This window comes from Sagittula stellata E-37, from assembly GCF_039724765.1.
GTDB lineage: Bacteria > Pseudomonadota > Alphaproteobacteria > Rhodobacterales > Rhodobacteraceae > Sagittula > Sagittula stellata.
The window spans coordinates 1631010-1687578 of the sequence record NZ_CP155729.1 but is presented as its reverse complement, the minus strand read 5'-3'; the positions used below and the strand labels follow the sequence as shown (position 1 = coordinate 1687578).

54 protein-coding genes (2 of these 54 only partly in view) are annotated in these 56569 nt (G+C 65.2%); 27 read left to right on the top strand and 27 right to left on the bottom strand.

All coding sequences use genetic code 11. The features are described from left to right. On the bottom strand, positions 1 to 948 hold the 5' portion of the coding sequence (gene murG, locus ABFK29_RS08090; RefSeq protein ID WP_040604260.1) for an undecaprenyldiphospho-muramoylpentapeptide beta-N-acetylglucosaminyltransferase. Its footprint begins 195 nt before the window's first position; 948 of the gene's 1143 nt are visible here — the first part of the coding sequence; it begins with the start codon at positions 946 to 948; its stop codon lies off the left edge, out of view. Positions 949 to 1039: 91 nt separating this feature from the next. Then, entirely contained in the window at positions 1040 to 2206 is a 1167-nt protein-coding gene (gene ftsW / locus ABFK29_RS08085) for a putative lipid II flippase FtsW (protein WP_005856847.1), read from the bottom strand. 212 nt (positions 2207 to 2418) lie between these two features. Between ftsW and ABFK29_RS08080 the strand changes: the two genes are divergently transcribed. Further along, positions 2419 to 3618 (top strand): NAD(P)/FAD-dependent oxidoreductase, encoded by a 1200-nt coding sequence (locus ABFK29_RS08080; RefSeq protein WP_005856845.1) that lies wholly within the window; start codon positions 2419 to 2421, stop codon positions 3616 to 3618. On the opposite strand, the gene murD is transcribed toward ABFK29_RS08080, so the two are convergent. The 8 genes from murD to mraZ all read right to left on the bottom strand — a co-directional run bounded on the left by murD (position 3615) and on the right by mraZ (position 12828). Then, positions 3615 to 5015 carry a UDP-N-acetylmuramoyl-L-alanine--D-glutamate ligase gene (gene murD, locus ABFK29_RS08075; protein ID WP_005856844.1) on the bottom strand — a complete coding sequence of 467 codons (1401 nt, stop codon included), beginning with the start codon at positions 5013 to 5015 and terminating at the stop codon, positions 3615 to 3617. The two genes, ABFK29_RS08080 and murD, sit on opposite strands and share 4 nt — an antisense overlap. Before the next feature lie 94 nt (positions 5016 to 5109). After that, the gene (mraY, locus tag ABFK29_RS08070) at positions 5110 to 6192 is read right to left on the bottom strand and encodes a phospho-N-acetylmuramoyl-pentapeptide-transferase (protein WP_005856842.1); all 1083 of its coding nucleotides are present in this window, start codon (positions 6190 to 6192) and stop codon (positions 5110 to 5112) included. Positions 6193 to 6203: 11 nt separating this feature from the next. Continuing rightward, positions 6204 to 7640, bottom strand: a complete 1437-nt coding sequence (locus ABFK29_RS08065) for a UDP-N-acetylmuramoyl-tripeptide--D-alanyl-D-alanine ligase (RefSeq protein ID WP_040604258.1) — start codon at positions 7638 to 7640, stop codon at positions 6204 to 6206. Next, a complete protein-coding gene (locus tag ABFK29_RS08060; RefSeq protein WP_005856837.1) occupies positions 7637 to 9127 on the bottom strand; it encodes a UDP-N-acetylmuramoyl-L-alanyl-D-glutamate--2,6-diaminopimelate ligase in 1491 nt (496 codons plus the stop codon). The genes ABFK29_RS08065 and ABFK29_RS08060 overlap by 4 nt, the downstream gene beginning before the upstream one ends. 59 nt (positions 9128 to 9186) lie before the next feature. Further along, complete coding sequence (locus ABFK29_RS08055) at positions 9187 to 10983, bottom strand: peptidoglycan D,D-transpeptidase FtsI family protein (protein ID WP_005856835.1); 1797 nt, start codon at positions 10981 to 10983, stop codon at positions 9187 to 9189. Further along, complete coding sequence (gene ftsL, locus ABFK29_RS08050) at positions 10980 to 11327, bottom strand: cell division protein FtsL (protein ID WP_005856834.1); 348 nt, start codon at positions 11325 to 11327, stop codon at positions 10980 to 10982. Before ftsL ends, ABFK29_RS08055 begins: the two co-directional genes overlap by 4 nt. Position 11328: 1 nt before the next feature. Beyond that, entirely contained in the window at positions 11329 to 12321 is a 993-nt protein-coding gene (gene rsmH, locus ABFK29_RS08045; protein ID WP_005856832.1) for a 16S rRNA (cytosine(1402)-N(4))-methyltransferase RsmH, read from the bottom strand. After that, positions 12322 to 12828, bottom strand: a complete 507-nt coding sequence (gene mraZ / locus ABFK29_RS08040) for a division/cell wall cluster transcriptional repressor MraZ (protein WP_005856829.1) — start codon at positions 12826 to 12828, stop codon at positions 12322 to 12324. It abuts the gene before it with no gap. Positions 12829 to 13551: 723 nt separating this feature from the next. On the opposite strand from mraZ, the gene ABFK29_RS08035 reads away from it, so the two are divergent. The 5 genes from ABFK29_RS08035 (at position 13552) to ABFK29_RS08015 (ending at position 18481) form a co-directional block, all read left to right on the top strand. Continuing rightward, entirely contained in the window at positions 13552 to 14373 is an 822-nt protein-coding gene (locus ABFK29_RS08035; RefSeq protein WP_005856827.1) for a TatD family hydrolase, read from the top strand. After that, complete coding sequence (locus tag ABFK29_RS08030; RefSeq protein ID WP_005856825.1) at positions 14370 to 15170, top strand: MBL fold metallo-hydrolase; 801 nt, start codon at positions 14370 to 14372, stop codon at positions 15168 to 15170. The genes ABFK29_RS08035 and ABFK29_RS08030 overlap by 4 nt, the downstream gene beginning before the upstream one ends. 236 nt (positions 15171 to 15406) lie before the next feature. Next, positions 15407 to 16342 (top strand): AEC family transporter, encoded by a 936-nt coding sequence (locus tag ABFK29_RS08025; protein ID WP_040604317.1) that lies wholly within the window; start codon positions 15407 to 15409, stop codon positions 16340 to 16342. Positions 16343 to 16419: 77 nt separating this feature from the next. After that, complete coding sequence (locus ABFK29_RS08020) at positions 16420 to 17340, top strand: DMT family transporter (protein WP_005856822.1); 921 nt, start codon at positions 16420 to 16422, stop codon at positions 17338 to 17340. Positions 17341 to 17545: 205 nt separating this feature from the next. Further along, complete coding sequence (locus ABFK29_RS08015) at positions 17546 to 18481, top strand: DMT family transporter (protein ID WP_005856820.1); 936 nt, start codon at positions 17546 to 17548, stop codon at positions 18479 to 18481. On the opposite strand, the gene ABFK29_RS08010 is transcribed toward ABFK29_RS08015, so the two are convergent. Next, complete coding sequence (locus ABFK29_RS08010) at positions 18405 to 19088, bottom strand: thiamine diphosphokinase (protein ID WP_040604257.1); 684 nt, start codon at positions 19086 to 19088, stop codon at positions 18405 to 18407. The two genes, ABFK29_RS08015 and ABFK29_RS08010, sit on opposite strands and share 77 nt — an antisense overlap. Positions 19089 to 19226: 138 nt before the next feature. Here ABFK29_RS08010 and ABFK29_RS08005 point away from each other — a divergent pair, with 138 nt between their 5' ends. After that, on the top strand, positions 19227 to 21851 hold the full coding sequence (locus ABFK29_RS08005) for a hypothetical protein (protein ID WP_005856815.1): 2625 nt from the start codon (positions 19227 to 19229) through the stop codon (positions 21849 to 21851). A gap of 159 nt (positions 21852 to 22010) precedes the next feature. Here the strand turns inward: ABFK29_RS08005 and ABFK29_RS08000 are convergent, their stop codons facing one another. Further along, a complete protein-coding gene (locus ABFK29_RS08000; protein WP_005856814.1) occupies positions 22011 to 22241 on the bottom strand; it encodes a DUF2842 domain-containing protein in 231 nt (76 codons plus the stop codon). Positions 22242 to 22245: 4 nt separating this feature from the next. Further along, positions 22246 to 23541 (bottom strand): adenylosuccinate synthase, encoded by a 1296-nt coding sequence (locus tag ABFK29_RS07995; RefSeq protein ID WP_005856812.1) that lies wholly within the window; start codon positions 23539 to 23541, stop codon positions 22246 to 22248. 164 nt (positions 23542 to 23705) lie between these two features. Here ABFK29_RS07995 and ABFK29_RS07990 point away from each other — a divergent pair, with 164 nt between their 5' ends. Beyond that, positions 23706 to 24101, top strand: coding sequence for a DUF6524 family protein (locus ABFK29_RS07990; protein ID WP_005856810.1), 396 nt, complete (start codon positions 23706 to 23708; stop codon positions 24099 to 24101). Positions 24102 to 24273: 172 nt separating this feature from the next. After that, entirely contained in the window at positions 24274 to 24654 is a 381-nt protein-coding gene (gene secG, locus ABFK29_RS07985; RefSeq protein ID WP_005856808.1) for a preprotein translocase subunit SecG, read from the top strand. A gap of 79 nt (positions 24655 to 24733) precedes the next feature. Here the strand turns inward: secG and ABFK29_RS07980 are convergent, their stop codons facing one another. Continuing rightward, positions 24734 to 25111 (bottom strand): hypothetical protein, encoded by a 378-nt coding sequence (locus tag ABFK29_RS07980; protein WP_005856806.1) that lies wholly within the window; start codon positions 25109 to 25111, stop codon positions 24734 to 24736. A gap of 411 nt (positions 25112 to 25522) precedes the next feature. On the opposite strand from ABFK29_RS07980, the gene ABFK29_RS07975 reads away from it, so the two are divergent. Then, a complete protein-coding gene (locus ABFK29_RS07975) occupies positions 25523 to 27166 on the top strand; it encodes a CTP synthase (protein ID WP_005856804.1) in 1644 nt (547 codons plus the stop codon). 316 nt (positions 27167 to 27482) lie between these two features. Here the strand turns inward: ABFK29_RS07975 and ABFK29_RS07970 are convergent, their stop codons facing one another. Then, positions 27483 to 27743, bottom strand: a complete 261-nt coding sequence (locus tag ABFK29_RS07970) for a hypothetical protein (protein WP_005856802.1) — start codon at positions 27741 to 27743, stop codon at positions 27483 to 27485. Between the two features lie 425 nt (positions 27744 to 28168). On the opposite strand from ABFK29_RS07970, the gene ABFK29_RS07965 reads away from it, so the two are divergent. The 13 genes from ABFK29_RS07965 to ABFK29_RS07905 all read left to right on the top strand — a co-directional run bounded on the left by ABFK29_RS07965 (position 28169) and on the right by ABFK29_RS07905 (position 40639). Further along, positions 28169 to 28972 carry a 23S rRNA (adenine(2030)-N(6))-methyltransferase RlmJ gene (locus ABFK29_RS07965; RefSeq protein WP_040604316.1) on the top strand — a complete coding sequence of 268 codons (804 nt, stop codon included), beginning with the start codon at positions 28169 to 28171 and terminating at the stop codon, positions 28970 to 28972. 34 nt (positions 28973 to 29006) lie between these two features. Beyond that, complete coding sequence (locus ABFK29_RS07960) at positions 29007 to 29450, top strand: TerB family tellurite resistance protein (RefSeq protein WP_005856798.1); 444 nt, start codon at positions 29007 to 29009, stop codon at positions 29448 to 29450. Positions 29451 to 29504: 54 nt separating this feature from the next. Further along, positions 29505 to 29945, top strand: a complete 441-nt coding sequence (locus tag ABFK29_RS07955) for a TerB family tellurite resistance protein (protein WP_005856796.1) — start codon at positions 29505 to 29507, stop codon at positions 29943 to 29945. 313 nt (positions 29946 to 30258) lie between these two features. Further along, the gene (locus tag ABFK29_RS07950) at positions 30259 to 31032 is read left to right on the top strand and encodes an ABC transporter ATP-binding protein (protein WP_040604256.1); all 774 of its coding nucleotides are present in this window, start codon (positions 30259 to 30261) and stop codon (positions 31030 to 31032) included. Positions 31033 to 31107: 75 nt separating this feature from the next. After that, positions 31108 to 31833 carry a transporter substrate-binding domain-containing protein gene (locus ABFK29_RS07945; protein ID WP_005856792.1) on the top strand — a complete coding sequence of 242 codons (726 nt, stop codon included), beginning with the start codon at positions 31108 to 31110 and terminating at the stop codon, positions 31831 to 31833. A gap of 269 nt (positions 31834 to 32102) precedes the next feature. Next, positions 32103 to 32984: an ABC transporter permease gene (locus tag ABFK29_RS07940; protein ID WP_005856790.1), complete on the top strand. Its 882-nt coding sequence runs from the start codon at positions 32103 to 32105 to the stop codon at positions 32982 to 32984. A 67-nt stretch (positions 32985 to 33051) separates the two neighbouring features. Further along, positions 33052 to 33861 carry an ABC transporter permease gene (locus ABFK29_RS07935; RefSeq protein WP_005856788.1) on the top strand — a complete coding sequence of 270 codons (810 nt, stop codon included), beginning with the start codon at positions 33052 to 33054 and terminating at the stop codon, positions 33859 to 33861. Positions 33862 to 34177: 316 nt separating this feature from the next. Continuing rightward, positions 34178 to 34381, top strand: coding sequence for a hypothetical protein (locus tag ABFK29_RS07930; RefSeq protein ID WP_040604255.1), 204 nt, complete (start codon positions 34178 to 34180; stop codon positions 34379 to 34381). Positions 34382 to 34449: 68 nt separating this feature from the next. After that, positions 34450 to 35796: a glutamine synthetase family protein gene (locus ABFK29_RS07925; RefSeq protein ID WP_005856784.1), complete on the top strand. Its 1347-nt coding sequence runs from the start codon at positions 34450 to 34452 to the stop codon at positions 35794 to 35796. Positions 35797 to 35866: 70 nt separating this feature from the next. Continuing rightward, complete coding sequence (locus tag ABFK29_RS07920) at positions 35867 to 36550, top strand: type 1 glutamine amidotransferase (protein WP_005856782.1); 684 nt, start codon at positions 35867 to 35869, stop codon at positions 36548 to 36550. After that, positions 36547 to 37905 (top strand): glutamine synthetase family protein, encoded by a 1359-nt coding sequence (locus tag ABFK29_RS07915; RefSeq protein ID WP_005856781.1) that lies wholly within the window; start codon positions 36547 to 36549, stop codon positions 37903 to 37905. Before ABFK29_RS07920 ends, ABFK29_RS07915 begins: the two co-directional genes overlap by 4 nt. Before the next feature lie 97 nt (positions 37906 to 38002). After that, positions 38003 to 39304: an NAD(P)/FAD-dependent oxidoreductase gene (locus tag ABFK29_RS07910; RefSeq protein ID WP_005856779.1), complete on the top strand. Its 1302-nt coding sequence runs from the start codon at positions 38003 to 38005 to the stop codon at positions 39302 to 39304. A gap of 141 nt (positions 39305 to 39445) precedes the next feature. Then, the gene (locus ABFK29_RS07905) at positions 39446 to 40639 is read left to right on the top strand and encodes a DegT/DnrJ/EryC1/StrS family aminotransferase (RefSeq protein WP_040604315.1); all 1194 of its coding nucleotides are present in this window, start codon (positions 39446 to 39448) and stop codon (positions 40637 to 40639) included. Between the two features lie 75 nt (positions 40640 to 40714). On the opposite strand, the gene phaR is transcribed toward ABFK29_RS07905, so the two are convergent. After that, a complete protein-coding gene (gene phaR, locus ABFK29_RS07900; protein ID WP_005856775.1) occupies positions 40715 to 41260 on the bottom strand; it encodes a polyhydroxyalkanoate synthesis repressor PhaR in 546 nt (181 codons plus the stop codon). 136 nt (positions 41261 to 41396) lie between these two features. Continuing rightward, a complete protein-coding gene (gene xseA, locus ABFK29_RS07895) occupies positions 41397 to 42938 on the bottom strand; it encodes an exodeoxyribonuclease VII large subunit (RefSeq protein ID WP_005856773.1) in 1542 nt (513 codons plus the stop codon). 163 nt (positions 42939 to 43101) lie between these two features. Between xseA and purD the strand changes: the two genes are divergently transcribed. Continuing rightward, on the top strand, positions 43102 to 44364 hold the full coding sequence (gene purD, locus ABFK29_RS07890; RefSeq protein WP_005856771.1) for a phosphoribosylamine--glycine ligase: 1263 nt from the start codon (positions 43102 to 43104) through the stop codon (positions 44362 to 44364). 43 nt (positions 44365 to 44407) lie between these two features. On the opposite strand, the gene ABFK29_RS07885 is transcribed toward purD, so the two are convergent. Continuing rightward, the gene (locus tag ABFK29_RS07885) at positions 44408 to 44962 is read right to left on the bottom strand and encodes a 5-formyltetrahydrofolate cyclo-ligase (RefSeq protein WP_040604254.1); all 555 of its coding nucleotides are present in this window, start codon (positions 44960 to 44962) and stop codon (positions 44408 to 44410) included. Then, entirely contained in the window at positions 44959 to 46362 is a 1404-nt protein-coding gene (gene mgtE / locus ABFK29_RS07880; protein ID WP_005856766.1) for a magnesium transporter, read from the bottom strand. The genes ABFK29_RS07885 and mgtE overlap by 4 nt, the downstream gene beginning before the upstream one ends. Before the next feature lie 125 nt (positions 46363 to 46487). Between mgtE and guaD the strand changes: the two genes are divergently transcribed. Further along, positions 46488 to 47774, top strand: a complete 1287-nt coding sequence (guaD, locus tag ABFK29_RS07875; protein WP_040604253.1) for a guanine deaminase — start codon at positions 46488 to 46490, stop codon at positions 47772 to 47774. 6 nt (positions 47775 to 47780) lie between these two features. On the opposite strand, the gene ABFK29_RS07870 is transcribed toward guaD, so the two are convergent. Genes ABFK29_RS07870 through ABFK29_RS07855 form a run of 4 tightly spaced genes read right to left on the bottom strand, consistent with a single transcriptional unit; the run spans position 47781 to position 50782 of the window. Beyond that, the gene (locus ABFK29_RS07870; RefSeq protein ID WP_232281522.1) at positions 47781 to 48206 is read right to left on the bottom strand and encodes a CAP domain-containing protein; all 426 of its coding nucleotides are present in this window, start codon (positions 48204 to 48206) and stop codon (positions 47781 to 47783) included. Continuing rightward, on the bottom strand, positions 48203 to 49543 hold the full coding sequence (locus ABFK29_RS07865) for an 8-oxoguanine deaminase (protein WP_005856759.1): 1341 nt from the start codon (positions 49541 to 49543) through the stop codon (positions 48203 to 48205). The genes ABFK29_RS07870 and ABFK29_RS07865 overlap by 4 nt, the downstream gene beginning before the upstream one ends. Positions 49544 to 49555: 12 nt before the next feature. Then, positions 49556 to 50356: a histidinol-phosphatase gene (gene hisN / locus ABFK29_RS07860; RefSeq protein WP_415857458.1), complete on the bottom strand. Its 801-nt coding sequence runs from the start codon at positions 50354 to 50356 to the stop codon at positions 49556 to 49558. Positions 50357 to 50410: 54 nt separating this feature from the next. Beyond that, complete coding sequence (locus tag ABFK29_RS07855) at positions 50411 to 50782, bottom strand: helix-turn-helix domain-containing protein (protein ID WP_040604252.1); 372 nt, start codon at positions 50780 to 50782, stop codon at positions 50411 to 50413. A 282-nt stretch (positions 50783 to 51064) separates the two neighbouring features. Here ABFK29_RS07855 and ABFK29_RS07850 point away from each other — a divergent pair, with 282 nt between their 5' ends. Continuing rightward, positions 51065 to 52033, top strand: coding sequence for an NADPH:quinone oxidoreductase family protein (locus ABFK29_RS07850; RefSeq protein WP_040604251.1), 969 nt, complete (start codon positions 51065 to 51067; stop codon positions 52031 to 52033). A gap of 50 nt (positions 52034 to 52083) precedes the next feature. On the opposite strand, the gene ABFK29_RS07845 is transcribed toward ABFK29_RS07850, so the two are convergent. The 3 genes from ABFK29_RS07845 to rpoH all read right to left on the bottom strand — a co-directional run bounded on the left by ABFK29_RS07845 (position 52084) and on the right by rpoH (position 54834). Beyond that, positions 52084 to 53058, bottom strand: coding sequence for a Gfo/Idh/MocA family protein (locus tag ABFK29_RS07845; RefSeq protein WP_040604250.1), 975 nt, complete (start codon positions 53056 to 53058; stop codon positions 52084 to 52086). 88 nt (positions 53059 to 53146) lie between these two features. Further along, positions 53147 to 53614: an Lrp/AsnC family transcriptional regulator gene (locus tag ABFK29_RS07840; protein ID WP_005856749.1), complete on the bottom strand. Its 468-nt coding sequence runs from the start codon at positions 53612 to 53614 to the stop codon at positions 53147 to 53149. A gap of 323 nt (positions 53615 to 53937) precedes the next feature. Continuing rightward, entirely contained in the window at positions 53938 to 54834 is an 897-nt protein-coding gene (gene rpoH, locus ABFK29_RS07835) for an RNA polymerase sigma factor RpoH (RefSeq protein WP_005856747.1), read from the bottom strand. Positions 54835 to 55134: 300 nt separating this feature from the next. On the opposite strand from rpoH, the gene ABFK29_RS07830 reads away from it, so the two are divergent. Then, the gene (locus tag ABFK29_RS07830; RefSeq protein ID WP_005856745.1) at positions 55135 to 55767 is read left to right on the top strand and encodes a DUF4386 domain-containing protein; all 633 of its coding nucleotides are present in this window, start codon (positions 55135 to 55137) and stop codon (positions 55765 to 55767) included. Positions 55768 to 55804: 37 nt separating this feature from the next. Here the strand turns inward: ABFK29_RS07830 and ABFK29_RS07825 are convergent, their stop codons facing one another. After that, positions 55805 to 56569: the 3' portion of an RluA family pseudouridine synthase gene (locus ABFK29_RS07825; RefSeq protein ID WP_005856743.1), read on the bottom strand. Its footprint extends 264 nt past the window's final position; only the last 765 of its 1029 coding nucleotides appear in the window; the start codon falls outside the window, past its right edge; its stop codon occupies positions 55805 to 55807.

Below are 56569 nucleotides of genomic sequence, written 5' to 3'. Positions count from 1 at the left end.
GAGCTGGCTTTCCGGGATGCGGATCGCCGCACCCGCATCGACCAGCCCCTGCGCGTTCACCGTCTGGTGGTCCCCCGCCGCGACCTTGTAGGGGATCAGGATCGACGGCCGCCCGATCACCGAAATGTCGGCCACCGAGGATGCACCCGAGCGCGAGATCACCAGTTGCGCCTCGCTCATCAGCGCGGGCAGGTCGTGGAAGAAGGGCTGCACGTCGGCCTGCACCCCGTTCTCCGCGTAGTAGGTGGCGACCCGTTCGCCGTCCTCGTCCCGCGCCTGGTGGCTGACGCGCAGGTTGCGCACCATGTCCAGCGGCAGCGCGGCGATGGCCGGGGGCACCACGTCCGACAGGATGCGCGCGCCCTGCGACCCGCCGATCACCAGCATCGACATCGGGTATGGCCCCGGCGCGATATAGCCCGCGCCCGCACGTTCCCGCACCGCGGCGCGCACCGGGTTGCCCACGTGCACGCCCTCGACACCCTCAGGCAGGGCCGTGGGCCATGTTCCGCAGGCCACCAGATCGACCTTCTTTGAGAAGATCTCGTTCACCCGGCCAAGGACCCCGTTCTGCTCATGAATCATGCGCGGCAGTTTCAGAACCCACGCCGCCGTCAGGGCCGGGATCGACGGATAGCCGCCAAAGCCCACGACCGCATCGGGGCGGTCGCGCCGCATCTTGCGCATCGCGGACAGCACACCGCCCGCGACCTTGAAGGGCACACCCGCCTTGGCCAGCACATTGCCCCTCGCGAAGGTCGCAGAGGGCACCTGCTCGATCTCGACACCCTCGGGGAAGCCGCCGGTGTAGCGGGCACCGCGGGCCTCGGTCGACAGCTTCACGCGCCATCCGCGGTCCAGCATGATCTCGGCCAGGGCCTGCGCGGGGAACATATGTCCCCCGGTGCCACCCGCCGCCATGACCAACAAGGGCCGTCGCTCCGCCATTCCGATCTCCCGTATGCGTATCAGCGGCCCCTTATACCAGAGCCCGCCTTGCGTCCATAACGCCAACGGGCACCGGGGGTGGATGTTGCGTTCAGCGCGCGCGGGCGCGCAAGATATCGCCGATTTCTCCCTGCGGACGGGCGCGTGTCAGCGCAAGAAGCATCCCCACGGCGATCCCCCCGGCAATCAGGGACGAGCCGCCGTAGCTGACGAATGGCAGGGTCATGCCCTTCGCGGGCAGAAGCCGCACCGCCACGCCCATGTTGATCATCGCCTGCACGCCAAAGATCGCGGCCAGCCCCGTCCCGGCGAGCCGGATGAACGGGTCACGCTCGCGCATCAGCCGGATAAAGCTGCGTACCACGATGGTGGCGTAAAGCGACAGGATGACCAGCACCATGACAAGGCCGTATTCCTCGGCCGCGACGGCGATGATGAAGTCTGTGTGCGCGTCGGGCAAGGACCACTTCACCGTCCCCTCGCCCACGCCGACGCCGAAGAAACCGCCTTCGCGGATGGCGTTGGTGGCATAGCCAAGCTGCGTGGTCGGATCGACCTCGGGTGTCAGGAAGCCGTCGATGCGGCGGGCGAAGTGCTGGGACGAGTTGTAGGCCAGCGTACCGCCGGCCACCACGAGACCGGCAAGCCCCACCAGCAGCACCATCGGCGCGCCGCCCACGAACCACATCACGCCCCAGGCGAACAGGATCAGGGAGGCCTGGCCGAAGTCCGGCTGCATCGCCAGCATCAGCACGATCGTCACCATCATCACGAAGGAATAAAGCCGCCCCGGAGGGCCGCTCAGCTCCTGCCCGGCGGCAAGAAACCAAGCAGCGACAATGACGAACACGGGTTTCAGGAATTCAGACGGCTGGACAGAGGCGAACCCAAGGCTGTACCAGCGGACCGCCCCTTTGCCGAAGTCGGTCCCCAGCACCGGCAGGAAAGCCAGCGCCACGAAACTGACGAGGAAACCGACCACCGCCAGACGGCGCACAACGGTCGGCGACATCATCGAAGTCAGCATCATCGCGACCATCGCCAGCCCGCCAAAGAACGCCTGCCTCTGCACGTAGTGGAAAGGGCTCAGCCCGTTGCGCTCCGCCAGCGGTACGGATGCCGCGAGACCCAGCAGGATCCCCACCGCGAAAAGCGTGAGGATGCAGCCCAGGCTCCATTTGTCGACCGTGCGCCACCACTTGGGCAGCACGGGTTCGCCGCCCGTCACCGGGACCGCGCCGTAAACCATTTCTGTCATGAGAGCACCGCTCGTCTGCCTCAGGTACGCCCGGTTGTCCGGGTCTGAGAGCCAGTCTATCGCAGAAGACATTCCAACTCCAGAAAAATCCCGTTATGGCAGCGCTTCGTGACCGGGCCGCCGCGCAGGCGCGCGTTCCCCGTCACGCGACTTTGCCCCGGAACGCCTTCGGGGATATCTGGAGCACAGACAAACCGGGAGCGGCGCGCGGAATGGCAGGCAGACAGATGCAATGCAGGGTGCTGATCCTCGGCGCCGGCGCCGCGGGCATGATGGCCGCCGCCCACGCCGGGCCGGACGTGATCGTTGTGGACCATGCCAAGTCACCGGGCGAGAAGATCCGAATTTCCGGCGGCGGGCGCTGCAACTTCACCAACCTTGAGATCGAACCGCACAAGTTCCTGTCGCAGAACCCGCATTTCTGCAAATCGGCGCTGTCACGCTACACCCAGTGGGACTTCGTCGAGCTGGTCTCGCGCCACGGGATATCATGGCACGAAAAGACGCTTGGCCAGCTCTTCTGCGACGAGAAGGCGACGCAGATCGTGGCGATGCTGCGGGCCGAGATGGAGAAGGCGGGCGCCCGGTTGTGGCTGCAGACCCAGGTGCAGGAGGTGACCCACGCCGACGGGCGGTTCCGCGTCCGGCTTGATCGCGATGGGCAGACGGTCGAAGTCGTCTCTCCCGTGCTGGTGCTCGCCACCGGCGGCAAGTCCATCCCGAAGATGGGTGCCACGGGCCTTGCCTACGACGTCGCACGACAGTTCGGCCACCAGATGGTGGAGACGCGCCCCGCCCTCGTCCCCTTCACCTTCGACGGCCAGCCCTTTGCGCCGCTCGCGGGCGTCTCCGTCCCCGCGCGCGTGTCCGCCGGCGGCACCTCCTTCGACGAGGCGCTGCTGTTCACCCATCGCGGCCTGTCCGGCCCGTCCGTTCTCCAGATCAGCAGCTACTGGCGCGAGGGAGAGAACGTATGCGTCGATCTGCTGCCCGGCACAGATCTGGCCGCCGTGCTCAAGGCAAAGCGTCAGGAAGCGGGCCGCCGCGCACTGTCGACTGAGCTTTCGGCGCTACTGCCCTCGAAACTCGTCGGTTTCCTGCCGTTGGAAGAACCCGCAAGCATCAACCTGGCCGATCTGTCCGACAAGCGGATCGACGCGCTGGCGGACAGGCTGCACCGCTGGCTCCTGAAACCCACCGGCACCGAAGGCTACCGCACGGCCGAGGTTACGCTGGGCGGGATATCCACAGAAGGGCTGGACAGCAAGACACTCATGTCGAAGCACCTTCCAGGACTATACACAATCGGAGAGGCGGTGGACGTCACCGGCTGGCTCGGCGGTTACAACTTCCAGTGGGCGTGGTCCTCTGGCGTGGCGGCAGGCCAGGCCATCGCCGCGCACGGACATTAGCCTTTCGCCAGAACCTTCTGAACGTTCGCCACAAAATCCTCTCCGCGCTTCTCGAAGTTGTCGTACTGGTCGAAACTGGCCGCGGCAGGCGCAAGCAGCACAACGTCTCCGGGCTGCGCATCCTCCGCCGCCCGCGCCACGGCCTGGTCCATCGTGCCGCAAAGTTCGGCTTCGACGCCGCCCAGTTGCAGGGCGAACCCCTCGGGTTCGCGCCCGATCACATAGGCCTTCGCCACGTGGTTCAGCCCCGGTTCAAGCGCCGCAAGCCCGCCCTCCTTCATCAGCCCGCCACAGACCCAGCGGATGCGGTCGAAGGCCAGCAAGGCCTTCAACGCGGAATCCACGTTGGTCGCCTTGGAATCGTTGACGAAGATCACCCCGCCCTGCTCAGCGATGCGCTGCGACCGGTGCGGCAGCCCGGCAAAGGACCTTAGCCCCGCCTCGATCTCGCGCGGGCCAAGACCCAACGAACGGCAGGCGGCCCAGGCGGCACAGGCGTTCTGATGGTTGTGCGCACCAGGCAAACCGGCCACATCGCGCAGATCGACCGACGCGATCTGCCGGCCCTTGCGCCACTCCGACAAGAACCCCTTGCGGGCAAAGACCATCCAGCCCGGCCCGGTCAGCTTGTGCGTCGCGACCCGGATCACCCGGTCGTCGGCACGCCCCTCGGCCATCTGTCCGGCCAGGAACTGACCCTCGACCTCGTCCACGCCGATCACGCACCGATCCGGCCCACCCTCTGCGAAGAGTCGCCGCTTGGCCGCGAAGTAGCCGCCAAGGCCGCCGTGCCGGTCCAGGTGGTCCGGCGACAGGTTGGTGAACACCGCCACGTCCGGCGTCAGCGCCCGCGCCAGCTCCGTCTGGTAGGACGACAGCTCCAGTACGACGACGCCGCCGTCTTCCGGCGGGTCGATGTCCAGCACGCCGCGACCGATGTTCCCCGCCAGCTGGCTGCTGCGCACGCTGGCGGTCAGGATATGGTGGATCAGCGCCGAGGTGGTCGACTTGCCGTTCGACCCGGTCACGGCCACCACGCGCGGCGGCCTCTCGAATCTGTCGAAGTCCGCCCCGAAGGAACGGAAGAACAACCCGATGTCGTTGTCGACCGGCACGCCCGCCTTCAGCGCGGCGGCGGTCGCCGGGTTCGGCGCCGGGTAGAGATGCGGAATGCCGGGCGAGGTCACAAGGCAGGCCACGTCGTCGAAGGCGCTCTCGCGGTTCAGTTCGCGCACCTCGAAGCCGTCTGCCTCGGCGGCCGCGCGCGCCCGGGGCGTGTCGTCCCAGACCACCACCTGAGCGCCGCCCGCGCGCAGCGCCCGCGCTGCCGCCAGACCGGAACGTCCCAGTCCCAGAACGGCGACGGTCGCCCCTTCAAATCCTTGAACAGGTATCATCTTTCGCTCCCAGAGTGGACGGATGCGGCCCGAGGAAGAGGCCGCAGGCCGATGACGAGACAACCTGCGCGCGCGGCACGCGCGCTCCTTTGCGTCAGCGTACTTTCAGCGTCGCAAGGCCGATGATGGCGAGGATCAGCGAGATGATCCAGAAGCGGATCACGATGGTCGGCTCTGCCCAGCCCTTCTTTTCGTAGTGGTGGTGGATCGGCGCCATCAGGAACACCCGTTTGCCGGTGCGCTTGAAGTAGAGCACCTGGATGATCACGCTCAACGCCTCCACCACGAACAGCCCGCCGACGATGCCCAGAACGATCTCGTGCTTGGTGGCGACCGCGATCGCCCCCAGCGCACCGCCCAGGGCGAGCGACCCTGTGTCGCCCATGAAGACCGCCGCCGGAGGCGCGTTGTACCACAGGAAGCCAAGACCGCCGCCCACGACGCCCGCGGCGAAGATCAGGATCTCGCCGGTGCCGGGCACGTAGTGCACGTCGAGGTACTCGGTGAAGTCGACCCGCCCCACGGCATAGGCGATGATCCCCAGCGTCGAGGTCGCGATCATCACCGGCATGATCGCCAGCCCGTCCAGCCCGTCCGTCAGGTTCACGGCGTTGGCCGCGCCCACGATCACGAACATCGCGAAGGGGATGAACAGGAAGGACATGTTGATAAGCGTGTCCTTGAAAATCGGCAGGGCAAGCTGATAGCTCAACTCGGTCGGGTGGTAGGCCGCGGCCCAGAACCCGGCGATCCCGGCGATCAGGAAACCCAGCAAAAGCCGCACCTTTCCCGGCACACCGGCCGAGTTCTGCTTGGACACCTTGGCATAGTCGTCGGCGAAACCTATGGCGGCGAAGGCCATGGTGACGAACAGCACGATCCACACGAACGGGTTGTCGAGCCGCGCCCACAGCAGTGTCGAGGTCACCAGAGCGCCGATGATCAGCAGGCCGCCCATCGTCGGCGTGCCCGCCTTGACGAAGTGGCCCTCCGGCCCGTCTGTGCGGATCGGTTGCCCCTTGCCCTGCCGCTTGCGCAGCACGTTGATCAGCGGAAGCCCGAAGAGGAAGCCGAAGACCAGCGCGGTCAGGAAGGCGCCACCGGCCCGGAAAGTGATATAGCGAAACAGGTTGAACAGATCGCCGCCGTCACTGAGTTCGGCCAGCCAGTAAAGCATGCTTGGTCCTCTCAACCGTCCACATCTGCGGGGGCTTGGCGCATTTTCCGGATCGCGTCAACCACGCGCCCCAGCCCCATCGAAAGCGATCCCTTGGCCAACACGACGTCGCCTGCGTCAAGGTCGCGGACAACCCCTTCCGCCATCTTGTCGGCGGTCTCGGTCCAGTGTCCGCGCTTCTCGCGCGGCAGCTTCATCCACAGCGCACGCATCAGCGGACCGACGCAATGCACGAGGTCGATCTTCTCGATCCACGGGCTGGTGGCCAGCGCCTCGTGCAGCGTGACTTCCTGCGCGCCCAGTTCCTTCATGTCGCCCAAGTAGGCAATCCGGCGCCCCTTGTCGCGGCGCCCCACGTGGTCGTGGGTTCCGGCGGCGGCCAGCACCTCCAGCGCCGCACCCAGGCTCGCCGGGTTCGAATTGTAAGCGTCGTCAATGAGTTCCAGGGTCAGACGGTCGTCCACAGGGTCCAGCCGGATCTGTTCGCGCAGGCCGCGCCCCGCGCCCGGGTTCCACTGCGCCAGGGCGTTGACCGCCAGTGCCCGGTCGAGCCGCAGTGCCGAGATCACCGCCATCACACCCATCGCGTTCATCGCGAAGTGCCGCCCCGGCACCATCACCTTGAACAACAGTGGAACGCGCCACGCCCGGCCCGTTGCCACGGTGCAGGCGTCCATGACCTGGACCGAGGTCAGGCGGTGATGCGTGCCCGCCGTTTCGCCGAAGGAGATCGACTTCCGTGCAGTCTCGGCGGCCTTGTCGCGCAGGATGCCGCTGACCGCCAGATCGCCGTTGTAGATCGCGATTCCGTCCGGCTCCAGCCCCTCGAAGATCGACGCCTTTTCCCGCGCGATGCCTTCGAGGTTCTCGAAGGCGGCAAGGTGCGCGGGCGCGACGATGGTGACCATCGCGACATGCGGCCGGGCCATGCGGGCCAGCGGTGCGATTTCTCCGGGATGGTTCATGCCGATCTCGATCACCGCGAAATCGGCGTCCTTCGGCATCCGCGCCAGCGTCAGCGGCACGCCCCAGTGGTTGTTGTAGGATTTCTCGGCCGCGTGGACCGTGCCCTGCTCCGACAGCACCGTGCGCAGCATCTCCTTGGTAGAGGTCTTCCCCACCGATCCGGTCACTGCCACGACACGCCCGCCGAACCGCGCGCGGGCTGCTTCGCCCAACGCTTCAAGTCCGGTCTGCACGTCATCGACCAGCAACAGCTTTTCAGAGTTGTCCACACCCTCGGGAATGCGGCTGACCAGCGCCGCAGCCGCGCCTTTCTCAAGCGCCTGAGCGACGAAGTCATGCCCGTCCCGCGCCGCCTTCAGCGCCACGAACAGATCACCGGGTGCGATGCTGCGCGTGTCGATCGACACGCCCGACGCCACCCAGTCTGACGCCACGCGTCCGCCGGTGGCCGCCGCCGCCTCTGCCGCCGTCCAGAGCATCACAGGCCCTTTCCGTCCAATGCCGACACGGCAACGCTGGCCTGCTCCGCGTCGTCGAAGGGAAAGACCGTGTCACCCACGATCTGCCCGCTTTCATGCCCCTTGCCGCAAATGAGCAGGGCATCCCCCGGCCCGAGGGCGTCGACGCCGCGCAGGATCGCTTCTGCCCGGTCGCCCACTTCCAGCGCCTCCGGGGCGCCCTCCATGACCATGGCGCGGATCGACGCCGGGTCCTCCGAGCGCGGGTTGTCGTCCGTCACGATCACGCTGTCGGCGAACTCTGCCGCCGCCTGACCCATCAGGAGCCGCTTGCCCTTGTCCCGGTCGCCGCCGGCCCCGACAATGGCCACGAGCCGTCCCATGACATGCGGGCGCAGCGCCTTGATGGCCGTCGCCACCGCATCCGGCGTATGGGCATAGTCGACGAAGACCGCCGCGCCATTGTCGCGCATCGCGGCAAGCTGCATGCGCCCGCGCACCGTGCCAAGCATCGGCAACACATCGAAGACGTCGTCCGGGTCGCCGCCGCAGGCGATGACCAGCCCCGCCGCCAGCAGGACGTTGTCGGCCTGGAAACCGCCGATCAGGCCAAGCCGCTCCTGACGCACTTCGCCCTCGAAACTCAGCCGGATCTCCTGGCCCGTGGCGTCGAAGCGCTGCGCCTCCAGACAGATGTCCGCAGCTTCGCGGCCCACGGTCAGCACCTCCTGCCCGCGCGCCCGCGCAATCGCCACCATGTCGACGCCGCGCGGATCGTCGATGTTGATGACGGCCACCCCGTCCTCCGGAAGGACACGGGCGAAAAGCCCCGCCTTTGCGGCAAAGTAGTCCTCGAAGCTCGCGTGATAGTCGAGGTGATCCTGCGTGAAGTTCGTGAACCCCGCCGCCATCAGTTGCACCCCGTCGAGCCGCCGCTGCGACAAGCCGTGGGACGAGGCCTCCATCGCGGCGTGGGTCACGCCCGACTCCGCCGCACCGGCCAGCATCCGGTGCAAGGTGATTGGCTCCGGCGTGGTGTGTTTCAGCGGCGCGGTCCAGTCGCCCTCGACCCCCGTGGTGCCCAAGTTGACCGCGCGCAATCCCAGCTCCTGCCAGATCTGACGCGTGAAGGTCGCCACGGACGTCTTGCCGTTGGTCCCGGTCACCGCCACCATGGTCTCGGGCTGCGCGCCGAACCACAGGGCGGATGTATAGGCCAGCGCCTGGCGCGGATCTTCGGCCACGATCAGCGCCGCGTCGGCACCGCCCAGCACATCCGCGGCGATCTTCGCCCCGGCGGCATCCGTCAGCACCGCCCCCGCGCCCATCCGCAGCGCGTACTGGATGAATTCGGCCCCGTGGACGCGCGTGCCCGGCAGGGCGGCGAACAGGTAACCTTCCCGCACATCGCGGCTGTCGACAGCAAGGTCGGTGACCTTGACGTCGCGCCCGCCCCGGGCCGTCAGGCCCAGATCCCTCAGGCTTTTCACCACTGTCCCGTCAGACGACATCTTAGATTTCCCGGCTTTTCGCTGGCACATTTCCCCCTGCCCCGGCGGCGGCCAGATCCCTAGTCCGAGGCATTCATGCTCATGTCCAATTGCCCCGTTTCATAGTCCGGACGCAAGCCCAACAGCGGCGCGATCCTGCCGATCATCTCGGCCGCGACCGGCACTGCCGTCCAGCCCGCGGTGCGGCGCGGCTTGGCGCCCGAGGTCTCCACCGGTTCGTCCAGCGTCACCACCAGCACGTATTTCGGATCGTTTGCCGGGAAGATCGAGGCGAAGGTCGCGATGACCTTGTCCTTGTAGTAACCGCCCCCGCGCTCCTTCGGTTTGTCCGCCGTGCCGGTCTTGCCGCCCACGTGGTAGCCGGGCACCTCCGCGAAGGAGGCCGTGCCGTCCTCGCTGGCCACAACCTGCCGCAGCATGTGCAGCGCATCATGGGCCACATCCTCGCGCAGGATCACATCCTGGTAACGCGGGCCGGACTGCTTCAGCAGCGTCGGTTTCACGATGTGACCGCCGTTGGCGATGGCCGCGTATCCGGCCGCAAGGTGCAGCGGTGTCGTGGAAATCCCGTGCCCGTAAGAAATCGTCACCGCCGAAAGATCGGTCCAGCGCGACGGCCAGAGCGGCTTGCCCCCGGAGGCCTCGACGATCTCCAGCGGCGTCGCGTCGAACAGGCCCAAAGCCTTCAGGAAGTCCTGCTGGCGGGTCGGGCCGATGGCCAGCGCCAGCTTGCCCGTGCCCCGGTTCGAGGACTTCACGATGATCTTCTCGACCGACAGCTTGCCGTAGTTGTGGTTCTGGAACTCGCCGATCCGGTGGCCCCCGACCTTGAAGGGCGGCGAGGTGTCGATCACCGTGCTCGAATTGACCAGCCCAAGCTGCATGGCCTGCGCGGCGGCGAAGATCTTGAAGGTCGAGCCCAGCTCGTACACGCCCTGTACCGCACGGTTGAACAGCGGCGAGTCGGACGGGCTGCCTTCGGTCGGCGGGCGCGGACGGTCGTTCGGGTCGAAATCCGGCAGCGACACGATGGCCAGCACCTCTCCGGTGTGCACATCCAGAAGGACAGAGGCCGCGCCCCTGGCGTTCATCAGTTTCATACCCGCGTTCAGCACTTCCTCTGCCGCCGCCTGAACCGTCAGGTCGATGGACAGGGTCAGCGGCACACCCTCGCGGGCGGGATCGCGCAGGTCCTTGTCAAAGAACTTCTCGATCCCCGCGGTGCCGATCACCTCTGCGGAATGCACACCCTCTGCCCCGAAGGAGGCACCGCCCAGAACGTGCGATGCCAGTGCGCCGTTGGGATAAAGCCGCATCTCGCGCGGACCGAACAGCAGCCCCGGCTCACCGATGTCATGCACGGCCTGCATCTGCTCGGGGCTCAGTTTCTTCTTCACCCACAGGAACTTGCGCTTGGGGTCCATGAACCGCTTGGCCAGCTTCTCGCCGTCGAGATCCGGGAAGATCTCGGCCAACCGCAATGCCGCGCGCTCCGGGTCGATCATCTGGTTGGGGTGCGCATAAAGCGAATGCGTCGACATGTTGGTCGCAAGGATACGCCCGTGGCGGTCCACGATGTCGGCGCGGCTGGCGATGATCGAGGCGCCCGAGGTCTGGGCCCGCGGCTCTTCGGGTTCGGAGGCCGACAACATGCCCATGCGCGCCCCGATCACCCCGTAGGCACAGAAGAACATCATCGCCAGCACCAGCAGCCGGCCCTCGGCGCGCAGGCGCATCCTGTCGCGCATCGCCTCGTGGCGGATGCGGCGGTTTTCCTTCTCGATGGCGTCCGGGTTCTCGCCCTTGCGACGGGCTTCGAGAATGCGCGCCAACGGGCGCAACGGCACGCGTGTCATGGGTTGGTCGCTCCCCTCGTGGTGACTTCCTCGACCCCGTCCAGGGTCAGCTCCGGCGGCAGCGGATAGGCCACCTGCACGATCAGCCCGAACTGGTCGGGACGCAGGGACAGAAGCTGCAGCTTGTCGAAGTTCATCTCGGCCAGGTCGCGCAAACGGTCGGGGCGGTTGAGATAGGCCCACTCCGCCCTCAGGATCGACAGCCGTTCGCGCGCCGCGCCGATTTCGCGGCGCAGTCCGGCGACGTGGTCCAGCTCGTCCTGCGTCTGGTAGTTCTCGCGGTAGGCCCAGTAGCCCGAGCCGATCACCGCCAGCGCCGAAAGGATGAACAACAGCGTGCGCATATCAGTTTTTCCCCTTTGTAGTCGCTTTGAGCATGGGCATGGCAATCTCGTCCGCGGCGACCGCCTCGGCGGGCAGGTCGGTGCGGCGCGCCACGCGAAGCTTGGCTGACCGTGCGCGCGGGTTCGCGGTCAGCTCGTCCTTGTCCGGTCCGACGGCCTTGCGCGTGACGATCTCGAACGGCGCCTCGGCCTCGGGCGTCTCGGTGGCATACCGGTTGACGTGGCGTTTCCTGTCGCCATGCAACTGCAGGAAACGCTTCACCATCCGGTCTTCGACCGAATGGAAGGTGACCACCGCCAGCATGCCGCCGGGCTTCAGCACCCGTTCCGCCGCCATCAGCCCCTGCCAGAGCGCTTCGTATTCACCGTTCACCGCGATCCGGAGCGCTTGGAAACTGCGGGTGGCCGCATGGGCCTGACCCGGCTTGGTGCGTCCGATCGTCCGCTCGATCAGCCCGGCCAGTTCCAGCGTCGTCAAAAACGGGCGATGCTCCACGATCCGGCGGGCGATCCGGCGCGACTGCCGCTCTTCACCGTATACATAAAGAACGTCCGCCAGTTCGCTCTCAGACAAGTCATTTACAAGATCGGCCGCCGTCGGCCCCGCCTGCCCCATCCGCATGTCGAGCGGCCCGTCCCGCATGAACGAAAATCCGCGCTCGGCCAGATCGAGCTGCATGGACGACACGCCAAGATCCAGCACCACACCATCGGCACTGTCGGCGACCTTGTCCATATTGCAGAAATTTTCCCGAACAAGGGAGATTGCCGGCCAGTCGTCCAGCCACGCCGCCGCCATTTCGTGCGCCAGCGGATCGCGGTCTATGCCGATGACGCGCTCCGCCCCGGCCTCCACCAATCCGCGTGCATAGCCGCCCGCGCCGAAGGTCCCGTCGATCCAGACGCCGCGGACCGGCGCGACCTCTCGCAACAGCGGTGCCAGCAGGACGGGAACGTGCGGTGCCTCCCCCTGGATGCGATCCGCGGCTGCCATTTACAGCCCCGCCCCATCCAGCAATTGCGCCGGATCGAAGTCGTCGGGCAGGTCGTCGAGATACTCCTCGGTCTGCGCCAGTTCCTCCGCCTCGTAAGTGGCGGGCTGCCAGATCTGGAAGGTATCGACGTTGGAGGCAAAGTAGGCCTCGTCGCTGATGCCGATCTTGGCGCGCAGCTTTGCGGGCAGCACGATGCGCCCGGTCTCGTCGACGCTGGTCGTCATGGACTGGGTGGAATAGAGCCGCTCCAGCAGCTTGCGTTCCTGCGATCCGCGCGGCTTGGACGAGATCTTGTCCTCGACCGCTTCCATCTCCTGAATGGTGAAGCATTCAAGGTACTTGCGGCGGTGGTCGCCGTACACGATCACGAAGTTCGGATTCAGGCCCTCGGTCCAGTCGGGGTCGCCTTGCTCGAGGACACGGCGAAAAGAGGCCGGGATCGAGACCCGCCCCTTCGTATCGACCTTGTGTCGACTTTCGCCTCTGAACCTCAGCCTGCGGCCCACTGCCCTCGGCCCTCCAAGCCCCCTAAAAACGTAAATGCGGCGGGTTGATCTGCTGCCACTGATCAACCCGCCGCTGACCCGCATCGCGGGTGTCTCCGACTGCGCGCGCCACCTGGGGGGATGTCTGCTCGCCCGCGCGCCGGATCTCTTTGTTCACGAAGAAAGCGGGCGCCTGTATGAAACCTGCTATTGTTGTTTTTGGAGTTCGGTGTGAGGTCGTTAGCGCCTCGTTTGCCCGTCTCTCTTCGTGTGAGTTAGGTTTGCCATGGGAAATCATGGGAGGCAACAGGAATTCGCGGAAACCGCACCCTTCATCTGGTGCTGCGGACCGCTCCGGAGCAAGATTTTGTGCCGATTTTGGCCACATTCTTGCCCGATCTGGTGTAAAAGCGGGAAACTCTCAACAAGATGTAGGCGACTTCAGCACCCAAAATTTTTTCCCACAGTTTCCCATATGATTGCAGCCCCACCATGAATGTGGATCTTTTTTGTCACAAATCAGTGCCAGATATACGGCCTTATCCACAGAGAATCATCTCACCTCGCCGTGAATCTCTGCGACTCGGCCAATTCCAGCCGAGTCGCACGCAGAGGATTCGGCGAAACCACCCCTGTCCCATGCATTCCCACGCATCACCGGCCATGCCGTCCCATGGGATCCCGTGGGACGCTCATCTTGACCCTCCCGGCACGCTCCTAGATACCGGGCGCAAAGGAGGCCCCATGACGACGCCCCGCATCACCGACAGCCATTGTCACCTCGATTTCCCGGATTTCTCGGACAGCCGGCCCGAGGTCATAGCCCGCGCGCTCGACGCCGGCGTGCACCGCATGGTCACGATCTGCACCAAACTCGCCAACGAACCCGAAGTCCGCGCCATCGCCGAGCAGAACGACGCCGTCTTCTACGCGGCGGGTGTCCACCCCATGAGCGCCGCCGACCACCCGCCGGTCACCACCGACATGCTGGTCGAGCTGGCCCGACACCCGAAATTCGTGGGCATCGGCGAAACCGGCCTCGACTACCACTACACCGCCGAAAGCGCCGACATCCAGAAACGGAGCCTGCGCATTCATATAGAAGCGGCGCAGGTCACCGGCCTGCCACTCATCATACACGCGCGCGCGGCCGACGACGACATGGCCCGCATCCTGACCGAAGGCTACCGCGCCGCGCCCTATACCTGCGTGATGCACTGCTTCTCCTCCTCCGCCGAACTGGCGAAGGCCGCCCTCGACCTGGACTTCTACCTGTCCATGTCCGGCATCGCCGCCTTCCCCAAAAGCCAGGACCTGCGCGACATCTTCGCCGCCGCGCCCCTCGACCGCATCCTCGTGGAAACCGACAGCCCCTACCTCGCCCCGCCGCCCAATCGCGGCAAGCGCAACGAACCGGGTTACGTCGTGCACACCGCCGAAAAGGGCGCCGAGGTCTTCGGCCTTTCCTACGCAGAATTCGCCGCCCGCACCGAGGCCAACTTCGACCGCCTCTTCGCCAAGGCCGCCGCATGGCAAGGAGAACCGGCCAGCGAGGCACCTGCATGAGCGCGACCTTGCGCTTCACCATCCTCGGCTGCGGTTCGTCCGGGGGCGTGCCACGCCTCGGCGGCCACTGGGGCGAATGCGACCCGGCCAACCCGCGCAACCGCCGCCGCCGTTGTTCGCTGCTGGTGGAACGGACCACCGACGAAGGCACGACCCGCGTCCTGATCGACACCACCCCCGACATGCGCGAGCAACTGCTCGACGCCCGTGTGGGTCATCTCGATGCCGTGGCATGGACACACGCCCACGCGGACCACACGCACGGGCTCGACGACCTGCGCCAGATCGTCTTCAACACCCGCCAGCGGCTGGACGTCTGGGCCGACGGCGACACCCAGAACGACCTGATCGCGCGCTTCGGCTACGCCTTCATCCAGCCCGAAGGCTCGCCCTACCCGCCCATCCTCAACCTGCACACTATAGACGGCACCTTCACCATCGACGGCGCGGGCGGCGCTATCGCCCTGACCCCCTTCAGGGTCAACCACGGCAGCATCGACGCGCTCGGCTTCCGCATCGGAAACCTCGCCTACCTGCCCGACGTGATCCGCATCCCGGACGACGTCTGGCCGCATCTCGAAAACCTCGACTGCTGGATCCTCGACGCCCTGCGCCGCACGCCGCATCCCACGCACGCCCATCTCGACCTCGCACTCGAATGGATCGCACGCGCCGCGCCGAAACGCGCCGTCCTGACAAACATGCACATCGACCTCGACCACGACACCGTGGCCGCCGAAACGCCCGCGCATGTCACACCGGCGCACGACGGCATGACCATCAGCTATGCGGACTGACCGGGCGTCCGGGCGCACCGCCACGCCGACGCGACACGATACCCTTCATCTTGGCCTGAAATACCTCCGCCGGAGGCACCAGCCCCCGCCGTCCGGACACGCGTCCAGAACCGGGCGCCCGGCCGCACCGGCGCGCCACCGCGACGCGCGCAGCGCGGCGCAAACCCGCCCGGCACAACCGCATGTCCCTGGCCGACGCGCGGGCACAGCCGCATGACAACCGGATCGACCTGACCATGTTCGCGCTTCTCAGCGTCATCCTGCCCGTCTTCCTCGTCATCGGCGCGGGCTACCTCGCCGCGTGGAAAGGCGGGTTCGGCGACACCGCCGTCGACGGGCTGATGAAGTACACCCAGCATTACGCCATCCCCTGCCTGCTCTTCCGCGCGCTCTGGACGCTGGACCTCGGCCCCGAGATCGACCCCTTCATCCTCCTCTCCTTCTACACCGGCTCGGTGACCTGCTTCACCGTCGGCCTGCTGGGCGCGCGCCTCGTCTTCCACCGCGACTGGGAAGACTGCGTGGCCATCGGGTTCTGCTGCCTCTTCGCCAACTCCGTCATGCTCGGCCTGCCAATCACCGAGCGCGCCTTCGGCACGGACGCGCTGGCCGCCAACTACCTGATCATCGCCCTGCACTCGCCGATCTGCTACGGCATCGGCATCACCGCGATGGAGATCGTCCGGGCTCGTGGCGCAGGCACACCCAACTCGAAGCTGCCCGCCATGGTCGTGCGTGCGATGTTCCGCAACGCGCTGGTCATCGGCATCCTGCTCGGCCTCTTCGCCAACCTGGCGAGCGTGCAGTTGCCCGCGGTCATCACCGATGCACTCGACATGATGGTCCGCTCGGCGCTGCCCGCCGCGCTGTTCGGCATGGGCGGCGTGATGTTCCGCTACCGGCCCCAGGGCGACTTTCGGGTGATCGCGATGATTTGCGCGGTCTCCCTGATCCTGCACCCGGCGATCACCTGGACGATGGGAACGCTGACCGGCCTCTCCAATGGCGCTTTCCGGTCCGCCGTGCTGACCGCGGCCATGGCGCCCGGCATCAACACCTACGTCTTCGCCAACATGTACGGCCGCGCCCGCCGCGTCGCGGCCTCCGGCGTGCTGTTCGCCACGCTGCTTTCGGTGCTGACCGCCGCCGTCTGGCTGGCACTTCTGCCCTGAACCGGTCACAACACGGGGGCAAGGCGCATGGCCCATCCGGGCGATGCGCGCCCGACACGACGAAAGACAGGACGACCATGGACCGCAGGAACACCACGCTCGGCATCTTCTTCATGCTGGTCTTCTGTGCGCTGGCGCCGGTCATGGACGCCTCGGCCAAGGCCACCCCGCCGGAGGTTCCAGTCACCCAGATCCTCGCCTTCCGCTTCGGTGTGCAGGTGCTGCTGCTCTACCCGCTGGTGATGGCGCTGTCGCTGCCATCCCGCACCACGGTCCGTGACGGCCTCTTCCACCTGGCCCGCGCCGCCACGCTGACACTGGCCACCTACTGTTTCTTCACCGCCCTGCGCTTCATGCCGGTGGCCGACGCCATCGCGATCTTCTTCGTCTCGCCCTTCATCGTGACGCTCCTGGGCGCGGTCTTCCTGAAAGAGCCGATCGGCTGGCGCCGCAGCCTCGCCAGCCTCGTGGGATTCGGCGGCGCGCTCCTGGTGATCCGGCCCAGCTTTGCCGACCTGGGTGCCGTGGCGCTGCTGCCGCTCGCCACCGCGCTGATGTTCGCGATCTACATTCTGATGACACGGTCCATGTCGCAAAGGGCGCATCCGCTGGTGCTGCAGGCACACACCGCGCTGGCCGCCAGCGTGCTGACCGTCCCGCCAATGCTGTTGCTCGACGGCACCGGCCTGACATATGTCGACCCGGTCTGGCCCAGCCCCTTCGCCTGGATGACCCTCATCGCCGTCGGGACCGTCGCCACGATCTCGCACGTGTTCCTGACCTTCGCGCTGCGGCTGATCCCGGCGGGGACCGTCGCGTCGCTGCAGTACTTCGAGATCATCGGCGCGACCATCGTCGGGTTCCTGATCTTCGGAGACCTGCCGACCCCGCTGACCTTCCTCGGCATCGCGATCATCATCGCGTCTGGCCTCTACAACATCGCACGTGAAAGCCGCCTGTCGGACATCCCCGACCGCGCGCCGCCGCCGCCCCCCTGACCCGCCCCGGACCTGCCCCTGTGACCCGGACGCCCCTGACGCAGACACCCGAGGCGCGGCCTGCGGGATGGCGGGTGGGGCGATGCGCGCAGCGCGAGCGTCCGGGTGAAACCCGGCCCGCCCGCCAGTCCCGCCTTCGGACCGCCCGCGGTTTTTGAGCGCCATCCGTCTGGACCCGGTCGGCGCCGCCCCATAGGGTCGCCCCATGTCCAGTGATCGTCCCCTTCTCGGCATCGGTCTGATGCTCGCTTTCTGTTTTCTCGCCCCGTTCGGCGATGCGCTTGCCAAGCTCCTCGGCCCTCATCTTTCGGTCGGCCAGATCACCACCCTGCGCTTCGTCGCGCAGGCCATCGTGCTGGTGCCCCTGTCGCTTGTCCTGCGCAGGTCGTGGCGGATGAGCGCGGGCACCTTCGGGCTGCTCTTCCTGCGCACGTTGATGCACATCGCGGGCATTGCCTTGGTGGTGACGTCGCTGCTTTACCTGCCGCTCGCCGACGCCATCGCCATCGCCTACGTGATGCCGTTCATCGCCCTTCTGCTGGGTCACCTGTTCCTTGGCGAAACCGTGGGCCCGCACCGGCTGGCCGCCTGCGCCGTCGGATTCGGAGGCACGCTCCTCGTCCTGCAACCCGCTTTCGCCGACGTCGGCGCGCCCGCGCTGATTCCGCTGAGCGTGGCGTTGGTCTTCTCGATCTACATGCTGCTCAGCCGCAAGCTGGGCAGCCGCCTCGACCCCATCGCCCAGCAGGCGGCGGCGGCCCCCATCGCTCTGGCCATCCTGATACCGGTCATGGCGCTCACCCCCGAGACCATGACCCACACCGGCTGGGTCGAACCGACGCCGCAACTCTGGGGGCTGATCGCTCTTATGGGTCTCGTCGGCAGCACCGCGCACCTGACCATGTCCTGGGCGCTGAAATACGCCCCGGCCAGCACGCTTGCGCCGATGCAATACCTGGAAATCCCCTTCGCCACCTTCGTGGGCTACCTGATCTGGGGCGACCTGCTCGGGCCGCTGGCCACGCTGGGCGTCGCGGTCACCATCGGTTCGGGCCTCTACATCGTCATGCGCGAGCGGGCCACCGCGGCGCGTGCTCCAGCCCCGAAACCAGTGCATTCAGGTGCGCCACCGACAGGATGATCAGCATCGACGGCGTCCCGAAGGTCAGACGCACCGGGCCTGTCGCTTCGTTCGACGTGCCGATGGCGTCTCCCGGGAAGAAGCGCAGACCGTCCAGCGGCCAGCGCAGCCCCTCCGACTGTCCCCGGGCCTCGGCCAGCGGGAACAGCGACACGCGCTCCCCCGGACCGAGGTCCAGCGTCAGTTCCGGCGGGCAGAGGCAGACCACGTCCTCCGGCCCGATCAGCACGCAGCGCCGGTCCGGACGCCGTACCAGCACGTTCATGGCCGCAAGCTGATGGTCCAGCCGCGCGCCCAGAAACCCGTAGCCCAACACCAGCGGCGCCTCGATGTGGCGCAGGCATTTGTCGAAGTCGGTGCTGTCCTGCTCGGGGACCGGCCGCAGCACACCCGGCGCCAATCGCGCCTGGATATCTCCGGACAGCGAGTCCATGTCGCCAAAGACCGCCTCCGGCATATGGCCGAGGCGCAGGACTTGAGCGGCCCCCCCATCCGCCGCAACAACCGGACTGTTGCTGGCAAGCGCAACAGTCAGAGCGTCATCGCGGCACTCTCCACCGCCGACCAGCACGACTGGTCCCGAACTCTGAACAATTTTAGTCTTCATGTCCGCTTAATGGCCTTCTGGGAAACAGATCACAATCTGGTCACGAAATGATACCCTTAACGGCATAGATTCGGTCAGCTTTGGCCCGGGTGATCGTGGTAAACGCTCTGTTGTATACCGAATGAAAGTGAGCAGCACATGGTGAGTTCGAGCAAAATCCTTACCGTTTCGTACGGCACCTTCTCCTGTACGGCTGAAGGTTTCGACGATCCGCTCGCCGTGGTGAAGGACACGACACATTTCTTTCGCGGTGTCGTCAACGCCGATCGCTTCTTCGGGGCGGAACCGCCACAATTCGATGCGGAACTTGCGACCGAAATGATGCGCGAACGCCTCGCCGCCGAAGGTCGTGAGGGGACGCTGACACTCGGCTCCGCCGCGGCCGCCTCGTCCGGCGCCCTTGCCGCGGCCCTTGCCGCCGGTCCGGCCCGCGCGATGGCACGCCAGCCGGAAACCGCCCCCGAAACCTTCGACGACGACCGCGACAGCGCGGGCCTGCTGCCTGATGACGACACCATCGAGGCGACCGCTGTCCTGACCGAACGCACGGTCGACCTGGACGAAACAGACATGACCGGTGCTGCATCCGGGATCATGGACGACACGGCGGGCTCGCCCGCCCCGGAGGTCTCCGCGCCTGCTCCGCGGACCTCCACCTCTGCAAGCGTTGCGGCGAAGCTCGACCGCATCCGCGCCGTCGTGGCCAGCACCGCCGCCGCCGGGGCAGCCCGCTCCGCAGCAGCCGCGCAGGAAACGCCGGACGAAGAAACCACCGATGCGGCCGAATCCGTCACCGGTTTCGAAGACGAACCCGCGTTTGTCTCCGACGTCGAACTGGAAGACCAGCTTGAGGCCGAAGAGACGCCGGACACCGCAGACGCGGCAGACGACGTGCCGGCCATCGCCGGGGACGACACCGCTCACGTCGACGAGACAGCCACCGTCGACACGACGGATGACCTGACGACCGCCCGGCCGGACGACCTGTCGCAACCCGCGCACGCGGAGGCAGAGACAGACGAGGACTTCGGCGACGACACCGACGACGACGCCCTCTCCGCGCTTCTCGGCGAACTGGAAAGCGACAGCCGCGACAGCTCCGTCTTTTCGGACAAGTCTCTGAGCGACGACATGTCCGGCGCTCCGGTCTCCGAACCGATGGACGACAGCGCCTTTGCCGACAGCATCGCCAGCTTGCTGGGCGAAACTGAAGAGGACGACGACGAAACGCTTGTAGCCGATGCCTCCATCGCCGCCACTCTCGCCGGACTCGAAGACGATACCCACGAGGACGCGGCCGTCTCTACAGAAGAAGACGCGCCCTACGACGAAGCGGACGACACGGAACGCCACGACACCGATTTCGCCGCTGACGAGGCCGAGGACGATATCGCACGCGACGCGCCCTACCTGAACCCGGACGTCGACAACGTCTTCGCCGAGGACATGACCGACGCCCCCGACGCCTCGCCTACCCCCCAGCCCCGCGCCCGCGTGGTGAAGGTCAAGCGCGCCGATTTCCTTCGCGCGGTCGAAGCTGGCCAGTTCGAGGAGGTCCAGGACGAGGACGACAGCGCCGTCGTCGCCCCCGCCGCCGTCCCGATGGCTGACCTCAGCACCCTCACACCCGAGGAAGAGGACGAACTGGCCCGCGAACTGGCAGCGGTGAAGGCCGAGCTGGCCGGCGAATTCGACAACTGGGACGACAAGGACGACAGTGCACCCTTGGCGGCCGCCGCGCCGGTCGAGGACGAAGACGGCACATGGGACGCCCCCTATGGCACCTCGGTTGCGACCGAAGACGCCGCCTACGCGGAGGAGGACGACGAAACCTACCTCGACGATGACGACGCCATGGACGATGAGGAGGACGACGACCAGCCCCGCGCCACCGCGCCGCTGCGCCTCGACAACCCGGTCTCCACACCCGATGCGCTGGACGATGGCGACGCGGACGAAGATTCCGTCTCGGCGCTGATCCGCGACACGGCCCGCAAGACGGTCAAGATGGCAAGCCCCGCACGCGCCCTGCTGACAGAGCGCGAGGTCGAGGACGACGACACCCTGCGCCTGATGGACCAGACCGACACGGAGATGAAAGAGCCCGAGGGCAGCCGCCGCCGCACGGCGATCGCGCACCTGCGCGCCGCCGTCGCCGCGACCAAGGCCGACCGCCTTCTCGGGCGCCGCGCCGACGCTGCCGAGGAACAGGAACCCTACCGCGAGGATCTGGCCAACGTGGTGCGCCCGCGCCGCCCGCAGGCCGCCGCCCCACGCACCGAACGCCCTGCCGAGGTGGCCCCGGTCACGCGCCCCGCACCGCTGAAGCTTGTGGCCGAGCAGCGGGTCGAGGACCGCACCGACGGGACCACGCACGCACCCGCCGAGCTGCCCCGCACCGTGCCGGTCCGGCCGCGCCGCGTCCGCCGTGTCGCCGACCTCCCGCCTCAGGATGACATGGCAGAGGACGCCGCCTCCGCGGACGGATTTGTCGCCTACGCGGAAAAGGTCGGCGCATCCGACTTGCCTGAACTCCTCGAAGCGGCGGCAGCCTACATGGCCTACGTCGAAGGACGCGACCAGTTCTCGCGCCCGCAGCTCATGTCGACGGTGCGCATGGCCGAAGCCAGCGAATCCAGCCGCGAAGACCGGCTGCGCAGCTTCGGGCAGCTCCTGCGGGAAGGGAAGATCAAGAAGACCGCCGGCGGCCGGTTCACCGCGTCCGAACGGATCAGCTTCAAGCCCGACCGCGCCGCAGGGTAATCCGCGCGATCCCGAGGCACCGGAATACAAAGACGCCCCGCCGGTCGGACCGGACGGGGCGTTTTCGTTTCTTCGCGGTATGGACGGATCCCGAAGCGGACCCTCGCGGGACGGTGGGCGGGGCGCCTTTGCCGTCAGGCAAACAGCGCCCGCCCGGCGTCACTCCTCGTCGCGCGGCGCGTCCGGGTCGGCCTGCCCGACGCCCCGAAAGACGAAGCGGAAGGGCACCGCCCAAAGCACGCCCAACACGACGTATACGAGAAACTCCAGCCAGATCGCCGGTCGGTCGAGCCAGTTCACCAGCGTCACCGCCGCCACCACGTAAAGCGGCATTCCGATCACCAGGATCACCAGCGACCACCGCCGCCGCGCTTTGTAGGACAGGGCCATCCGCTCAGTCCGCGAACGGATCGGTCACGAGGATCGTGTCGTCCCGCTCCGGCGACGTCGACAGCAGCGCCACCGGGCAGCCGATCAGCTCCTCGACCCGGCGCACATATTTGACCGCGGCGCCCGGCAGGTCCGCCCAGGATCGCGCGCCTTCCGTCGATTCCGACCAGCCCTCCATCTCCTCGTAGACCGGCACGCAGCGCGCCTGCTCTTCCGAGGCGAAGGGCAGGTAATCCAGCCGCTTGCCGTCCAGGTCGTAGCCCACGCAGATCTTCAGGGTCTCGAACCCGTCGAGCACATCCAGCTTGGTCAGAGAGATGCCGTTCACGCCGCTCGTCGCGCAGGTCTGGCGCACCAGAGCCGCGTCGAACCAGCCACAGCGCCGCTTGCGGCCCGTCACCGTGCCGAACTCGTGACCGCGCTCACCCAGGCGCTGGCCGTCGTCGTCGTCCAGTTCGGTCGGGAAAGGACCTTCGCCGACGCGGGTCGTGTAGGCCTTCACGATGCCGAGCACGTAGTCGATGGCACCCGGGCCGATGCCGGTGCCCGTGGCCGCCTGCCCGGCGATCACGTTCGACGAGGTGACAAAAGGATAGGTGCCAAAGTCGATGTCCAGCAATGCGCCCTGTGCCCCCTCGAACAGGATACGCGACCCGGAACGACGTTTTTCGTTCAGCACCTTCCAAACCGGGGCCGCGTAGGGCAGGATCTGCGCCGCGATCTCCTTCAGTGCCGCAATCAGCGCCTCGCGGTCCACCGGCGCGATGCCAAGTCCCTTGCGCAGCGGATCGTGGTGCTGCAACGCCCGATCGACCCGCGTGACCAGCGTCGTCTCGTCGGCCAGGTCCGCCACGCGCACAGACCGGCGCCCCACCTTGTCCTCGTAGGCAGGGCCGATGCCGCGCCCGGTGGTGCCGATCTTCGTCCCTTTCGAGGCCGCCTCTTCGCGCGCCCGGTCCAGTTCGCCGTGGATCGGCAGGATCAGCGGAGTGTTCTCGGCGATCATCAGAGTTTCGGGCGTGATCTCGACACCCTGTTCGCGGATCGTGGCGATCTCTTTCACAAGGTGCCACGGGTCCAGCACCACACCATTGCCGATCACCGACAGCTTGCCGCCGCGAACCACGCCGGACGGCAGCGCGTTCAGCTTGTAGACCTTGCCGTCGATCACCAGCGTATGGCCCGCGTTGTGGCCCCCCTGGAAACGGCAGATCACGTCGGCGCGCTCGGACAACCAGTCCACGATCTTGCCTTTGCCCTCGTCGCCCCACTGGGCGCCCACGACAACCACGTTTGCCATATCCCCGAGTCCCTCCGGTGTTTTCAAACCCGCGCACGTATAGCGTCGGTGCCACGGGCGCGAAACCGCAAAATGTGCGGCATCCCGCGCCGCGCGCCGCGCATCGGGGACTGGACAGCCGCCGCCGCACGGGCCACCTAGGACCAAACCAGACGGAGACGCCCATGTCCTTCTTCGCCCGCTGGCTCTTTGCCTTCCTGCTGCTGGCCGCCACCTACAACCCGACACCGTGGAACTACACCCGGTGGGCGCTCGCCAATTACGAGACGCAATTGCCCCTGACCGTGTTGCTGGGCCTCCTGCTTTTCGTCGGCTACGTCATCTACCTGCGCGCCACGCTGCGTTCCATCGGCGCGTTCGGCATGATCCTCGTGCTGGCGATCGTGGGCGCGGCGCTCTGGGTTCTGTGGGACTTCGGGCTGATCGACCTCTCGGATCCCGGGTTTGCCACGTGGATCGCGCTTGTGGCGCTCTCGGTGGTTCTGGGCATCGGCCTGAGCTGGTCGATCATCCGCCGCGCCCTCTCCGGCCAGATCGATACCGACGACGTAGAGGAATAGACCCGGCGCAACACGTGCGGGTCGGCGGGCGGGCGCTTTCGGCCAGAGGCCGAACAGAGCCGCACCGACCCGACCTCCCGCCCCCGCGACCCGGCGCCGCCCGTCATCGGCTTGCGTATGCCGCCCCATTCCCCTACATGACCGCAAACCCGAAGCGTGACCGCGAGCACCCATGCAAAACGTCATCCTGATCATCCACCTCCTTCTCGCCCTCGGCCTGATCGGAGTCGTGCTCCTCCAGCGCAATGAAGGGGGCGGCCTTGGCATGGGCGGCGGTGGCGGTCCGGCAGGCACCCGCGCGCCCACCACGCCGCTGGCAAAGGTGACCTGGGTGCTGGCCATCGCCTTCATCGTCACCTCGATCACCCTGACGATCATCGCGGCGCAGAACTCCGCCGGGACCTCGATCCTCGACCGTCTCGCACCCGCGGGCCGCGCCACGCAGGAAGAGCCCGCAACCGCGCCCGGCGCCGACATCAACACCGACGATCTGCTGGCGCCGCCGTCTTCCGGTGGCAACAACGACGCGCCGCTGGTCCCCAGCGCCGACTGACACGCGCCACATCGGCGAAACGCATGACAAAAGGCGGCCTCCGGGGCCGCCTTTTCCGTTTTCGCAGGACCGCCGTGATTCAGCCGAAGTCGAAATACCCGTCGCCGCTGCCGAAGGCATCGAAGCCCGGTCCGTCCTCCACCTCACCGGCCGGGTAATCGTCCGCGCCGCTGGAGCCTCCGGTCTGGACGGAGGTCACGAAGACCGGCTCCAACTGCACCGCGTCGCCGTCCCCCCCGTTGTCCCGGAAGTCGAAACCGTCGTCGTCCTCGCCGAAGTACCGCCGCACCGGCACATAGCGATACTCGTTCTCGTTGCCCGCCGCAGCACCCGCCGTGCCGCCATCGACGACCTCGGTTTCGGTGCCCAGCCCAAAGACGTCGGAGAATCCCCCGAGCCTCTCGCTCGTGTTGTAGGTCCCGTCGATCTTTCCGTAGTTCAGAGAAAGCGTTTCCATTGTCATGCCTTGCGTTGAAAATGTCTGGTTCGGTCAATGCGGCAATCCTGACGCATGTTTTGCGCAGGCGACAGTCGGCCATTCCCGACCTTGAACCATGTGCCCCGCCGCAACACCCGGCCCCGCGCCGCCCCTGCCGCTTCCGGTTCCGATCCGCCGACGCACCCGACCTGCGCAGGCCCTTGGGACCCGGGACGCGCGAACCGGACCTACAATCCCTTGCCCCGTCGCCCGCAACGGCCAACATCATATTGCGCCCCGGCTGGACTTTTCGGTCCGAATCCGCTACAGGTCAAATCCCGTGTTGCAGCCGATGACACATGCGGTACAAGCCGCCTGTTCAACGGCCACTCACCCGGTCGGACGACACTCGAACGACCGGAAATACAGGCAAAGACACGGGGTTTCCTGATGGCGCGTTTCATCTTCATCACCGGCGGTGTGGTCTCTTCGCTCGGCAAGGGACTGGCTTCCGCCGCGCTGGGGGCGCTGTTGCAGGCAAGGGGCTTCTCTGTCCGGCTGCGCAAGCTCGACCCCTACCTGAACGTCGATCCCGGGACCATGTCGCCCTTCGAACACGGCGAAGTCTTCGTCACCGACGACGGGGCGGAGACCGACCTCGACCTCGGGCATTACGAACGGTTCACCGGCGTACCCGCGCGCATGACCGATTCCATCTCCTCGGGGCGGATCTACACCAACGTGCTCGAAAAGGAGCGCCGCGGCGACTACCTTGGCAAAACGATCCAGGTGATCCCGCACGTCACCAACGAAATCAAGGACTTCATCTCCATCGGCGAGGACGAGGTCGACTTCATGCTCTGCGAGATCGGCGGCACCGTCGGAGATATCGAGGGCCTGCCCTTCTTCGAGGCGATCCGCCAGTTCAGCCAGGACAAGCCGCGCGGCCAGTGCATCTTCATGCACCTCACGCTGCTGCCCTTCGTGAAGGCCTCGGGCGAGCTGAAGACCAAGCCGACACAGCACTCCGTCAAGGAACTGCGCTCCATCGGCCTTGCCCCCGATATCCTCGTGTGCCGCTCCGAAGGGCCGATTCCCCAGAAGGAGCGCGAGAAGCTCGCCCTGTTCTGCAACGTCCGTCCCGACAGCGTGATCGCGGCACAGGACCTGAAATCCATCTACGAGGCGCCCATCGCCTACCACCGCGAAGGTCTGGATCAGGCCGTGCTGGACGCGTTCGGGATCACCCCCGCGCCGCGCCCGAACCTGGCCAAGTGGGAAGACGTCAACGACCGGATCTTCAACCCCGAGGGCGAAGTTACCGTCGCCATCGTCGGCAAGTACACCCAGCTTGAAGACGCCTACAAATCCATTGCCGAAGCGCTGACCCATGGCGGCATGGCCAACCGCGTCAAGGTCAACGTCGAATGGGTCGACGCCGAGCTGTTCGAACGCGAAGACCCCGGTCCCTACCTCGAAAACTACGATGCCATCCTGGTCCCCGGCGGCTTTGGCGAACGTGGGACAGAGGGCAAGATCAAGGCCGCGCAATACGCCCGCGAGCACAAGATCCCTTACCTGGGCATCTGCCTGGGCATGCAGATGGCGGTGATCGAAGCCGCCCGCAATGTCGCGGGTGTCAAGAAGGCCGGCTCCGAGGAGTTCGACCATGAAGCCGGAGAAAAGCGCTTCGAGCCGGTGGTCTATCACCTCAAGGAATGGGTGCAGGGCAACGAGAAGGTCAATCGCAAGCCGGACGACGCCAAGGGCGGCACCATGCGCCTCGGCGCCTACGACGCCGTGCTGACCGAGGGGTCCCGCGTGTCGAAGGTCTACGGTCGCACGACCATCGACGAACGCCACCGCCACCGCTACGAGGTGGACATCAAGTACAAGGACGCGCTGGAAGCCTCCGGCCTGCGCTTCTCGGGCATGTCCCCGGATGGCCGCCTGCCGGAAATCGTCGAATGGCCCGATCACCCGTGGTTCATCGGCGTGCAGTTCCACCCCGAACTGAAGTCCAAACCCTTCGACCCGCACCCCCTGTTCCGGGATTTCGTGCGCGCTGCAAAGGACGTGTCGCGGCTGGTCTGAGTGTCGCGGCGGGGCCGCCCCGGCGGGCGACCGGTCTGAAAACCGGATTACGCCGGGGCACTCCCCCCTCCCGTTGCGCGACTTTTCAGGTGGTGCCGGGGCAGATTCTTGCCCGGTTACCCGAACCTTAACGAAAAACCCGGAACCCTGACGCAATGTCACAGTCCAAAGGTTAACAACCGGCCGGTTCGGCCCCCCAAACCGGCCGGTTCACCCCTTCCAGCCCATCAACTTTCGTTGGGAAGGGGTTAACTTCTGCCGCAAATGCCCGCCCCGAAGGCCCGTTGCATGACATCGCGCGCTGCATTAACGACGCTCAGGTGCGCCAGACTTCTCCGGTTCGTGCATTGATGACATAGACCTGTTTCCCCGTGCCATTGTCACAACTCACGCGGTACACATGTTGCGTCGGCGTCGGTGCGACGGCCTTGACCTCGACGCATGTAAACCCGCTCGAAGAGATCATGTAGTCGGACAAAGCGTGCATGTCCGCCCGCGTCAGAGACGCCACGGCGCCAGCTGAGAACCCAAGAACAACCGTCGAACACAGCACGATATCGAGTACTTTTCTGAACATTGCTCACTGCCTCTTTTGTGCGTTTCCCTGAGGCTGACGACGCAAAAAGGCAAAATCTGGGCAGAGCGTTTCGCCCGGAGGCAACCTCAGAGTTGCATTTTTTCGGTGTTGCTGGATCAACCTATGAGTGATCATCTGACGTGACCATCCCGACCTTTGATTGCAGGAAAGCAGAAGATCCGCCCTTTGCCCGTAGAAGACGCGGCGCACAACATCCACGGTCGCCGCCGCGTATGCCCTGCCCTTCCTGCCCGCCACCATCGAATCATACCATTGATTTTATAGGAATAATTGAAATTCCATCGCGAGGCATAGCGGGGCTTCGGGCGCGAACCAAGCCACCGCAAAACCAGCCGCCCCCTCGAATTTCCGATGCCGGCATCATGACGCTTGCCCTGGAAACGGGCGCGGCTTACCCAGCTTGCATGCTGTCCTATCAACACGCCTATCACGCCGGGAACCTGGCGGACGTCCACAAGCACGCAGCTCTTGCGTGGGCGCTGGACTACATGATGAAGAAGCCCAAGCCTCTCACCTACATCGAGACGCACGCCGGGCGCGCGCTCTATGATCTTGGTGGCGCGGAGGCACGCAAGACCGGTGAGGCGGCGCAGGGCGTTGCGCGGATGCTGGAGCAGGTCCCCGCCACACACCCTTATCGCGTTGCGGTTGAGAAGGTCCGTGCGGACCATGGCCCGGAGGCCTACCCCGGATCGCCGTTGATCGCCCAGACGCTCCTGCGCGACGACGACCGCCTGCACCTGGCCGAACTGCATCCCCAGGAACACGCGGCCCTGCGCACAAGCCTCCGCAACCGCACCACGCAGATCTACAATCAGGACGGTTTCGAGCTTGCGCTGTCGCTCACTCCGCCCGAACCGCGCCGGGGACTGATGCTGATCGACCCGAGCTGGGAGGTGAAGTCCGACTACGTCACCGTGCCCAGGACGGTGCAGTCCATCGCGGCAAGATGGAACGTCGGGATCATCATGATATGGTATCCTATCCTGACGGAGAAGCCACATCTGCCAATGATCCGCACGCTTCAGAGCGCCTTCCCTGATGCGCTGACGCACGAGGTCGCCTTTCCGCCGGCGCGCGAAGGGCACCGGATGGTCGGCTCCGGCCTGTTTGTCACCAATCCTCCGTGGGGTCTGGAGGCAGAGTTGCAACACCTCTCCGGAAGTTTGTTTTCGGACCGGAAACCGCCCCGACGCGGCGGACGTTGAGAGTATTCTGACCGCCGACAACACGGGGGATTCCATGTTCCAACGTCTGACGACCTTCTTCCGCAGCAAACCGACTGCGCCCGCCGCCCTTCCCGAGCTGGACGCCAAATACGCGCTCGGGACACTGCTGGTTCGGGTGGCACAAGCGGACAGCGCGTATCTTTTCGAGGAAATTGAGCAGATCGACCGGACGCTGGCCGAGTGGAACGACCTGAACCCGGTCGAGGCCGCCAAGATGCGCGCCATGTGCGAACGGCTGGCCCAGACGATCACGGACGACGCCGAACTGGCCGGCCTGATTCGCAACCATGTGGACTACGCACACCGTCTGGAGGCCGTGCAGGCACTGTGGCGGGTGGCGCGCTCCGACGGCATTACCGATGCCCGTGAACAGGCGTTGGTCGATCTCGTGGAAACCCACTTGGGAATTGAACGGACGGATTCCGAAGACGCGCGGCTGGCCTCTGTCATTCCGTGACCCCCTTTCAACGATGCCACTTGCCGCCACCGGGAGAGAGGTTATAACCGCCTGATGTTCGCCGATTTTCTGAAAAGACTGACAGATCCCCAGCCCGAGCAGCTTCACGATGATGACGCCCGGCTGGCCCTGACAGCCCTGTTGGTGCGGGTCGCCCGCGCCGATGGTGTCTACGACGCGGCCGAAGCGCAGCGGATCGATCGGATCACGACAGCGCGTTACGGGCTCAGTCCCGAAGCCGCGCAAGACCTCAGGGCGCAGGCCGAAGAGCTCGAATCGCAGGCGCCCGACACCGTCCGCTTCACCCGTGCCATCAAGGATGCCGTTCCCTATGACCATCGCATCGCGGTGATCGAGGCACTTTGGCTGGTGGTTCTGGCGGACCATGACCGCGACGCACGCGAAGACGCGCTGCTCAGGTTGGTATCGAACCTTTTGGGCGTCAGCGACGTCGACAGCGCAATGGCTCGCCAGAGAGTCGAAGACAAGGAATGATCGCTGGCCTGCCATAGTATTGAAGGCAGGACGATGCGACGGCTTGGCTGCGGCTCCGGACACGGGTGTTGGATTGTTGCACGGATGTGTTTTTTAGGCGGCTTGCGCAGCCTCGTCGTCAGAGTACCCTTGGCGGACCTCTTGGCCCGGTGGTTCTGGGCGTGGGCACCTGTCTGGATCTGCCCATCCCCGCGCCGCCGCCCGTTTGACGAAACGTCAGGCATGGCTTTTTGACCTCTGCCCTCTTGCCAACATCACGCGATTGCGCGTTGATACCCGGCAACGCGCCAGACCGGACCCGCAAGAGGCCTTCTTGACCGAAACACCCGTCATCGAAATCCGCAATCTTCACAAGGCTTATGGCAGTCTCGAAGTGCTGAAGGGCGTGGACGTGACCGCCCGGAAGGGAGACGTGGTGTCGCTGATCGGATCGTCCGGGTCTGGCAAGTCCACGCTGCTCAGATGCTGCAACCTGCTTGAGGACAGCCAGCAGGGCGACATCGTCTTCAAGGGAGAACCGGTGCACTGGAAGGGATCGGGCCATGCCCGCAGACCGGCCGACCCGAAGCAGGTTCTGCGCATTCGCACCAACCTGTCGATGGTGTTTCAGCAGTTCAATCTTTGGTCCCACATGACCATCCTGCAAAACGTGATGGAGGCGCCCCTGACCGTGCTGGGCCGCCCGCGCGATGAAGTGGAACAGGCCGCGCGCGGTTACCTCGACAAGGTGGGGATCGGCGACAAGTGCGATGCCTACCCGGCGCAGCTTTCTGGCGGCCAGCAACAGCGCGCCGCAATCGCCCGCGCCCTGTGCATGGAGCCGGAAGCGCTGCTGTTCGACGAGCCGACGTCGGCGCTCGACCCCGAGCTGGAGCAGGAAGTGGTGAAAGTCATCAAGGCGCTGGCCGAGGAAGGCCGCACCATGCTGATCGTCACCCACGACATGAAGATGGCCTCTGACGTCTCGGACCATGTGATCTTTCTCCATCAGGGTCTGGTCGAGGAACAAGGCCCGCCAGAGACGCTCTTCGGCGCACCGAAATCGGAACGGCTGCAGGGGTTCCTGCGGTCGACCGTTCATGCGTGAGGCGGCAACGACCGTCTGACCAAATACGCCGGGCCGGACAATGGGACGGGACCCGGTAAACTCAGGGAGCAAGACATGAAGAAACTTCTGATCGGAACCGCCGCGCTGGCGATGATGGCCGGTGCAGCCATGGCCGAGAGCCACTCGGTTGTGCGCATGGGGACCGAGGGCGCCTACCCTCCGTACAACTTCATCAACGACGCGGGCGAGGTCGACGGCTTCGAGCGCGAGCTGGGCGACGAGCTGTGCAAACGCGCCGAGCTGACCTGCGAGTGGGTGACGAACGAGTGGGATTCGATCATCCCGAACCTTGTCAGCGGCAACTACGACACGATCATCGCAGGCATGTCGATCACGGACGAACGCGACGAGGTGATCGACTTCACTCAGAACTACACTCAACCGGACCCTTCCGCCTTCCTGGCCATGGACGGCACGGAACTTGACCTCGAAGGCGGCGTGATCGCGGCGCAGGCCAACACGATCCAGGCATCATACGTAGCCGAACAGGGCGCGACGTTGCTGGAGTTCGCCACCCCGGACGAAACCATCGCTGCCGTGCGCAACGGCGAGGCGGATGCGGTCCTGGCCGACAAGGCCTACCTCGAACCGATCGAAGCAGAGAACGCCGACCTCGTCTTCGTGGGCGAAAACGTCCTGATCGGTGGCGGCGTCGGCATGGGTGTGCGCGAAAGCGACGGCGAGCTGCGCGAAAAGTTCGATGCGGCGATCCAGTCCATGAAGGATGACGGAACGCTGAACGAGCTGATCGCCAAGTGGGAAATCGGCGAACAGTTCTGATCCCGGCAAGGGCCGCGCGCGCTGCGTGCGGCCCGGTTTCTTCGGGATGCGCGGCCGAGTGGGAAGGCCATCAGGCCGACGGCGCATGTGTCCTAGAGCCTCGGTCCACAGCTGTCTTGCCAAGGGCCCCTATTGCATCCACCGTGGAGCCGTTCGCCCAAACGCCTTTGTGAGACCCGTCCGCCCCGCCGGACGATCCGGACCGGACAAGACGCGCAGAGGTGTCACGACCGGTCGCCGCCCGCACCCGGGCGCAGCAGGAGCCCGGAATGTTCAATTTCTGCACTGACCCGAGCGTTCTGGACGGTCTCGCGTGGCTGTCATGCTACCTGACGACGGGCAAGCACCTTGCGATCTACTGGTCCATCGGAACGGTCTTGTTGCTGCTGGCGATCACCGCGCCCGTTGCGCTGGCCTTCGGTCTGGGCGGCGCGATGGCGGCGCGCTCTCGGTTCCTGCCGCTGTCGCTGTTCGGCCGTGGCTACATCGCCATCGTCCGCGGCGTGCCCGACATCGCCTTCTTCCTGTTCTTCGTGATCGCGCTGGACCAGTTCTTCGAATGGATCCGGCACGAGATCAAATGCCCTGACTGGGACATGCCGATCCGGCAGGGCAACGACTTCGTGGTCTGCGCCGCCGCCAAGCTGCCTCTGGGCAACGCCCCGCAGTGGCAGCACGAGACATACGGTTTCCTGCTGGCGGTGCTGACGTTCGCCATCGTCTTCGGAGCCTTCGCGGCAAACGTGCTTTTTGGCGCCATGCGGGCGGTCCCGCGCGCGCAGCTGGAGACCGCCGAGGCCTATGGCATGTCGCCGCGCCAGACGACTTGGCGCATCCTTGTCCCGCAGATGTGGGTCTATGCCCTGCCCGGCCTGTCCAACCTTTGGATGGTGCTGATCAAGGCGACGCCGCTCCTGTTCCTGCTTGGCGTCGAGGATATCGTCTATTGGGCGCGCGAACTGGGCGGAGCCAAGACGGCGCGATTCACCGATTACCCGCACGGCGACTGGCGCATGTGGTACTTCCTGGCGCTGCTTGTCTTCTACCTGCTGTTCACGTGGGTTTCCGAAAAGGTTCTTGCGCGGATCATGCAGCGGCTGACCCACGGACAGGCCACCATGGGCGGCGAAGCACAGAGAAAGACGGCATGATGAATTTGACGGTGCCCCGCATTTCGCCCCATCCGACCATGCCTGCGCGACCGCAGGAGTACAGCGCATGAGCTGCTGGGACACGGTTCAGATGTACGCTTTCCGGTCGCTGGGATATGGCGAACGGCTTTTGCCGCGCGACGATTTCACCCTGTGCAAGCAGGTCGTTCTGATCGGGTCCGGGATGATCTGGAACGTGTACTTCGGGCTGCTTGCGCTGATGACCGGCTTCTTCCTTGCGACGGCGCTGGCGCTTGGCAAGGCGTCCGTCCGCCCGTGGCTGCGCAAACCGGCAGAGTGGTTCATCTTCGTCTTCCGGGGCAGCCCGCTGTTCATCCAGTTCTTCTTTGCCTACTTCACCTTCCAGTCGCTGAAGTCGGTCTATCCGTTCTTCGATCCTTTCACCTCCGCATGGCTCGGCGCGCTGATCGTGCTGTTCCTGAACACCGCCGCCTATTCCGGAGAGATCTTCTACGGCGCCCTGCTGTCGGTGCCCAAGGGCGATCTGGAGGCCGCCGATGCATACGGCTTTGCTGGGTGGGCGAAGTTCCGCAAGATCACCTGGCCGACGATGCTGCGGCTGGCATGGCCCGCCTACACCAACGAGGCGATCTTCCTGTTCCACGCAACCACGCTGGTCTTCTTTTCGGGTTTCCCGGCACGCCAGCAGGGTGGCGATGCGCTGTATTACGCGCAGTATTTCGCGGACAAGACGTTCAATCCCTTTGTCCCGTACCCCATCCTCGCCGGCTTCTTCATCCTTGTCACGCTCGCGATCATCTCGGTGTTCGGGCTCGTGAACCGGAGGTTGAACCGCCACTTGCCAAGCACGGTACGTCCGAGGTTGCGGCTGAAACCCCAGATCCTCCTGCGCTGACACGCGACCGTCTGGCAGGGATCCGCGCATGTCTCGGTTCCGTGAAACTTATGCCCGCATAACGTGTGCAAATTACGGCGAATTCAACTCATATTGGTAGGAAGCCTCGTCGGGTTCCCGGCGCAGGACGGCTTGGGCTCTGGTTTGTCCCTTATCAGGACGCATGATTTCTTTGCGTCCGAAGTCCGACTGCCATTGAACCGGGCAATCGGTATTGCTGCCCGGCGCCCAGCACTTGCAGTGTCCGTGGCTTCGTCAACTATGTCTCATAAGGCCGATACGAAAGACGCCGAACAACCTGAATGGAGCCCCGGCAATGACAGTCACACTCGTCCTAGCCTTGTTCGCCGTGAGAATGGCACTGATCATTTTGACATACCTCGCGATGCAATCCTCCACTGGCTATCAGAACATGACGCGCGTCGGACGCCGCCGAATGTTCTTTACAGTCATCGGTCTGCTGCTGCTTCCGGTCGAATTTGCGTCGGCGCTCCTCTTTTCCGGCGTCGAGACACAGTAGCGGCCTTGTCAAAGAGGGCTGCTTCTCGTTATCAGTAATTTGATCAAAAAACGATAACGAGGCCCACAATGCCCGCCCCCGCTGCCTCCTGGCTGCACGAGCGCCCGCAGATCCGTACCATCCGAGCCGCAGCATGCGACCTTAACGGCGTAGCACGCGGCAAGCGGATGCCCATTCCTTCCGCCGTCAAGCTCCTGTCGGAGGGAACGCGCTTTCCGTATTCCGCCCTGTCCGTCGACATCTGGGGCGAGGACATCGAGGACAGCCCTCTCGTCTTGGATTCAGGAGACCGCGACGCCACACTGTTCCCGACGGAACGCGGCTTCGTGCCCATGCCATGGCTGGAGGCGCCCTCGGCCATGATACCGCTGTGGATGTTCCACGAGGACGGGCGTCCCTACGACGGGGACCCGCGTCACGTGCTCAACGCGATCCTGCAACGCTATGCCGAGCGTGGCCTGACGCCGGTCAGCGCGGTGGAACTGGAATTCTACCTGATCGACGACAGCGGGCGCACACTTCGCGTGCCGGTATCGCCCCGCTCGGGCAAGCGGCGCGACATGGCCGAGGTCCTGTCGATCCGGGCCCTCGACGCCTTCGATACCTTCTTTACCGATCTCTACGAAGCCTGCGAGATGATGGACATCCCTGCGGACACGATGATCTCGGAGGCCGGTCTGGGCCAGTTCGAGGTGAACCTGCTGCACCAGGAGGATGGCCTCAAGGCGGCGGACGACGCATGGCTGTTCAAGACGCTGGTGAAAGGCCTCGCCCGCAAACATGGTTTCGCCGCCTCCTTCATGGCGAAACCCTATGCCGACTATGCCGGCTCGGGGATGCACGCGCATTTCTCGGTGCTGGACAAGGACGGGAGGAACATCTTCGACAACGGCGGGCCCGAGGGGACGGATGTCCTGCACCATGCCATCGCCGGCTGCCTGAAGGCGCTGCACGACAGCACGCTGATCTATGCCCCGCACCTCAACAGTTACGAACGGTTCGTGCCGGGTGCGCATGCGCCCGCGGCCCTGTCCTGGGCCTACGAGAACCGCACCGTGGCGATCCGGGTGCCCTCGGGCAGTCCGGCCGCGCGCCGTATCGAACATCGCGTCTCCGGCGGCGACGTGAACCCCTACCTCGCCCTGGCTGCGATCCTCGGCGCGGCGCTGATGGGGATCGAGGACGGCGAGCTGCCGCCGGCCCCGATCACCGGCAACGCCTATGCGCAGGACCTGCCTTCGATCCCACGCGACTGGGACAGCGCCATCGACGCCTTCGAAAAAAGCACCGTCCTGCCGCGCATCTTCCCGCGCGAGATGATCCGCAACATCGTCATGCTCAAACGCCAGGAAAGCCGCGACATGGAAGACCTGACCGAGCAGGAGCGCGTCGACATCTACCTCGACACCGTCTGAACCCGCCTCTGCGCGCCCCCTTGCGGTGCGGCGCCGAGACGCATAACGTCCCGACAAACCGTGGTGATCCATGAAGATCGGTATTCTGCAAACCGGCCCTGTTCCTGCTGATCTCGTCTCCGAGTTCGGCGAATACCCGGGATTTTTCGTCCGTATGTTGAAACCCTACGGCTTCGACTTCGAAAGCTGGTCGGTCGTCGATGGCGTCTTTCCGGAAAGCGTCGAGGATGCCGACGGCTGGCTGATCACCGGCTCGCGGCATGGGGTCTACGAAGACCATCCGTGGATGGAACCGCTGATGCAGTTCATCCGTGACGCCATTGCCGCCGACAAGCCCATGGTCGGCGTCTGTTTCGGCCATCAGGCCATCGCGCAGGCGCTTGGCGGGCACGTCGAGAAATTCAAGGGCGGGTGGTCCATCGGACCCGTCACCTACCGCTTCCCGAGTGGCGACAAGGTGATCCACGCCTACCATCAGGACCAGGTCATCACGCCCCCCGCCGGAGCCGAAACCATCGCGTCCAGCGATTTCTGCACACATGCCGCCCTGCTGTATCCCGGCAAGGCGCTGAGCGTGCAGCCCCATCCGGAGTTCGGCGACGCCTACACCCGCGCCCTGATCGAAAAACGCGGCCCCGGCGTGGTGCCGGACGACACTCTGGCGGCGGCTGCAGCGAAACTGGGGACGCCCCTCGACAGCGGAGAGATCGCCGAGATGTTCGCGCGGTTCTTCCGGGAAAGGACGATTTCATGAGCGGATTCGAGGACGACCTGCCGGAGGCGGCACGGGACTACCTTGCGCAACGGCGGCTGGACGAGGTGGAGTGCATCATCTCCGACCTGCCGGGCATTGCGCGCGGCAAGGCGGTGCCAGCCTCGAAATTCGCCCGTCAGAAGCACTTCCACCTGCCGGACTCGATCTTCTACCAGACGATCACCGGCGACTGGGGCGAAGCGGCTGGCGACGACGGTTTCATCGAACGGGACATGATCCTGAAACCGGATATGACCACCGCGACGGCCGCGCCCTGGACGGGCGACTGGACGTTGCAGGTCATTCACGACGCCTTCGACAGGCATGGAGAGCCGATCCCCTTTTCGCCGCGCAACGTGCTGAAGCGGGTCGTGGCGATGTACGAAGAGAAGGGCTGGACACCTGTCGTGGCGCCGGAGATGGAGTTCTTCCTCGTCGCGCGCAACATCGACCCGGCGCATGACATCAAGCCGATGATGGGCCGTTCGGGCCGTCCGGCGGCGGCGCGCCAGGCCTATTCGATGACCGCGGTGGATGAATTCGGCCCGGTGATCGACGACATCTACGACTTTGCCGAGGCGCAGGGCTTCGAGATCGACGGCATCACGCAGGAAGGCGGCGCTGGACAGCTCGAGATCAACCTGCGGCACGGGAGCCCGGTCCGGCTGGCGGACGAGGTCTTTTACTTCAAACGCCTGATCCGGGAAGCCGCGTTGCGGCACGACTGCTTTGCCACCTTCATGGCCAAACCGATCGCGGACGAACCCGGCTCTGCCATGCACATCCACCATTCGGTGCTGGACCTGAAGACCGGCCAGAACGTGTTTGCAGGGCCGGAGGGAGAAGAGACCGCGATGTTCCGCCACTTCATCGGTGGACTCCAGCGGCACATGCCGACGGCCATCGCGGTGATGGCGCCCTACGTGAACAGCTACCGCCGGTATGTGAAGGACCACGCGGCGCCTATCAACCTCGAATGGGGCCGCGACAACCGGACGACGGGTATCCGCGTGCCGCTGGCCTCGCCCGACGCGCGCCGGGTGGAGAACCGCGTCGCGGGCATGGACTGCAACCCCTACCTGGGGATCGCGGCTTCGCTGGCCTGCGGTTACCTCGGTCTGGTGGCCGAGTTGGAGCCTTCGGACGAGTTCATGGGCGATGCCTACGAGGGCGACGGCGATTTCCCGCAGGTGCTGGGACAGGCGCTGGAACTGTTCGAGGAGGCCCACGCCCTGCACCAAGTGCTCGGGCCGGAGTTCTGCCGGGTATACGGGATCGTCAAGCGGGCGGAATACGAGGAATTCCTGCAGGTGATCTCTCCGTGGGAACGGGAACACCTGCTCCTGAACGTATGACCCCTGTCGCGGGCGCGCTGTCCACTGCCGCGCCTGGAACCCGGCGCATCACGGCGCGCAGCCATCCGACCTTTGGCCAAAGACATGTGGAGGTCCCGTGAACCTGTTGTTTTCAAACGACCGCCGCGGTGAATACCCGCAAAGCTGGTACGCCGAGACGGCGGACCCTCTGCCGCCATTCCCCGTGCTCCAGGGCACCGTCAAGGCGGACGTCTGCGTGGTGGGCGGCGGCTACACGGGCTTGTCGGCCGCCCTGCACCTCGCCGAAGCCGGTCTCGACGTGGTGCTGGTCGAGGCGCATCGCGTGGGCTTCGGCGCATCGGGACGGAACGGTGGACAATTGGGCTCCGGCCAAAGGCAGGACCAGTTCACCCTGGAAAAGATGGTTGGGCCGGACGAGGCGCGGCGCCTTTGGGAGCTTGGCGAGGACGCCAAGGCGCTGGTCCGGGATCTGGTGGCACGGCATGACATCGACTGTGCACTGAAACCGGGCGTGGCCTGGGCTGCAACCTCGGCGGACTCCGCCGACTGGATCCACCGCTACGCCGCGCACATGGGCGACCGCTATGGCTACCCGATCGAGGCGATGGACAAGGAGGCTTTCCACGCGGTCTGCCCCTCGCCCGCCTATTGCGGCGGTATGCTCGATATGGGGGCCGCGCACCTGCACCCTCTGCGGCTGGCGCTGGGGCTGGCCCGGGCGGCGGATGACGCAGGGGCGCGCATCTTCGAACGTTCGGCGGTGCACCATATCAAGGAAGGCGCCCGCGTCACGGTCCAGACAGAGGCCGGACGGGTCGAGGCCGACCACCTGATCCTTGCCACCGGAGGCTACCTTGGCGGGCTAGACACCAACGTTGCCGCGCGGGTCATGCCGATCAACAATTTCATCGTCGCGACCGAACCGCTGGGGGACGCGGCAAAGAAGGTGCTGGCGCGCGACGTGGCCGTCGCCGACGACCTCTTCGTGGTCAACTATTTCCGCCTGTCCGAAGATCGCCGCCTGCTGTTCGGCGGCGGCGAAAGCTACGGCTACAGGTTCCCGAAGGACATCCGCGCCACGGTGCGCAAGCCCCTCTCGCAGATCTACCCCCACCTTGCGGAGGCGCCCCTGACCCACGCATGGGGCGGCACTCTGGCGATCACTATGAAACGCCTGCCCCACTTGGCACGGCTGGGGTCCAACGTGCTGTCGGCCTCTGGCTATTCCGGGCACGGCGTCGGCAACGCGGTGCAGGCTGGCCGCCTTCTTGCAGAGGCGGTGCGCGGCCAGTCGGAGGGGTTCGACACCTTCGCGCGCCTGCCCACGCCGGTCTTCCCGGGCGGCGGCGCCTTTCGTTCTCCGCTGTTGGTGCTGGCGATGACATGGTTTTCTCTGCGCGACCGGCTGGGCATCTGACACCTTCAGTCCCGTCACCCATAGGCCACAAAATCCCTGACCGTCGCGTCCTGCGGCGCAAAGACCCTTTGCGCTGCGCGGCGGCTTGTTTTACATTTCCGAAAACGGATCTTAAGGAATTTGAAAACCGTGCTTCCGAACATGCATGACGCAGAGCCGATCCCGCCCGAGGCCCGCGCCGAGATCGACCGCCTGCTGCAATCCGGCGACCTGTTCCGTTACACCGCGCCTCAGGACGCGCCCGTTGCCCTGCTGGAACGGGAATTCGCCGCCGAAATGGGCGTGAAATACGCTTTGGCAGTGTCCTCGTGCTCGGCCGCACTGTTCCTGTCGCTGAAGGCGCTGGGTCTGCCACGCGACGCGCGCGTACTGATCCCGGGCTTTACCTTCGCCGCCGTGCCATCTTCCATCATCCACGCCGACCTCATCCCGGTGCTCTGCGAATGCGGTGACAACTACCGCATCGACTTGGATGACTTCGCGGCCAAGCTGGACAGCGTTTCAGCGGTCATCGTTTCCCACATGCGGGGGCACACCTCCGACATGGATGCGATCATGGCGCTCTGCGACGCGAAGGGCATCCCGGTCATCGAGGACGCAGCGCATTCGCTGGGCACCACTTGGCACGGTCGCAAGATCGGCACCATCGGCCGGATCGGCTGCTTCAGCTTCCAGTCCTACAAACTGCTGAACGCCGGCGAGGGCGGCATCCTGATCACCGACGACGCGGAGATTGTGGCCCGCGCCGTGATCCTTTCCGGCGCTTACGAACACATGTGGCAGAAACACCTGCGCCCCGGCGACAACACTGCCGAGCTTGGGGCCGCTTTTGACCGCTGGCAGAACCGCCTGCCGCTTTACAATCTGCGCATGTCGAACCTCTCGGCTGCGGTGATCCGTCCTCAAATTCCCCATATCGCGCGCCGAGTGACCGACGGGCGACGCAACCATGATCGGGTGGCCACGCAGATCGACGCCTCGCCCTGGCTGCATGTCCCGGCCCGTCTCGAGCCGGAGATGCGGGCCCCGGACTCGCTTCAGTTCAACGTCGTCGGAATGGACGAGGCACAGACGCGCGACTTCGTCTCGATGGCGGCAAGCAATGGCGTGAAGGTTCAGGTCTTTGGGCTCAGCACGGACAACGCCCGCGCCTACTGGAACTGGAAGTTCTTGCCGGAGATGCCCGATCTGCCCCGGACCCGCGCCATGTTGATGTGCGCCTGCGATACCCGACTGCCGGCGCGCCTGACACCGGAAGACTGCGATGCAGTCGCCGCCGTGTTGATCCAAGCCGCCGAAAGCGTCATGGGCGACCAACTGGCCTACGGCACCTGATCATTCGAGGCCTATAGGAATAACAAAGGCGCGCACCGGTCATCCCGGCAGGCGCGCCTTCGATGGAACACCGCTTTACTTGTCCAGCTTCGACAGCTTCTTCTGCAGTTCCGCCAGCTGTTTCTTTATGTCGTCCAGATCGTCGCCACCATTGGCCGGCGTTTCCATCGTCGGACCGGTGGAACCGGCGACCCCGCCTGTCATCGCTTTCAGGAATGCCTCCTGCTGCGCCTGCATTGCCTCAAGGCTCTTGGCCATGGACGGGTTCATGTTGCCCATGTTCTCCACCCACTTGGACTGGCTGTCGCGAAACATCTCGAAGGTCTGGGCAAGGAACTGCGGGACCGAACTGGTGGCCTGCGTCGTGTAGCTGCGCACCAGATCGGTCAGCACGTTGATCGGCAGAACGGACTCGCCCTTGCTTTCATGCTCTGCAACGATCTGCAGAAGGTACTGCCGGGTGAGGTCATCGCCTGACTTCAGGTCGACGATCTGCACGTCCCGCCCATCACGAATGAACCCAGCGATATCCTCCAGCGTCACGTAGTCGGAGGTCTCGGTATTGTACAGGCGCCGACTGGCGTAACGCTTGATCAAAAGCGGTTTTTGGGTCTCGGCCACGGGTTCCCCCTCCTCCGGAAAATGCAGCGATGCAGCAAAGCCTATGCGAGCGCAGAAGAAAAGGAAACCCTTCTATGAGCAGGGCTTCCATGCGCTGAAAGCGTGACGTGGCAGGAGGTTAAGGCCGGCGCAACGCTCAGAACAGGCTGCCTTGCTCCGGTGGCTTCCGTTTTGCCTTGCGGCGCGCGGGGGCCGCCCCGCCAAGTTTCATGCGCCCGTCGGAGAATTCCACTTCCAGCCCAGTCGCCTCATCGGCGGCGGCGCGGCTGGTGACGACCCCGCTGTCCGACCAGACGACGGCAAAGCCCCGTTCCAGAGTGGCGCGATACGACAGTGTCTCTGCGAGGCGGGCAAGGGCCTCCAGTCGTTGGCGCGTGTCTTGGATGCGGGCCGCCTGCGCCGCATCCAGTCGCTGGGACAACCGGTCCAACCGTTCGCGCCCGGTTCCGATGTCGCGCAGTATGGCGCGGGGGGACAGGCGTGCGGCCCGGGCCTCCAGCGTGTCCCGCCGCACCTTTACGGCCCGCGCCAGTGCCGGCCCGAGGCGGGCGGACCGTTCGTCCATCCTCCCGCGTTCCACTGACACGGCACGGCGCAGGATCGCAGGCCGCAACGACCCGACCGTTTCCGTCAACCGCAAACGCTGTCGGTCCACAGCGCGGGTCAGCGCCGCAGGCAGTCGGTCGCCCATGACATCCAGCCGTTGCCGAGGTCCTTCGACCAGTTCCTCCGGGCGCGGTAGCGCTCGGGCAAGATCGCGCAGCCGCTGCCCGCGATGCTCGACCCGAAGCCCCATGGCGCGGGTCATTCGTGCGCCAAAGTCCCGGATCTGTGCCGCAAGTTCCATCCGCACGGGCACCGCCAGTTCCGCGGCGGCGCTCGGGGTCGGCGCCCGCCGGTCAGAAACGAAATCGATCAGCGTGGTGTCCGTCTCGTGCCCCACCGCGGAAATCAACGGAATGTGCGAAGCGGCTGCCGCGCGTGCGACGACCTCCTCGTTGAACCCCCAAAGATCCTCGACGGATCCGCCGCCCCGCGCCACGATCAGCAGGTCCGGTCGCGGCAGGGTGCCACCCGGCTGGAAGCGGTTGAACCCTTCGATGGCCCGGGCCACCTCCGGCGCGCAGGCCGCGCCCTGCACCGCCACCGGCCAGATCAGCACCTTGCGCGGGAACCGGTCACGCAGGCGGTGCAGGATATCACGGATGACCGCGCCCGAGGGAGAGGTCACGACACCGATGATCTCCGGAAGATAAGGCAAGGGTTTCTTTCGCCCGGCGTCGAACAGCCCCTCTGCCGCCAGCGCCGCTTTGCGCTTTTCCAGCATCGCCATCAAGGCGCCCGCGCCCGCCGGACGGATGTCTTCGAGCACGATCTGGTACTTCGACTGCCCCGGGAAGGTGGTCAGCCGCCCAGTGGCCACCACCTCCATCCCCTCTTCAGGCTGGGTCTGCAAGCGCGATGCGACGCCCTTCCACATCACCCCTGAAATCACCGACCGGTCGTCCTTGAGATCCAGATACACATGGCCCGACCGCGGCCGCGACACGCGGCCCACCTCGCCGCGCACCCTGACGAAACCGAACTCCCCTTCGATCACGCGCTTCACCGCGCCCGAAAGCTCGGAAACCGAGAATTCCGGCGTGTTGCCGTTCGTGCCGTCGTCGATCAGGTCCATGTCACGCTCTCTTGCCCTCACTTCGCCGGAACCTTAAAGCACCCGTAAACCGATCAAAAGCGCCCCCGTCCTTCATCTTGGTGACAAATACCTCGGGGGTCCGGGGGCCGGCCCCCGGTCCCACCACGGCTATCCGCCCCGACCGCAACACTGGAGCACGCCCATGAACATCCTCATCCTCGGCAGCGGCGGACGAGAACACGCCTTGGCATGGGCCGCCCTGCAGAACCCGAAATGCGACAAGCTGATCGTCGCGCCGGGCAATGCGGGCATTGCGAAGATCGCGGAATGTGCCCGGATCGATATTGAGGACGGTGGCGTGGTGGTCGAGTTCGCCTCGGATAACGCCATCGACCTGGTGATTGTCGGACCGGAGGCGCCACTTGCCGCGGGTGTCGCCGATCGTCTGAGGGAGGCCGGCCTGTCGGTCTTCGGCCCGTCAGCCGCGGCGGCCAGGCTCGAGGCTTCCAAAAGCTTCACCAAGGAAATCTGCGATGCCTGCGGCGCACCTACAGCAGCCTACGGCCATTTCACCGACCTCGATGCAGCAAAAGCCCATATTCGTGGAGGAAGGGCCCCGGTCGTGGTCAAGGCGGACGGTCTGGCCGCCGGCAAGGGCGTCATCATCGCGGAAACCCTGGAAGACGCCTGCGCTGCCGTCGATGACATGTTCGGTGGCGCCTTCGGCGGTGCGGGCGCCGAAGTGGTGATCGAGGAGTTCATGACCGGCGAAGAGGCGTCTTTCTTCGTCCTGGTCGACGGCGAAACCTGCCTGCCGGTCGGAACGGCGCAAGACCACAAGCGTGTCGGCGAAGGCGATACCGGCCCGAACACGGGCGGTATGGGCGCCTATTCCCCCGCCCCGATCATGGACGATGCCGTGACGGCGAAGGCGCTCGACCAGATCGTGCGCCCCTGCATGGCCGAAATGGTCCGGCGCGGCACCCCTTACCAGGGGGTGCTCTATGTGGGCCTGATGATCGAGAACGGCCAGCCGCGGCTTGTCGAGTACAACGTGCGGTTCGGCGATCCGGAATGTCAGGTGCTGATGCTGCGGCTGGGTGGCCAGGCGCTCGATCTGATCCACGCCTGCGCAGAAGGGCGGCTGGCCGATGCGCAGGTCAACTGGGCCGACGATCATGCGATGACCGTGGTCATGGCCGCCGACGGCTACCCCGGCGGTTACACGAAAGGCACCGTTATCCGCGGGCTGGACGCCCTGACCGAGGACAGCTTCAACGTCATGTTTCACGCGGGCACGACGGAGGCCGGCGGCGCGGTGACGGCCACGGGAGGACGCGTCCTCAACGCAACTGCACGTGGCGCCACGCTGCGCGAGGCGCGTGACAGGGCGTATGGTATGGTCGATGCAGTCGACTGGCCCGAAGGGTTTTGCCGCCGCGACATCGGCTGGCGCGCGCTCTGATCCGCGTGGAAAGGCGGGACAGTCGGTTTGCCAGAGCCTGGTTTCAGGGTTCGATGATTTCCCGCTCGGTCACGATCAGGTCGAGCGGTTGGTCGGTGTCCTCCAGCGGAAGATCAACCATTTCCTGACCGGCAAAGGCAAACCCTATGGCAAGGGTCGGCCGTTTGGCCCGCATGCGTTCCAGCGTCCGGTCGTAGAATCCGCCGCCATAACCAAGACGGCCCCCGCTCCGGCTGAATGCGACCAGCGGCACGATTAGGATCTCCGGATCCATCATCTCGCCTGACGCCGGGATACGCGCACCGAACGGGCCGTCCAACATCTCACAATCCGGCTCCCAAACGGCAAAACTGAGTGGCAGACCCGGACCGGCGATGACCGGCACGCCGACGGGGCCATAGGCGGAAGCCTCGGCCATGGCTGCGAGCGGGTCGATCTCGGTCCGAATGGCCATGTACCCTGATAACGGGACGCCACGGTGTCCTGCCAGTATTTCACTCAGACGTCCCGCCTGACCGGGCAACCGTGCCTCGAACGCCGCTTTTCTTGCCGCAAAGGCCGCCTTGCGGGCAGCGGCCTTGCGCTGTTCCAGGCTCACAGAAGCACCACGACGGCCAGACCGAGAAAGGCGAAGAAGCCGACCACGTCGGTCACGGTGGTCACGAAGGCGCCAGAGGCCAGGGCGGGGTCGACGCCGACCTTTTCCAGCACCACCGGAATAATGATCCCCGCCAGCCCCGCGATCACGAGGTTGATGACCATGGCCGATGCGATAACGCCACCCAGGGCAGGCGACCCGAACCAGATGATCCCGACGATCCCCATGATGACCGCGAAGGCCACGCCGTTGATCAGGCCCACCGCACCCTCGCGCCGAATCACGCGCCACAGGTTGGAGCCGGTGAGGTCCTTGGTCGCCAGCGCACGAACCGCGACGGTCAGCGACTGCGTCCCGGCGTTGCCCCCCATCGACGCCACGATCGGCATCAGCACCGCCAACGCCACGACCTCGGCGATGGCTGCCTCGAATTGTGCGATGACGAGGCTGGCCATAACCGCTGTCACAAGGTTGACCGCCAACCAGGGAATGCGGCGTTTGACCGTGTCCACGACCTTGTCGGACAAGCGGCTTTCGCCGTCCACCCCGGCCAGGCGAAGGATGTCTTCCTCGTTCTCCTCATCGAGCACCGCCATTGCGTCGTCGATTGTGATTTGTCCGACAAGGCGGTCGTTCTCGTCCACCACCGGGGCGGAGATCAGGTGGTACTGGTTGAAGGCATAGGCGACCTCGCCCTCGTACTGCGCCACCGGGATGGTGTGGAAGGATTCCTCCTGGATCGATTTCAGCGTCACGTCGCGCTTCGAGGACATGAGCCGCCCGAGTGTGACGTTGCCAACGGGCCGCAGCCGCGGATCGACCAGCACGATATGATAGAACTGCTCCGGCAAGCTCTTGGACGAGCGCAGGAAATCGATGGCCTCGCCGACGCTCCAATGCTCCGGCGCCATGACGACTTCGCGCTGCATGAGGCGGCCGGCGGAAAACTCCGGGTAGGCCAACGACTGCTCGACCGCGGCGCGTTCGCTTTCCGGCAGAGCGTCCAGGATCGCTTCTTGCTGCGGCGCGTCGAGGTCTTCGATCAGGTCGACAACATCGTCGGAGTCGAGTTCACGGATCGCCTCGGCCAGCACCTGCGGCGTCAGGATTCCGATGACTTCCTCGCGCAGCGCCTCGTCCAGCTCCGAGAGGATATCGCCGTCCATCTCGTGCCCGTAGAGGCGGACCAGGCGCATCCTGTCGTAGGCGTTCACCTGTTCCAGAAGGTCGGCGATATCGGCCGGGTGGAGCGGCTCCATGAGCGCGACAAGTTGCTCCCGGTCGTCGGTATCGACGGCGTACAAAATGCGCGCGACAGCCTTTCGGTCGAGGTCGTACCCCTCGTCGCGCGCCTCTTCCAGCGCGTCCTCTTCGGCCGCTGCCTCGCTTTCGTGCGCCATGTGCCTGCCCTTCCGCGTTTCTTGTCACGGAGACTAGGACAAGCGCCCAGAAAGCAACAGGGCAGATTGTCCTTTTCGCGCCGGACCCATAGGGTCGGAACGGTTTGCGTGGGAAGGAGATCGCAATGACCTCAAAGCTGCATCTCGGACAACTGATCCGGTTCCGTGCGAACCCTTTCCACGAGGGAGACGAAGCGGCAGAGCACGTCACTTCCGGCGCGATTCTGGTCGTTGACGGCAAGATCGGTGACATCGGCGGGGCGGACGCGCTCAGAAAACGGCACCCCGAGGCCAAGGTGGAAGACCATGGCAACGGGCTGATCCTGCCCGGGTTCGTGGACGCCCATGCGCATTACCCGCAAACCGCGATGATCGCGAGCTGGGGCAAAAGGCTGATCGACTGGCTGAACACTTACACCTTCCCGGAGGAAAGCCGATTTAGCGACCCCTCCTATGCGCAGAAGATTGCGGGGCGCTACCTCGACCTTCTTTTGGCGCACGGGACGACCACGGTCTGCACGTACTGCACGATCCACCCGGCGTCCGTCGATGCGATCTTCGAGGCGGCGGCGGTGCGCGGCATGCGGGTGTTCGCAGGCAAGACCTGCATGGACCGCAACGCGCCGGACACGCTGCGCGACAACGCGCAAAGCGCCTACGACGACAGCAAGGCGCTGCTCGACCGCTGGCACGGGCGCGGGCGGGCGTCCTACGTTATCACGCCGCGATTTTCCCCCACATCGACACCAGAGCAGCTTGCCGCGCTCGGCACTCTGTGGGCAGAGCATCCCGACTGTCTTATGCAGACGCACCTGTCGGAGCAAACCGAAGAGATCGCCTGGGTCAAAGGGCTGTATCCGGAGGCCCGCGACTACCTCGACACCTACGAGGAGCATGGCCTGCTCGGCGCTGGCGGTCTTTACGGCCATGCGATCCACCTGGAACCGCGCGAACGCGACCGGCTGCGCGAGGTTGGCGCTGCGCTGGTGCATTGCCCGACGTCCAACACCTTCATCGGCTCCGGTTTGTTCGACATGGACGGACTGATGGCCGATGGCCACCGGATCGGGCTGGCGACCGACACGGGCGGCGGGTCCTCGTTTTCCATGCTGCGCACCATGGCAGCAGCTTACGAGGTCGCGCAGTTGCGGGGCCGGGCCCTGCATCCGGCCGAACTGCTGTGGCTGGCGACCGAAGGGTCGGCGCGTGCCTTGCGACAAGACAGCATCGGTCGGCTCGAACCGGGGGCAGAAGCGGATTTCGTCGTTCTCGACCTCGCCTCCACGCCCGCCATCGCGCAACGGTCCGCAGTGGCCGAAACCGTATGGGAGGCGCTCTTCCCGACGATCATGATGGGCGACGACCGCGCGATCAGGGAAACCTACGTGATGGGCAAACCGTCGAAGCCGTGAGCTGTCTCAGCAGCCGTCGCGGCCAAGCACGAGCACCCAGACATCGCCCGGTGCGCGGACCAGCCCGTACTCCCTGACTTCCGGATTCACCATGTTGTCACGATGCGGCGGAGAGTTGATCCAGTCGCCCAGCACCTCGGACAGGGTTGTCTGCCCCTTGGCGATGTTCTCGGCCACGGCGCAAGCGCCATATCCCTGCCGCCGAACGCGGGCCATGATGTCGCTGCCGTCCGATCCCTGATGCGAAAAGAAGCCCTTGCGGGCCATGTCGAGCGCGTGAGCCTTGGCGGCTTCCTCAAGCCGGGGGGAAGCTGTGACAGGATCAAGCCCCTCTTCGGCGCGCAGTCCGTTCAGCATTTGACGGACCGGTTGAGCGGCGGCACCGCCAGCGGCAAGAATAGCCGCAAGACATAGACCATAAACGAATTTCACAGAATATTCTCCAGACGACGCACAAGCGAGTTCTGCCTTTTTATGGCAGCGTCCAGATCGAAAGTCACCATTTGCCCATCCCGGACCACCTGCCGCCCCTCAACCAGAAGGTGTCGGACCTTTGGAGGACCCGCCAACAGGAGCGCAGCCGGATCCCAGCTTCCGGCCGACTCGACGCCCGACACATCCCAGAGCGCGATATCCGCCCGTTTGCCCACGACGATCTGGCCGCAATCGTGGCGGCCCAGCACTTCGGCCCCGCCGCGTGTGGCGATGCGCAACGCTTCCCGCGCGCTCATGGCATCGGCGCCACGGGTGACACGTTGCAGGAGCATGGCTTGCCGCGCCTCTGCGACAAGACTGCCCGCGTCGTTGGAGGCCGACCCGTCGACACCCAGGCCCACCTTCACACCGGCGTCGCGCATGGCGCGGACCGGCGCGATACCAGAGCCCAGCCGACAGTTGGAACAAGGGCAATGGGCCACTCCGGTCCGGCTGCGGGCGAAGAGGTCGATCTCGGTCGCATCGAGCTTCACGCAATGCGCATGCCAGACGTCGTCGCCGGTCCAGCCGAGATCCTCGGCGTACTGGCCGGGCCGACAGCCGAAATGCGCCTCGCTGTAAGCGATATCCTCATCGTTCTCGGCGAGGTGCGTGTGCAGCATGACACCCTTGTCGCGGGCCAGCAGCGCCGCATCGCGCATCAGATCGCGACTGACCGAGAAGGGCGAACAGGGGGCGATACCGACCCGGACCATGGACCCCTCGGTGGCATCGTGGAAGGTGTCGACCACGCGGATGCAGTCTTCGAGGATCGCGGCTTCGCGTTCCACGAGGCTGTCCGGTGGCAGGCCGCCCTCGCTTTCCCCGATGCTCATGGCACCACGCGTCGGATGGAACCGCAGCCCGACCTCGCGCGCCGCGGCAATGCTGTCGTCCAACCTCGCGCCGTTGGGATAGAGGTAAAGATGGTCGGAGGTCAGCGTGCATCCGGTCAGCGCCAATTCGGCCAGACCGATCTGCGCCGAGACGAATATTTCCTCGGGTCCGAAACGCGCCCAGATCGGATAGAGCGTCTGCAACCAACCGAAAAGCAAGGCGTCCTGCCCGCCTGGCACGGCCCGGGTGAGCGTCTGGTAGAGGTGATGATGGGTGTTCACGAGACCGGGCGTGACGACGCACGCAGCGGCATCGACGATTTCGCCCGTGGTGGTCAGGCCCGTGCCGATTTCCGCAATGATCCCGTCCCGCACGCGGATGTCGGTTCCGGCCGTCTCCGTCCCGGCGTCGTCCATGGTCAGCACGTGGCGGGCATTGCGGATCAGTATTTCGGGCATCGGCGCGGCTCCTCAATAGCCTTTCAGAATCTCCAGTGCCGCCGCGTGCAACTCCGGGTTGGCCGCTGCCAGGGCGCGGCCGCCGTTATGCACTGGCCTGCCCGCCCAGTCCGTCACGATCCCGCCCGCCGCCTCGATCACGGCGATGGGGGCCTGGATGTCGTAGGCCTGCAACCCGGCCTCGATGACGAGGTCGATCTGCCCGGCTGCCATCAATGCGTAGGCATAGCAATCCATGCCATAGCGCACCAGTTTGACGCGGCTCGCAACGGCTTCGAAACCCGCGCGGTCCTGTGGCTGGCCAACTTCCGGGAAGGTGGTGAAAAGCAGGGCGTTTTCGAGAGCGGCCGTCGGTCGCGTGGCCATCGCGCCCTGCCCGCGCGGACCACGCCACGCAGCCTGCCCCAGCCCGCCGAAGAAGCGTTCGCCCGTGTAGGGCTGATCAATGATGCCGAAGCGCGGACCGTTTTCGTCCGACAGAGCGACAAGCACACCCCACGTCGGTGTACCGGCAAGGAATCCACGGGTTCCGTCGATCGGATCGAGCACCCATGTCAGGCCGCTGCTGCCGGACTGCTTGCCATATTCTTCGCCGAGGATAGCGTCGTCGGGTCGACGTTCGGCCAGAACCTGGCGCATCGCCTGTTCCGCGGCGCGGTCGGCAACAGTGACGGGATCGAACCCATCCGCCAGCTTGTTGTCTGCGGTCAATCCGGCGGATCTGAAGTAAGGGAGTATGGCCGCCCCCGCTGCATCTGCAAGGGCGTGCGCAGTGCCGATCAAATTCTCGGCCAATCGTCCTGAAATGTCCACCTGTCGCCTCCTTGCGGTTCACCCCCGAGGGGCTAGCGCAGGTGGCGGGGCGGCTCAAGCCACGTCGGACAGAACGCGCGCGAGTTCGAAAAGGCGGCGTCGCTGGTTCTCGGGGATGGCGTAGTAGGACCGCACGAGGTCGAGCGCTTCCTTGTCGCCGAGGATGTCTGCCGGGACATGGTCGCCAGCGGCAACTTCGGCATTCTCGTTCTCGATACCTTCGAAGAAGAAGCTCACCGGGACGTCGAGTGCATCTGCGATATCCCAGAGCCGGGAAGCACTGACACGGTTCGCGCCCGTCTCGTACTTCTGGATCTGCTGGAACTTGATACCCACTTTCTCGGCCAGCTGCTGCTGTGTCATACCCACCAGCCAGCGGCGATGTCTGATACGTTTTCCAACATGAACGTCAACGGGATGCGCCATCGTGTGTCTTCCTATTTTAAAGTTTGGCCAAATGAGAGACCCGGTTTTCTTCACACCGTCCGACCAGCCTCATCCTGCACGTGTATGGCCTGATGTGCTACATCAAAACGGTCACTCATATCAAGACACACAACCACCTAATAATGGTAAACGAGAATCGAGAACAACACAAAGTTGAAAAAAAACAGGAATTGTTGCGGTTGCCAATTTGGACCTGCACATTGCACGACCGAGCCAAGAGATATTTGGCGATCTTCCAGCGCAAAAGGATAGGAGGCGCCTATGCGTGCGTACGTAAAATCTTTTCCGGACTCCGGACCGGAGTTGACGGAAATCGAGGTTCCCACCCCGAAACCGGGAGAGATTCGGGTCAGGGTCGCCGCTTGCGGCCTCAACTTCGCTGACCTTCTGATGGTCAAGGGTACCTATCAGGATACCCCGGACTGCCCGTTCGTGCTCGGAATGGAGGTCTCCGGCGTGGTTGATTCGCTCGGTGAGGGTGTCGAAAACTTCGCTCCCGGGGACCGCGTGGCGGTGTTCGGCGGGCAAGGCGGCCTGGCCGAGATGGCGTGTTTCGATGCCAAACGCGCCGTCCACCTGCCCGACACGATGGACTTCACCACCGCTGCCGCGTTCCAGATCGCCTATGGCACAAGCCATATCGCGCTGGACCACCGCGCGAAACTCCTGCCGGGAGAAACCCTCCTTGTGCTGGGCGCCGCCGGGGGCGTCGGGCTGACGGCGGTGGAAATCGGCAAGCTGATGGGGGCAACCGTGATTGCCTGTGCCCGTGGCTCCGACAAGCTGAAAGCCGCAAAGGCGGCAGGTGCGGATCATCTGATCGACGCGCGTACGCAAGACATCCGGGCCGAAGTAAAGGCGCTCGGCGGGGCGGACGTGGTCTATGATCCGGTCGGTGGCGAGCAGTGGGAAGCGGCTTTCCGTGCCTGCAAACCCGAGGCGCGTCTGCTGCCGATCGGGTTCGCTTCCGGCGACGTGCCGCAGGTCAAGGCCAACCACTTGCTGGTGAAGAACCTGACCGTGCTTGGTGTCTACTGGGGCGGATATCTCGCGTTCCGGCCCGACATCCTGACCGGCTCACTGGCGACGCTGATGGCCTGGCATGGCGACGGCCGACTGAAACCGCACGTGAGCCACACCTATCCGCTCGAAAAGGCGGCGGAGGGGCTGGCCCTGCTGCGTGACCGCAAGTCGACCGGCAAGGTGGTCATCACCATACAGGACATGTGACCAGACCATATTATTGACCCGGGGCGCAAAACCCGCGCCCCGGTCCGGCTTCATGCCTTTTCCGCCGCCCAGATCATGTCGATCATTTCCTGTGTCCCGCGCGAGAATTCCAGCGGACACGGATACGGAGCACCGTCCAGAACAGAGGCGTTGAAGGCCTCGACCTGGTGGACGTAATGGTTATCGGACGGGAAGCGCCATCTCGTCACCTTCAGGTCCGCGCCCTGCAGCTCTACCTCGGCCTGCCCATAGACCCCCGCGTTGAAAGGTGCCGAGAGGCGCATCACGCCGCCGTCGCCATGAAATACGACCTCCTGCCATGGCGCCATACGCATCGAGACCACGCCAGTGTAGTGAAAAGAGGGGAAGCGTGCGGTGATATGGCTCCAGACATCGACGCCGTTCTCACGCTCGATTTCCGTCGACAGGATGGACTGCGGCTCTTCTCCGGTGACGAAACGGACCGTCCCATACGCGTAGACGCCGATGTCCGGCACCGCGCCGCCGCCCGTCTCCGGACGGTTGCGGATGTTGTTGCTGTCGCTGCGATTGTCATAGGAAAAGGCCACAGACACACGTTTGAGCGCCCCGATGGCGCCCTCTTCGTAGAGCGCCTTGGCCTTCTTCCACTGCGGGTGGTGGACGACCATGTAGGCCTCCGCCGCGAGCTTGCCGGTCGCGTCCCGCGCGGCGATCACCGGTGCAAAATCGGCGGCCTGCATGGCCAGCGGCTTTTCGACGAGGACATGCTTCCCCGCCTCCAGCGCCTTGACGGTCCATTCCACGTGCAAGTGGTTCGGCAGCGGAATGTAAATTGCGTCGATTTCGGGATCGGCCAACAGGTCGTCGTAGGAAAGGTGCACCTTCAGCCCCGGCGCACGCTCTGCAAACGGGGCGGCCTTCTCCTCGCTTGAGGTCGCAAGCGCGCATAGGCGCCCCCTGCGAGCCTGATGGATGGCCGGACCCATGTGTGCGCGCGCGAAGTTCGCAGCGCCGAGTATGCCCCATCTCACGTAATCTGTCATCTTCAGCTCCCTGATGTTTGCGCTCACGCTAGACCAGTTGCGCCGGGGATGAAACGTGCCGCGCCTGTGATTTCCGGATGGTCGGCAGTCAGTCGGACAGGAGTGGCCAAGGGCTGCGGGTCTTGGCCTGACGCAAGACGAAATGCGTCTGGCTGACCCGCACCAGCCCACCGGCCAACATCCCGCGTTTCAGGAACGCTTCGAGATCTTCGGGATCGCGTGCCGCAACCTTCAGCAGGAAATCGCAGGCGCCGGTTACGGATTCGCATTCGACGATCCGCGCCTCCTGGTCCACCAGTTGGCCGAACGCTGCCAGCGTGTCATCCGAGTGGTCGACCAGGCTGACAAAGACATAGGCCAGAGCGCCCAGCCCCAGCGCCTTGGGATCCAGCCGGGCGACGTAGCCCCGGATCACGCCCTCGTCTTCCAGCCGCTTGATCCGCCGCCAGCAGGGCGACGTCGACAGCCCGGCCGCGTCCGCCAGCGTCTGGATGCTGGCCTTTCCGTCATGCTGCAAATGCGCAAGGAGTTTGCGGTCCGTGTCGTCCAGCTTCATGATCGGATAGTGCCCTTCATTCCCAAGTATCTGGAATTATTTTCCTGCAATCATTGGGAAACTCGGCAACTGGCTTTTCGGTTCCGACATCCTATAGAGAATACTGCACCTGCATTCCGTACTTTATTAATTGATCCTCACCCTATTTACTGAACGGTAACGAATGTATTGTTTAATACATCTGAACATTATTTTTAGCCCCAGGAATGAAAAGGCCCTCTCTGTTTCCAGAGAGGGCCGCCAGCGCCTTCGAACACATGAGGTAATCTTGGGAGTCCGCCGCTGAAACCGCCGGGCCACCGCTGCCGGCCCGGCGGAACGGTTCAGGCGCTGGTCAGCATGCCCTGCTCGCGGGCAAGGTCACGCATCCGCTTCTGTAGCTTCTCGAACGCGCGCACTTCGATCTGCCGGATCCTTTCCCGGCTGACATCGTACTGGCCCGAAAGCTCTTCCAGCGTCACCGCTTGGTCGGAGAGGCGCCGCTGGCTCAGAATATCCCTTTCCCTGTCGTTCAACACGTCCATTGCCTGCTCAAGCAGAGCGCGGCGCGCTTCGAGCTCATTTCGCTCGGCATATTCACCGGCTTGGTCGGCATCTTCGTCTTCAAGCCAGTCCTGCCATTGCATGGTCCCTTCGCCTTCGGAGCCGACCGTCGCGTTGAGCGAGGCGTCGCCACCGGAAAGGCGCCGGTTCATCGAGATGACCTCGTCCTGGGTCACGCCCAGATCGGTGGCGATTTTCTCGACGTGTTCCGGACGCAGGTCACCGTCCTCCAGCGCGCCGATGCGGCTCTTCGCCTTGCGCAGGTTGAAGAACAGCTTCTTCTGCGCGGATGTCGTACCCAGCTTCACCAGCGACCAGGACCGCAGGATGTATTCCTGGATCGAAGCCCTGATCCACCACATCGCGTAGGTGGCAAGGCGGAAACCCTTTTCCGGATCGAAGCGCTTCACCGCCTGCATCAGGCCGACGTTCGCCTCCGAGATCACCTCCGCCTGCGGCAAACCGTAACCACGGTAGCCCATGGCGATCTTTGCCGCGAGTCGCAGGTGCGAGGTGACAAGCTGGTGTGCCGCTTGCGTATCCTCGTCCTCGACCCAGCGCTTGGCCAGCATGTACTCTTGCTCGGGCTCCAGAAGCGGGAACTTCCGGATCTCCTGAAGGTAGCGGCTCAGACCGGCTTCCGGCGACGGTGCCGGGAGATTTGCGTAGTTGCTCATGCCTTGCCCCTCTCGTTCGACGCGTTTGCGCCGCTCATGTTACACGGTTTAACATCCAGATGGTCGTTGGCCGAAGTGGTTTCAAGATGCTTAACCAACAAACGTTGCTCAGTAGTTAAGGTTTCGTGAACGTCGGGGAACCCTTGTGTCAATGGGTTCACATGCACGTGCACTCGGTGACAGCCGGGTTTCCCCCATACATTTTCGCATGTTATTCATACGATATCCGGAAATTCCCATACACGATGTGACGATGTACTCACGGCCAACCTAAGTCCGAACGTCACGGAGTGTTAGCCCATGCCTGCCCTTGCCGCACCTCGCCAGATCCGCACAGCCGGTGTGCTGTACCTCGTCATCATCGCCTCGGGCCTGACCGCCGAACTGGCCCTGCGCGGCCCTGCGCTGGCAGCCGGTGCGGAATCGCTTGCTTCCCACCTTGCGAACATCCGCCTCAGCCTCTTGGCAGATGTTGTCATGCTCTTGGCGGACATCGTTCTGGCGCTGGTGTTCTTCACGCTGCTGCGCCCGGTGTCGGAAGGGCTGGCACGTGCCGCCCTGGTTTTTCGCCTCGGACAGGCGGCGTTGATCGGCACCAGCCTTGTGGCGCTCTCCGCCGTGCCGCAGCTGGTCGAAGACGGGCGGCCGGATCTCGCCCTGACGTTTGCCACACTCCACGCCAACGGCTACGACATCGGTCTGATCCTGTTCGGGGTGAACGCCATGGTGATGGCGAAACTGGTCTGCCTGTCGCGCGTGGCGCCGATGGTGCTGCCTGCCGGACTGATGCTGACCGGGCTGATCTACATCGCCGGGGGCATCACCCGCCTTGCCGCACCCGACCTGAATGCGTTGATGCAGCCCGCCTACCTCGTCTGCATCGTGACCGAGATCGGATTTTGCCTCTGGCTTCTGATCGCAGGGCGGCTCTGACCCCGGGCGGACAGGCCGGGTCAAAGCACCCGACACATCACGCCGTCGTCCGCAGCGCCGCCAGAAGGTCCCGCATGTCCGCGGGCAGAGGTGCTTCGAACAGCATCTCTTCCTCCGTCACCGGATGAACGAACCCCAGCTCTGCCGCATGCAGCGCCTGTCGGTCGAAAGCACTTGCGACGGCAAACGCCTCGGGCGAGAGCGCGCTGCCCTTCAGCTTGCGCCGTCCGCCATAGGTGCTGTCGCCGACCAAGGCATGCCCCGCATGGGCCATGTGCACGCGGATCTGATGCGTGCGCCCGGTTTCCAACCGGCATTCCACCAGCGCGAGACACTCCGGCGCGCCGAAAGTCTCCAGCACACGGGCATGGGTGATCGCGTGCCGGCCCTGCCCGACGAAGAAGACCGCCTGCCGCTGGCGGTCCGTCTTGTGCCGCGCAAGGCCCGAAGTGATCGTGATCCCGCCCCCTGCCCCGGCGGATACGCCGCGCGTGCCCATCAGCCGTGGGTCGGCCACGTCCGGCACGCCATGCACCACGGCAAGGTAGGCGCGCCGGGCGGTGTGCTTTTCGAACTGCCGCGCCAGCCCGTGATGCGCCCTGTCGGATTTTGCCACGACCAGCAGGCCGGAGGTGTCCTTGTCGATCCGGTGCACGATGCCGGGCCGCTTCTCGCCGCCGACGCCAGACAATTCGCCGCCGAAGTGATGCAGGAGCGCGTTGACCAGCGTACCATCCGGCGTACCAGGCGCCGGGTGCACGACCATGCCCGCGGGCTTGTTCACCACCAGCAGGTCGGCGTC

Bases quoted from the DNA above. Each gene is read 5' to 3' on its own strand.
- ABFK29_RS07965 (WP_040604316.1), top strand. From the start codon at position 28,169: ATGCTGTCCTATCAACACGCCTATCACGCCGGGAACCTGGCGGACGTC.
- ABFK29_RS07930 (WP_040604255.1), top strand. From the start codon at position 34,178: ATGACAGTCACACTCGTCCTAGCCTTGTTCGCCGTGAGAATGGCACTG.
- ABFK29_RS08060 (WP_005856837.1), bottom strand. From the start codon at position 9,127: ATGTCGTCTGACGGGACAGTGGTGAAAAGCCTGAGGGATCTGGGCCTG.
- ABFK29_RS07955 (WP_005856796.1), top strand. From the start codon at position 29,505: ATGTTCGCCGATTTTCTGAAAAGACTGACAGATCCCCAGCCCGAGCAG.
- ABFK29_RS07940 (WP_005856790.1), top strand. From the start codon at position 32,103: ATGTTCAATTTCTGCACTGACCCGAGCGTTCTGGACGGTCTCGCGTGG.
- ftsL (WP_005856834.1), bottom strand. From the start codon at position 11,327: ATGCGCACGCTGTTGTTCATCCTTTCGGCGCTGGCGGTGATCGGCTCG.
- ABFK29_RS07845 (WP_040604250.1), bottom strand. From the start codon at position 53,058: ATGACAGATTACGTGAGATGGGGCATACTCGGCGCTGCGAACTTCGCG.
- ABFK29_RS08010 (WP_040604257.1), bottom strand. From the start codon at position 19,088: ATGAAGACTAAAATTGTTCAGAGTTCGGGACCAGTCGTGCTGGTCGGC.
- ABFK29_RS07995 (WP_005856812.1), bottom strand. From the start codon at position 23,541: ATGGCAAACGTGGTTGTCGTGGGCGCCCAGTGGGGCGACGAGGGCAAA.
- ABFK29_RS07975 (WP_005856804.1), top strand. From the start codon at position 25,523: ATGGCGCGTTTCATCTTCATCACCGGCGGTGTGGTCTCTTCGCTCGGC.
- ABFK29_RS08080 (WP_005856845.1), top strand. From the start codon at position 2,419: ATGGCAGGCAGACAGATGCAATGCAGGGTGCTGATCCTCGGCGCCGGC.
- ABFK29_RS08000 (WP_005856814.1), bottom strand. From the start codon at position 22,241: ATGGCCCTGTCCTACAAAGCGCGGCGGCGGTGGTCGCTGGTGATCCTG.
- ABFK29_RS08015 (WP_005856820.1), top strand. From the start codon at position 17,546: ATGTCCAGTGATCGTCCCCTTCTCGGCATCGGTCTGATGCTCGCTTTC.
- mraY (WP_005856842.1), bottom strand. From the start codon at position 6,192: ATGCTTTACTGGCTGGCCGAACTCAGTGACGGCGGCGATCTGTTCAAC.
- ABFK29_RS07840 (WP_005856749.1), bottom strand. From the start codon at position 53,614: ATGAAGCTGGACGACACGGACCGCAAACTCCTTGCGCATTTGCAGCAT.
- ABFK29_RS07935 (WP_005856788.1), top strand. From the start codon at position 33,052: ATGAGCTGCTGGGACACGGTTCAGATGTACGCTTTCCGGTCGCTGGGA.
- ABFK29_RS07990 (WP_005856810.1), top strand. From the start codon at position 23,706: ATGTCCTTCTTCGCCCGCTGGCTCTTTGCCTTCCTGCTGCTGGCCGCC.
- rpoH (WP_005856747.1), bottom strand. From the start codon at position 54,834: ATGAGCAACTACGCAAATCTCCCGGCACCGTCGCCGGAAGCCGGTCTG.
- mgtE (WP_005856766.1), bottom strand. From the start codon at position 46,362: ATGGCGCACGAAAGCGAGGCAGCGGCCGAAGAGGACGCGCTGGAAGAG.
- ABFK29_RS08055 (WP_005856835.1), bottom strand. From the start codon at position 10,983: ATGACACGCGTGCCGTTGCGCCCGTTGGCGCGCATTCTCGAAGCCCGT.
- ABFK29_RS07915 (WP_005856781.1), top strand. From the start codon at position 36,547: ATGAGCGGATTCGAGGACGACCTGCCGGAGGCGGCACGGGACTACCTT.
- guaD (WP_040604253.1), top strand. From the start codon at position 46,488: ATGACCTCAAAGCTGCATCTCGGACAACTGATCCGGTTCCGTGCGAAC.
- ABFK29_RS08025 (WP_040604317.1), top strand. From the start codon at position 15,407: ATGTTCGCGCTTCTCAGCGTCATCCTGCCCGTCTTCCTCGTCATCGGC.
- rsmH (WP_005856832.1), bottom strand. From the start codon at position 12,321: ATGGCAGCCGCGGATCGCATCCAGGGGGAGGCACCGCACGTTCCCGTC.
- secG (WP_005856808.1), top strand. From the start codon at position 24,274: ATGCAAAACGTCATCCTGATCATCCACCTCCTTCTCGCCCTCGGCCTG.
- xseA (WP_005856773.1), bottom strand. From the start codon at position 42,938: ATGGACCTGATCGACGACGGCACGAACGGCAACACGCCGGAATTCTCG.
- ABFK29_RS07850 (WP_040604251.1), top strand. From the start codon at position 51,065: ATGCGTGCGTACGTAAAATCTTTTCCGGACTCCGGACCGGAGTTGACG.
- ABFK29_RS08035 (WP_005856827.1), top strand. From the start codon at position 13,552: ATGACGACGCCCCGCATCACCGACAGCCATTGTCACCTCGATTTCCCG.
- ftsW (WP_005856847.1), bottom strand. From the start codon at position 2,206: ATGACAGAAATGGTTTACGGCGCGGTCCCGGTGACGGGCGGCGAACCC.
- ABFK29_RS08030 (WP_005856825.1), top strand. From the start codon at position 14,370: ATGAGCGCGACCTTGCGCTTCACCATCCTCGGCTGCGGTTCGTCCGGG.
- ABFK29_RS07855 (WP_040604252.1), bottom strand. From the start codon at position 50,782: ATGGCGCATCCCGTTGACGTTCATGTTGGAAAACGTATCAGACATCGC.
- ABFK29_RS07925 (WP_005856784.1), top strand. From the start codon at position 34,450: ATGCCCGCCCCCGCTGCCTCCTGGCTGCACGAGCGCCCGCAGATCCGT.
- murD (WP_005856844.1), bottom strand. From the start codon at position 5,015: ATGATACCTGTTCAAGGATTTGAAGGGGCGACCGTCGCCGTTCTGGGA.
- ABFK29_RS08005 (WP_005856815.1), top strand. From the start codon at position 19,227: ATGGTGAGTTCGAGCAAAATCCTTACCGTTTCGTACGGCACCTTCTCC.
- ABFK29_RS07945 (WP_005856792.1), top strand. From the start codon at position 31,108: ATGAAGAAACTTCTGATCGGAACCGCCGCGCTGGCGATGATGGCCGGT.
- ABFK29_RS07970 (WP_005856802.1), bottom strand. From the start codon at position 27,743: ATGTTCAGAAAAGTACTCGATATCGTGCTGTGTTCGACGGTTGTTCTT.
- ABFK29_RS07980 (WP_005856806.1), bottom strand. From the start codon at position 25,111: ATGGAAACGCTTTCTCTGAACTACGGAAAGATCGACGGGACCTACAAC.
- ABFK29_RS07830 (WP_005856745.1), top strand. From the start codon at position 55,135: ATGCCTGCCCTTGCCGCACCTCGCCAGATCCGCACAGCCGGTGTGCTG.
- ABFK29_RS07960 (WP_005856798.1), top strand. From the start codon at position 29,007: ATGTTCCAACGTCTGACGACCTTCTTCCGCAGCAAACCGACTGCGCCC.
- ABFK29_RS07865 (WP_005856759.1), bottom strand. From the start codon at position 49,543: ATGCCCGAAATACTGATCCGCAATGCCCGCCACGTGCTGACCATGGAC.
- ABFK29_RS08020 (WP_005856822.1), top strand. From the start codon at position 16,420: ATGGACCGCAGGAACACCACGCTCGGCATCTTCTTCATGCTGGTCTTC.
- purD (WP_005856771.1), top strand. From the start codon at position 43,102: ATGAACATCCTCATCCTCGGCAGCGGCGGACGAGAACACGCCTTGGCA.
- ABFK29_RS07905 (WP_040604315.1), top strand. From the start codon at position 39,446: ATGCATGACGCAGAGCCGATCCCGCCCGAGGCCCGCGCCGAGATCGAC.
- ABFK29_RS07920 (WP_005856782.1), top strand. From the start codon at position 35,867: ATGAAGATCGGTATTCTGCAAACCGGCCCTGTTCCTGCTGATCTCGTC.